At 70.8% G+C, this 54,875-nt stretch carries 57 protein-coding genes and 1 pseudogene (1 of these 58 running past the window's edge); 25 read left to right on the top strand and 33 right to left on the bottom strand.

Annotated features, from left to right (window positions below; genetic code table 11):
* Positions 1-197: the start of a helix-turn-helix domain-containing protein gene (locus tag RCO28_RS32925; protein ID WP_308944997.1), read on the bottom strand. The gene continues 1,783 nt to the left of window position 1, outside the view; 197 of the gene's 1,980 nt are visible here — the first part of the coding sequence; it begins with the start codon at positions 195-197; the stop codon falls past the left edge of the window.
* 263 nt (positions 198-460) lie between these two features.
* On the opposite strand from RCO28_RS32925, the gene RCO28_RS32920 reads away from it, so the two are divergent.
* Both RCO28_RS32920 and pabB read left to right on the top strand, forming a co-directional pair.
* The gene (locus RCO28_RS32920; RefSeq protein WP_308944996.1) at positions 461-1,267 is read left to right on the top strand and encodes a methyltransferase domain-containing protein; all 807 of its coding nucleotides are present in this window, start codon (positions 461-463) and stop codon (positions 1,265-1,267) included.
* A gap of 127 nt (positions 1,268-1,394) precedes the next feature.
* A complete protein-coding gene (gene pabB / locus RCO28_RS32915; RefSeq protein WP_308944995.1) occupies positions 1,395-3,551 on the top strand; it encodes an aminodeoxychorismate synthase component I in 2,157 nt (718 codons plus the stop codon).
* A 605-nt stretch (positions 3,552-4,156) separates the two neighbouring features.
* Here pabB and RCO28_RS32910 read toward each other — a convergent pair.
* From RCO28_RS32910 to RCO28_RS32890, 5 genes are all read right to left on the bottom strand, one after another.
* The gene (locus RCO28_RS32910) at positions 4,157-4,699 is read right to left on the bottom strand and encodes an NUDIX domain-containing protein (protein ID WP_308944994.1); all 543 of its coding nucleotides are present in this window, start codon (positions 4,697-4,699) and stop codon (positions 4,157-4,159) included.
* Positions 4,700-4,704: 5 nt separating this feature from the next.
* A complete protein-coding gene (locus RCO28_RS32905) occupies positions 4,705-5,826 on the bottom strand; it encodes an adenosylhomocysteinase (RefSeq protein WP_308944993.1) in 1,122 nt (373 codons plus the stop codon).
* A gap of 131 nt (positions 5,827-5,957) precedes the next feature.
* Positions 5,958-6,230, bottom strand: a complete 273-nt coding sequence (locus RCO28_RS32900; RefSeq protein ID WP_308944992.1) for a hypothetical protein — start codon at positions 6,228-6,230, stop codon at positions 5,958-5,960.
* Positions 6,227-6,628 (bottom strand): ATP-binding protein, encoded by a 402-nt coding sequence (locus tag RCO28_RS32895; protein WP_308944991.1) that lies wholly within the window; start codon positions 6,626-6,628, stop codon positions 6,227-6,229. Before RCO28_RS32895 ends, RCO28_RS32900 begins: the two co-directional genes overlap by 4 nt.
* 8 nt (positions 6,629-6,636) lie before the next feature.
* A complete protein-coding gene (locus RCO28_RS32890; protein WP_308944990.1) occupies positions 6,637-7,062 on the bottom strand; it encodes a hypothetical protein in 426 nt (141 codons plus the stop codon).
* A 155-nt stretch (positions 7,063-7,217) separates the two neighbouring features.
* Here RCO28_RS32890 and RCO28_RS32885 point away from each other — a divergent pair, with 155 nt between their 5' ends.
* From RCO28_RS32885 to RCO28_RS32870, 4 genes are read left to right on the top strand one after another with little or no spacing between them, the layout of a single operon-like run.
* Complete coding sequence (locus RCO28_RS32885) at positions 7,218-8,321, top strand: hypothetical protein (RefSeq protein WP_308944989.1); 1,104 nt, start codon at positions 7,218-7,220, stop codon at positions 8,319-8,321.
* A 14-nt stretch (positions 8,322-8,335) separates the two neighbouring features.
* A complete protein-coding gene (locus RCO28_RS32880) occupies positions 8,336-9,004 on the top strand; it encodes a YdcF family protein (protein ID WP_308944988.1) in 669 nt (222 codons plus the stop codon).
* Positions 8,946-9,740, top strand: a complete 795-nt coding sequence (locus tag RCO28_RS32875) for a WbqC family protein (RefSeq protein ID WP_308944987.1) — start codon at positions 8,946-8,948, stop codon at positions 9,738-9,740. Before RCO28_RS32880 ends, RCO28_RS32875 begins: the two co-directional genes overlap by 59 nt.
* A 19-nt stretch (positions 9,741-9,759) precedes the next feature.
* Positions 9,760-10,926 carry a methyltransferase domain-containing protein gene (locus RCO28_RS32870; protein ID WP_308944986.1) on the top strand — a complete coding sequence of 389 codons (1,167 nt, stop codon included), beginning with the start codon at positions 9,760-9,762 and terminating at the stop codon, positions 10,924-10,926.
* On the opposite strand, the gene aroA is transcribed toward RCO28_RS32870, so the two are convergent.
* From aroA to RCO28_RS32840, 6 genes are all read right to left on the bottom strand, one after another.
* Entirely contained in the window at positions 10,844-12,100 is a 1,257-nt protein-coding gene (aroA, locus tag RCO28_RS32865; RefSeq protein WP_308945063.1) for a 3-phosphoshikimate 1-carboxyvinyltransferase, read from the bottom strand. The two genes, RCO28_RS32870 and aroA, sit on opposite strands and share 83 nt — an antisense overlap.
* A 62-nt stretch (positions 12,101-12,162) precedes the next feature.
* Positions 12,163-13,383 (bottom strand): transaldolase family protein, encoded by a 1,221-nt coding sequence (locus tag RCO28_RS32860; protein ID WP_308944985.1) that lies wholly within the window; start codon positions 13,381-13,383, stop codon positions 12,163-12,165.
* Entirely contained in the window at positions 13,380-13,934 is a 555-nt protein-coding gene (locus RCO28_RS32855) for a transketolase C-terminal domain-containing protein (RefSeq protein WP_308944984.1), read from the bottom strand. The genes RCO28_RS32860 and RCO28_RS32855 overlap by 4 nt, the downstream gene beginning before the upstream one ends.
* A 153-nt stretch (positions 13,935-14,087) precedes the next feature.
* The gene (locus tag RCO28_RS32850) at positions 14,088-16,058 is read right to left on the bottom strand and encodes an anthranilate synthase family protein (RefSeq protein WP_308944983.1); all 1,971 of its coding nucleotides are present in this window, start codon (positions 16,056-16,058) and stop codon (positions 14,088-14,090) included.
* Entirely contained in the window at positions 16,055-16,678 is a 624-nt protein-coding gene (locus RCO28_RS32845; protein ID WP_308944982.1) for an isochorismatase family protein, read from the bottom strand. Before RCO28_RS32845 ends, RCO28_RS32850 begins: the two co-directional genes overlap by 4 nt.
* A 247-nt stretch (positions 16,679-16,925) precedes the next feature.
* Positions 16,926-17,732, bottom strand: coding sequence for a BTAD domain-containing putative transcriptional regulator (locus tag RCO28_RS32840; RefSeq protein ID WP_308944981.1), 807 nt, complete (start codon positions 17,730-17,732; stop codon positions 16,926-16,928).
* 611 nt (positions 17,733-18,343) lie between these two features.
* Here RCO28_RS32840 and RCO28_RS32835 point away from each other — a divergent pair.
* Positions 18,344-18,997 (top strand): TetR/AcrR family transcriptional regulator, encoded by a 654-nt coding sequence (locus RCO28_RS32835; protein ID WP_308944979.1) that lies wholly within the window; start codon positions 18,344-18,346, stop codon positions 18,995-18,997.
* Here RCO28_RS32835 and RCO28_RS32830 read toward each other — a convergent pair.
* Positions 18,951-19,685 carry an SDR family oxidoreductase gene (locus RCO28_RS32830; protein WP_308945062.1) on the bottom strand — a complete coding sequence of 245 codons (735 nt, stop codon included), beginning with the start codon at positions 19,683-19,685 and terminating at the stop codon, positions 18,951-18,953. The genes RCO28_RS32835 and RCO28_RS32830 overlap by 47 nt on opposite strands.
* Before the next feature lie 216 nt (positions 19,686-19,901).
* Entirely contained in the window at positions 19,902-20,558 is a 657-nt protein-coding gene (locus RCO28_RS32825) for a ScbR family autoregulator-binding transcription factor (RefSeq protein WP_308944978.1), read from the bottom strand.
* 474 nt (positions 20,559-21,032) lie between these two features.
* Here RCO28_RS32825 and RCO28_RS32820 point away from each other — a divergent pair, with 474 nt between their 5' ends.
* A complete protein-coding gene (locus tag RCO28_RS32820) occupies positions 21,033-21,959 on the top strand; it encodes a ScbA/BarX family gamma-butyrolactone biosynthesis protein (RefSeq protein WP_308944977.1) in 927 nt (308 codons plus the stop codon).
* Positions 21,960-22,052: 93 nt separating this feature from the next.
* Here the strand turns inward: RCO28_RS32820 and RCO28_RS32815 are convergent, their stop codons facing one another.
* Complete coding sequence (locus RCO28_RS32815) at positions 22,053-22,682, bottom strand: cytochrome P450 (protein WP_308944976.1); 630 nt, start codon at positions 22,680-22,682, stop codon at positions 22,053-22,055.
* 636 nt (positions 22,683-23,318) lie between these two features.
* Complete coding sequence (locus tag RCO28_RS32810) at positions 23,319-23,990, bottom strand: HAD family phosphatase (protein WP_308944975.1); 672 nt, start codon at positions 23,988-23,990, stop codon at positions 23,319-23,321.
* A 252-nt stretch (positions 23,991-24,242) separates the two neighbouring features.
* On the opposite strand from RCO28_RS32810, the gene RCO28_RS32805 reads away from it, so the two are divergent.
* On the top strand, positions 24,243-24,890 hold the full coding sequence (locus tag RCO28_RS32805) for a vitamin K epoxide reductase family protein (RefSeq protein WP_308944974.1): 648 nt from the start codon (positions 24,243-24,245) through the stop codon (positions 24,888-24,890).
* An 82-nt stretch (positions 24,891-24,972) separates the two neighbouring features.
* Here the strand turns inward: RCO28_RS32805 and RCO28_RS32800 are convergent, their stop codons facing one another.
* Together RCO28_RS32800 and RCO28_RS32795 are read right to left on the bottom strand one after the other, a co-directional pair.
* The gene (locus RCO28_RS32800; protein ID WP_308944973.1) at positions 24,973-25,218 is read right to left on the bottom strand and encodes a hypothetical protein; all 246 of its coding nucleotides are present in this window, start codon (positions 25,216-25,218) and stop codon (positions 24,973-24,975) included.
* A 138-nt stretch (positions 25,219-25,356) separates the two neighbouring features.
* Positions 25,357-25,746, bottom strand: a complete 390-nt coding sequence (locus RCO28_RS32795; RefSeq protein WP_308944972.1) for a rodlin — start codon at positions 25,744-25,746, stop codon at positions 25,357-25,359.
* Positions 25,747-26,024: 278 nt separating this feature from the next.
* On the opposite strand from RCO28_RS32795, the gene RCO28_RS32790 reads away from it, so the two are divergent.
* On the top strand, positions 26,025-26,264 hold the full coding sequence (locus tag RCO28_RS32790; RefSeq protein WP_308944971.1) for a chaplin: 240 nt from the start codon (positions 26,025-26,027) through the stop codon (positions 26,262-26,264).
* A gap of 168 nt (positions 26,265-26,432) precedes the next feature.
* Here the strand turns inward: RCO28_RS32790 and RCO28_RS32785 are convergent, their stop codons facing one another.
* The 4 genes from RCO28_RS32785 to RCO28_RS32770 form a co-directional block, all read right to left on the bottom strand.
* Complete coding sequence (locus tag RCO28_RS32785; protein WP_308944970.1) at positions 26,433-26,759, bottom strand: hypothetical protein; 327 nt, start codon at positions 26,757-26,759, stop codon at positions 26,433-26,435.
* A 485-nt stretch (positions 26,760-27,244) separates the two neighbouring features.
* Entirely contained in the window at positions 27,245-27,475 is a 231-nt protein-coding gene (locus RCO28_RS32780) for a chaplin (protein ID WP_308944969.1), read from the bottom strand.
* 235 nt (positions 27,476-27,710) lie between these two features.
* A complete protein-coding gene (locus RCO28_RS32775) occupies positions 27,711-28,094 on the bottom strand; it encodes a rodlin (protein ID WP_308944968.1) in 384 nt (127 codons plus the stop codon).
* Positions 28,095-28,289: 195 nt separating this feature from the next.
* Positions 28,290-28,541 (bottom strand): chaplin, encoded by a 252-nt coding sequence (locus tag RCO28_RS32770; protein ID WP_308944967.1) that lies wholly within the window; start codon positions 28,539-28,541, stop codon positions 28,290-28,292.
* Between the two features lie 336 nt (positions 28,542-28,877).
* On the opposite strand from RCO28_RS32770, the gene RCO28_RS32765 reads away from it, so the two are divergent.
* Positions 28,878-29,039 carry a hypothetical protein gene (locus RCO28_RS32765; RefSeq protein ID WP_308944966.1) on the top strand — a complete coding sequence of 54 codons (162 nt, stop codon included), beginning with the start codon at positions 28,878-28,880 and terminating at the stop codon, positions 29,037-29,039.
* A gap of 18 nt (positions 29,040-29,057) precedes the next feature.
* Here the strand turns inward: RCO28_RS32765 and RCO28_RS32760 are convergent, their stop codons facing one another.
* The gene (locus tag RCO28_RS32760; protein ID WP_308944965.1) at positions 29,058-29,486 is read right to left on the bottom strand and encodes a DUF6299 family protein; all 429 of its coding nucleotides are present in this window, start codon (positions 29,484-29,486) and stop codon (positions 29,058-29,060) included.
* 282 nt (positions 29,487-29,768) lie between these two features.
* On the opposite strand from RCO28_RS32760, the gene RCO28_RS32755 reads away from it, so the two are divergent.
* The 3 genes from RCO28_RS32755 (at position 29,769) to RCO28_RS32745 (ending at position 31,118) form a co-directional block, all read left to right on the top strand.
* Positions 29,769-30,260 carry a DUF5949 family protein gene (locus RCO28_RS32755; protein ID WP_308944964.1) on the top strand — a complete coding sequence of 164 codons (492 nt, stop codon included), beginning with the start codon at positions 29,769-29,771 and terminating at the stop codon, positions 30,258-30,260.
* A gap of 101 nt (positions 30,261-30,361) precedes the next feature.
* On the top strand, positions 30,362-30,865 hold the full coding sequence (locus RCO28_RS32750; protein WP_308944963.1) for a hypothetical protein: 504 nt from the start codon (positions 30,362-30,364) through the stop codon (positions 30,863-30,865).
* Between the two features lie 13 nt (positions 30,866-30,878).
* Positions 30,879-31,118, top strand: a complete 240-nt coding sequence (locus RCO28_RS32745; protein ID WP_308944962.1) for a hypothetical protein — start codon at positions 30,879-30,881, stop codon at positions 31,116-31,118.
* Positions 31,119-31,147: 29 nt separating this feature from the next.
* Here the strand turns inward: RCO28_RS32745 and RCO28_RS32740 are convergent, their stop codons facing one another.
* The 7 genes from RCO28_RS32740 to RCO28_RS32710 all read right to left on the bottom strand — a co-directional run bounded on the left by RCO28_RS32740 (position 31,148) and on the right by RCO28_RS32710 (position 38,408).
* Positions 31,148-31,750 (bottom strand): NAD(P)H-dependent oxidoreductase, encoded by a 603-nt coding sequence (locus tag RCO28_RS32740; RefSeq protein ID WP_308944961.1) that lies wholly within the window; start codon positions 31,748-31,750, stop codon positions 31,148-31,150.
* Positions 31,751-31,795: 45 nt separating this feature from the next.
* Positions 31,796-32,170, bottom strand: coding sequence for a DUF6009 family protein (locus RCO28_RS32735; protein ID WP_308944960.1), 375 nt, complete (start codon positions 32,168-32,170; stop codon positions 31,796-31,798).
* The gene (locus tag RCO28_RS32730; protein ID WP_308944959.1) at positions 32,167-33,762 is read right to left on the bottom strand and encodes a phage/plasmid primase, P4 family; all 1,596 of its coding nucleotides are present in this window, start codon (positions 33,760-33,762) and stop codon (positions 32,167-32,169) included. The genes RCO28_RS32735 and RCO28_RS32730 overlap by 4 nt, the downstream gene beginning before the upstream one ends.
* Positions 33,763-34,410: 648 nt before the next feature.
* Positions 34,411-35,994, bottom strand: a complete 1,584-nt coding sequence (locus RCO28_RS32725) for an amidase (RefSeq protein WP_308944958.1) — start codon at positions 35,992-35,994, stop codon at positions 34,411-34,413.
* Positions 35,991-37,271, bottom strand: a complete 1,281-nt coding sequence (locus tag RCO28_RS32720) for an MAB_1171c family putative transporter (RefSeq protein WP_308944957.1) — start codon at positions 37,269-37,271, stop codon at positions 35,991-35,993. The genes RCO28_RS32725 and RCO28_RS32720 overlap by 4 nt, the downstream gene beginning before the upstream one ends.
* Positions 37,268-37,834, bottom strand: a complete 567-nt coding sequence (locus tag RCO28_RS32715) for a hypothetical protein (protein WP_308944956.1) — start codon at positions 37,832-37,834, stop codon at positions 37,268-37,270. Before RCO28_RS32715 ends, RCO28_RS32720 begins: the two co-directional genes overlap by 4 nt.
* 118 nt (positions 37,835-37,952) lie before the next feature.
* A complete protein-coding gene (locus RCO28_RS32710) occupies positions 37,953-38,408 on the bottom strand; it encodes a helix-turn-helix domain-containing protein (RefSeq protein WP_308944955.1) in 456 nt (151 codons plus the stop codon).
* A gap of 383 nt (positions 38,409-38,791) precedes the next feature.
* Here RCO28_RS32710 and RCO28_RS32705 point away from each other — a divergent pair, with 383 nt between their 5' ends.
* Complete coding sequence (locus RCO28_RS32705; RefSeq protein ID WP_308944954.1) at positions 38,792-39,172, top strand: hypothetical protein; 381 nt, start codon at positions 38,792-38,794, stop codon at positions 39,170-39,172.
* 440 nt (positions 39,173-39,612) lie between these two features.
* A complete protein-coding gene (locus RCO28_RS32700) occupies positions 39,613-40,389 on the top strand; it encodes an alpha/beta hydrolase (RefSeq protein ID WP_308944953.1) in 777 nt (258 codons plus the stop codon).
* A 560-nt stretch (positions 40,390-40,949) separates the two neighbouring features.
* Here RCO28_RS32700 and RCO28_RS32695 read toward each other — a convergent pair.
* The gene (locus RCO28_RS32695; protein ID WP_308944952.1) at positions 40,950-41,354 is read right to left on the bottom strand and encodes a hypothetical protein; all 405 of its coding nucleotides are present in this window, start codon (positions 41,352-41,354) and stop codon (positions 40,950-40,952) included.
* A gap of 110 nt (positions 41,355-41,464) precedes the next feature.
* Complete coding sequence (locus RCO28_RS32690) at positions 41,465-43,015, bottom strand: condensation domain-containing protein (RefSeq protein WP_308944951.1); 1,551 nt, start codon at positions 43,013-43,015, stop codon at positions 41,465-41,467.
* A 1,254-nt stretch (positions 43,016-44,269) separates the two neighbouring features.
* Here RCO28_RS32690 and RCO28_RS32685 point away from each other — a divergent pair.
* The 9 genes from RCO28_RS32685 (at position 44,270) to RCO28_RS32645 (ending at position 53,498) form a co-directional block, all read left to right on the top strand.
* The gene (locus tag RCO28_RS32685; protein ID WP_308944950.1) at positions 44,270-44,932 is read left to right on the top strand and encodes a ParA family protein; all 663 of its coding nucleotides are present in this window, start codon (positions 44,270-44,272) and stop codon (positions 44,930-44,932) included.
* Entirely contained in the window at positions 44,932-46,029 is a 1,098-nt protein-coding gene (locus RCO28_RS32680; protein ID WP_308944949.1) for a ParB/RepB/Spo0J family partition protein, read from the top strand. Before RCO28_RS32685 ends, RCO28_RS32680 begins: the two co-directional genes overlap by 1 nt.
* Positions 46,030-46,916: 887 nt before the next feature.
* Complete coding sequence (locus tag RCO28_RS32675; RefSeq protein WP_308944948.1) at positions 46,917-48,020, top strand: bifunctional DNA primase/polymerase; 1,104 nt, start codon at positions 46,917-46,919, stop codon at positions 48,018-48,020.
* On the top strand, positions 48,017-49,555 hold the full coding sequence (locus RCO28_RS32670) for a phage/plasmid primase, P4 family (RefSeq protein ID WP_308944946.1): 1,539 nt from the start codon (positions 48,017-48,019) through the stop codon (positions 49,553-49,555). The genes RCO28_RS32675 and RCO28_RS32670 overlap by 4 nt, the downstream gene beginning before the upstream one ends.
* 136 nt (positions 49,556-49,691) lie before the next feature.
* Positions 49,692-50,093, top strand: coding sequence for a DUF6009 family protein (locus RCO28_RS32665; protein ID WP_282539544.1), 402 nt, complete (start codon positions 49,692-49,694; stop codon positions 50,091-50,093).
* 161 nt (positions 50,094-50,254) lie between these two features.
* The gene (locus tag RCO28_RS32660; RefSeq protein ID WP_308944945.1) at positions 50,255-50,536 is read left to right on the top strand and encodes a helix-turn-helix transcriptional regulator; all 282 of its coding nucleotides are present in this window, start codon (positions 50,255-50,257) and stop codon (positions 50,534-50,536) included.
* Positions 50,533-51,978 carry a helix-turn-helix transcriptional regulator gene (locus RCO28_RS32655; RefSeq protein WP_308944944.1) on the top strand — a complete coding sequence of 482 codons (1,446 nt, stop codon included), beginning with the start codon at positions 50,533-50,535 and terminating at the stop codon, positions 51,976-51,978. Before RCO28_RS32660 ends, RCO28_RS32655 begins: the two co-directional genes overlap by 4 nt.
* The gene (locus tag RCO28_RS32650) at positions 51,971-52,540 is read left to right on the top strand and encodes a transcriptional regulator (RefSeq protein WP_308944943.1); all 570 of its coding nucleotides are present in this window, start codon (positions 51,971-51,973) and stop codon (positions 52,538-52,540) included. Before RCO28_RS32655 ends, RCO28_RS32650 begins: the two co-directional genes overlap by 8 nt.
* A 259-nt stretch (positions 52,541-52,799) precedes the next feature.
* The gene (locus RCO28_RS32645) at positions 52,800-53,498 is read left to right on the top strand and encodes a ScbR family autoregulator-binding transcription factor (protein WP_308944942.1); all 699 of its coding nucleotides are present in this window, start codon (positions 52,800-52,802) and stop codon (positions 53,496-53,498) included.
* Here the strand turns inward: RCO28_RS32645 and RCO28_RS32640 are convergent.
* Positions 53,485-54,812: pseudogene (locus tag RCO28_RS32640) on the bottom strand (RNA-guided endonuclease InsQ/TnpB family protein). The gene RCO28_RS32645 and the pseudogene RCO28_RS32640 sit on opposite strands and share 14 nt — an antisense overlap.
* Between the last annotated feature and the right edge of the window lie 63 nt (positions 54,813-54,875).

The following is a 54,875-nucleotide window of genomic DNA, read 5'->3' as shown; positions in this document are numbered from 1 at the left end:
ACCTCGCGGGCGAGCTGCACCGCGCGTTCGGCGCGCGCGAGAGCCGCGGGGGCGGAGCCGGACCGCCGTGCGCGCTGGAGCAGCGCGTCGATGCGGCCCACCGCCGCTTCCTCCGCGAGCAGTTCGAGTACGGAGAGAGCTACGTCATCCCCACCGCCGCCGCCCCCGTCGTCATCGCCACCGATATAGCCCGACATGTCGTATCCCCCACCCTCTGGACCGGGCACCGCCCGGCGCGGCTGAAACTAGTTCTCGAACATTCGAGACGTCAACGTTGACCAGGACCGTTGCCGGGCAGCGGTGTTGTGAGCACCACCGCGACGGCTCCGCGGTGTCCTGAGACCACCTTCCTGGCGGGTGCCGCCCTGCCCGAGGCTCATGCCGCGGGGCGCGGAGCAGATCAGCTCCGCCCCGGAAGGGGGCAGTTGTGAGCTTGCAGATCCGAAGCTATGTACGGTCGTTGGAGCGTAGTCGCGAGGCGGCGGCCGACGGTGAACGGCCGGGGGTGTTCACCATGCGGGGTCGTGACTGGACGCTGCTGCCCGAGGTGTTCGCACCGCCGTACTCGGCGTCGACGGACGCGGCCATGGAGCTGCTCGGCTTCGTGGAGGGACCGCAGGTCCCGCGGCAGGGCTCGTTCCTCGAGGTCGGCTGCGGCACCGGCATCATCGCGGTGAGCGCCGCCCTGGCGGGCTGCGACCGGGTGCTCGCCACCGACATCAACGAGCACGCCGTGGAGAACGCGGCGCTGAACGCGCAGCGGCACGGCGTCGCCGGCCGGGTCTCCTCCCGGCACAGCGACCTGTTCGACGCGCTCGACCCGGACCAGCGCTTCGACACCGTCTACTGGCACTCCAACTTCGTGCTCGCTCCGGCCGACTACGCCTACGAGTCGGTCCACGAGTGCGCGTACGTCGACCCGGGCTACGCCGCCCACCGCCGCTATCTGATCGAGGCCCCGCTGCGGACCACGCCGGGCGGCTCGGCCCTGCTGCACTTCAGCGACCGCGGCGACCTGGCCGGGCTGCACGCCATCGCCGACGAGTCCGGGCGCGAGCTCGACGTGCTGAGCAGCATCCGCATCCGGGAGGGCCGGGAGCTGGTCGAGCACATGCTGATCGAGGTGTCCGCTGCGCCCGTCTCCGCGCCCCCTGTCTCCGCTGCGCCCGTCTCCGCGGCGCCCGTCTCCGCGGCGCCCGCGGGTCTCGGTGCCGGGCTGCCCGGGGCGCGCCCCCGCGCCGCGGCCGCGCCCCGTACGACCGGCTGAGCGCGCCGCCGCCCGCCGACCGTACGTACCGCACGTGCCGCACAGCACCGCACGTACCCACAGCACCGCACGTACCCACAGCACCGCACTGCCCATGCCGACTCACGAGGGAATACGGGAATCAACCGTGCGCATCCTGCTTGTCGACAACTACGACTCGTTCACCCACAACCTCGTCCACCAACTGGCCGAGATCACCGGCGAGGAGCCGGTCGTCGTGCACAACGACGACCCGGACTGGCACGTCGGGCGCCTCGCCGAGGTCGACGCCGTCGTCCTGTCGCCCGGCCCCGGTACGCCGGAGCGCCCCGCCGACTTCGGGATCTGCCGAGACCTTGTGGAGCGTTGCGAGCTCCCGCTGCTCGGCATCTGCCTGGGCCACCAGGGCGTGGCGCTCGCCCACGGCGCGACCGTCGCCCGGGCGCCCGAGCCCCGGCACGGCCGCCTGTCGCCGGTGCTGCACGACGGGGACGGCCTGTTCGCGGGCATCCCCTCCCCGTTCGAGGTGGTGCGCTACCACTCGCTCGCCGTGACGGACCTGCCGGACTGCCTCCAGGCCACCGCGTGGAGCCCGGACGGCGTCCTGATGGGCCTTCGGCACCGCGACCGGCCGATGTGGGGCGTGCAGTTCCACCCGGAGTCGATCCTCACCCGGCACGGCCGTACGCTGCTCGCCAACTTCGTGGAGTCGGCCCGCCGTTGGCACGCCGAGCGCCCGCCGCACGCCCCGGAGCTGGAACTCCCGCAGCCCGCCCGTACGGTGCCGGAGCCGCCCCACGAGACCCCGCCGCCCCCGCGCGAACTCCGCTTCCTGGTCGAGGAGTTGAGGACCCACTGGAGCGACGAGGCGGTGTACGAGGAGCTGTTCGGCGCGAGCGCCACGGCGTTCTGGCTGGACAGCAGCACGGGCGCGCCCTCACGCGGCGCGCTCGGCCGCTTCTCCTTCATGGGCGACGCGTCAGGCCCGCTGGCCCGCGTGGTGGAGGCCGACATCTGGACGAACACGGCGACGGTGCACTCGGCCGCGGGCACCGAGGTGGTCTCCGGTGACTTCCTGACCTGGCTGGAGCGCGACCTGGCGGCGCTCCGTACGACGGTGCCGCCGCTGCCCTTCGACTTCGCGCTCGGCTGGGTCGGCTACCTCGGCTACGAGCTGAAGGCGGAGTGCGGCGGCAACGCGGTGCACCGCGCCGAGGAGCCGGACGCGGCGATGGTCTTCGCGGACCGGGGTGTGGTGTTCGACCACGCGACCGGCCGGACGTACCTCCTCGCGCTCGCCGAGGACGGCCGTACGGACACCGCGCACCGCTGGCTGCACGACACCGCCCGCACCCTCGACGGCCTGGCCGGCCGCCCCCGCGCCGGCGCACCGGTGCCGACGACCGGAGCCGAGGTGACGCTGCGCCACGACCGGGACGCGTATCTCGGCCTGATCGACGCCGCGTTGGAGGAGATCGCCGCCGGTGAGAGCTACGAGGTGTGCCTGACCAACATGGCCGAGGCGCGCGGCGCCTTCGACCCCTGGGAGAGCTACCGCCTGCTGCGCCGCGTCAGCCCGGCCCCGTTCGGCGCGCTGCTGCGCTTCGGCGACCTCTCGGTCCTGTCCACCTCCCCCGAGCGGTTCGTACGCGTGGGCGCCGACGGCCTGATGGAGTCCAAGCCGATCAAGGGCACCCGCCCGCGCGGGGCCACGCCGGAGGAGGACGCGGCGCTGGTCGCGGAGCTGATGACGGACGAGAAGGACCGCGCGGAGAACCTGATGATCGTGGACCTGGTCCGCAACGACCTGGGCCGCTGCGCCGAACTCGGCTCGGTGGAGGCGAAGGACCTCTTCCACGTCGAGACGTACGAGACGGTCCACCAGCTGGTCAGCACGGTACGGGCCCGGCTGCGCGCGGACAGCTCGCCGGTGGAGTGCGTCCGCGCGGCGTTCCCGCCCGGCTCGATGACGGGCGCGCCGAAGGTCCGCACGATGGAGATCATCGACGGCCTGGAGGCGGGCCCGCGCGGCGTCTACTCGGGCGCGATCGGCTACTTCTCCCTCTCCGGCGCGGCCGACCTCTCGGTGGTCATCCGCACGGCGGTCCTCACCCCCGGCCGCCTGCGGTACGGGGTGGGCGGCGCCGTGATCGCCCTGTCCTCCCCGGAGGCGGAGTTCGAGGAGACGGCGATCAAGTCCCGCCCCCTGCTCGCCCTCACGGGCAGCACGTTCCCGCGCTCCGGAAAGCCCCCGGTACGCCTGGTCGGCCCCTGGGACCAGGACCAGACACCGGCCGCGGCCTAACAACGAAGAAGCGGCGGCCGTGCCCTCGACGGGGGGAGAGGGGGCACGGCCGCCGCTGTCTGGGGGGCTGCGCGAGCTTCGTACGGGGTTCGTACGGGTTCGTGTGGGCTTCGTACGGGTTCGTGTGGGGGAGGCAGCCGGGTACGGGGGCATCGACGTCGGCTGTCTCCCCCCACACCTTCATCGTCCTCCGCATGGGCGTGGGGGCCAAGGGCTGCGGCGGTGATGTGTCAGGTGCGGGCGGGGGCGGGCGTCCACCCCTGATGCGCGCATCCCTCTCACCGGGAAAGCGCGCCCGCCCACGATCAGCGCCACGCGAAACAGCCACGCACCCTCGGCCTGCGATATTTCTGGTCCACCTAGACGAGGTGGGCGAGTTCGAGCTGCCGCTCGACCTGCATGGACAGGAAGCCGCTGGAGCATGGCGGCCGTCCGGGGCAGCCGCTACCCCCGGAGATCAGGAACGGCTCCAGCCATCGAGAGAGACCTCGGGTCCGCCGTCGAGATAGCGGCGAAAAGCCACTCTTGGCGGCCTGTCGCTGGGCGGGCTGGGAGGCCGCCCCCGCGCGCGTCGGGGGTCGAAGGCGCAGCGGCCGACCTTGGGGTCAACGCAGTGCTTGGGCGACGCGCTGACCCAACCCCTGGTCGTGGAGGGCGCCGACCGTTCGCCAGGCAGCGTCGGAGACTTCTTCGGCCTGGAGTTCGCCGATGTCGGCGGTGGTGCGGAAGAGGAAGCGGAAGTCGAAGTGCTGGTGGGCGGGCTCGCCCTTGGCGGGGTTGATGTCGATGGGGTGGATGTCGATGTGGAGCGGAGTCTCGCCGTGCGGGGTGACGACGTGGGGCGGGACGCCGGTCTCCTCTGCGAGTTCGCGGCCTGCGGCCCGCAAGAGCGTCTCATCCGAGGGCTCCAGATGACCGCCGGGCAAAAGCCACTTCTGGGTCACGTTGTGGAGAATGTGCAGGATGCGCCCGTCGGGTCCGACGAGGATGGCCCCTGCGGTGACGTGGCCGGGCAGGGTCTTGCGGTTGGTGAGGTCGTCGCCGTCGTCCAGGAGGCCGAGGACGACGCCGAGCTCGCCCTTGTCCTCGGGGTGTTCGTCGAGGTAGGCGGCGATGGTGGTGCGGATGTGGTTGGCCGTGATGGTCATGGTGATCACCTGTTGAAGTAGGAGAGCCAGGTCGCCGCGATGGCTTCGCGGTCGGATGCGGGGACCTCATGAATGCCGGGGGCGAGGTCGCCGCGGGTGAGCATCCTGATCGCGGCGAGGATCTCGGCCTGGACCAGGAAGATGAACGGCCCAACGCTGGCGCCGTGGATGAAGTTGACGGCGTTGCCGCCGTTCGCCAGATAGAAGTAGTGGCCGGTGGTCTGGTAGCGGGTGACGTGGTCGCCGACCTGGGTGCGGGTGTAGACATCGGGGAGTCCGGCGAGGTCGAGTTCGTCCTCGCTGCTGGTGACGGTGGCGATGTAGGCGCCATTACGCAGGTGGGAGAAGTCCTCGCCGCGCAGGGAGACGGCGCCGGTCGCGCAGAGGACCAGGCCGGCGCCGGTCAGGGCGGCTTCGCGGTCGCGGGCGACGGTGAAGCCTTGGGAGAGGGCCTGGGTGCGGCGGACGGGGTCGATGTCGAAGACGGTGACCTGGACGCCTTTGGCGTGCAGGAGGCGGGCAATCGAGCTGCCGAGCTTGCCGAAGCCGATCACCAGGGCGGGGCGGCCGTGGAGGATGTCACCGCGATCGCGCATGACGGCCTCGGTGGAGAAGACTACGGACTGGCCGACGAGGAAGTCTTCGGGGTCCTTCAGCGGTGAGCGGGCGACGGAGATGACGGGGCAGGGCAGTTTGTCGAGGTCCTCGTAGCGGCGGTGCCCGTTCTCGGTGTCCTCGATCACCCCGGTGAGCTGGCCGGTGAAGCGGTTGTGGACGTCGGCGAGGCTGGGGGCGAAGTAGCCGCCGACGTCCAGCAGGGTGACTGTCCGGTCGGCGGCACGGGATTCGAGGTAGTCCAACGCGTCGTCGGCCTCGGCGAACAATTCGCGGGCGAGGGTGTCGACCATGTGCGTCTGCTCGACCTCGCGCTTCGCGGCCGGGTGGACGGACTTCGGCTTGGGCAGCACCGCGGTGAGCCGGGTCATCGCGGCGACCGCGCGGACGAACGCGGGACGCTCGGCCAGCAGATGTGTGATGAGGAACGACGCCGTCTGCTCACCCGGGGCGAACTGGGCGGCGATCCGGGCGAAGTAGGCGTCCAGCCGGGCGCGTTCGAAGGTTTCCATGGCAGTTCCCTCTCATCTGTTCCGTCCGGGGGCCGTGCGAGGAGATGCGGGTTCAGCGGGTACGGGCACGTCCGAACAGCAGCCGGTCGGCTGCGACCGCTGCATCCAGGTAGGCGTCGACCTTGGCGGCGTCAGCGGGCGGACTGTGGCAGGGGGTCCGGCCCGAGTAGGAGGATTGCCTCGCCGCTGCGGGCGACCTGTTCGGTCCAGGGCCGACGGGTGGACAGCCGTCGCATCCGGGCCTCGGCCGTCTCAGCGGTGCCCGAGCCGGTCAGGGCTGGGGTGTGGGTGATCAGGATGTGCGCGATCTCGCGGCCGTCCGGGCGGGTGCCGGGCCAGGTCCAGGCGGCGAGGGACGCCGGCAGCCGCAGTTCAGAGCCGTGCGGAGTAAGCAGGACGCTCATCGTGTCGTGCCTCCCACGGTCTTGAAGCAGGACCAGACGATCTTCCCGAACGGGGTGCGGTCCTCGACTCCCCAGCGGTCGGCGAGCGCGTCCACCAGGATCAGCCCGCGCCCGGAGGTGTCCGTGCTGGCGGCCTGCCGGGCTTCGGGGTGCTGGCGGCGGCTGTCGTGCACCTCCAGGCGTACGACTTCCTCGTCGGCGTCGAGCTTGACCAGAAAGCCGTGGCCGGGGGCGGTGCCGTGAACCAGGGCGTTGGTGGCGAGCTCGGAGACGCAGAGCCGGACGTCCTCGGCGCAGTCCGGCAGGCCCCAGTTGGCCAGGGCCTCGGAGGTGAAGGACCGTGCCTGGCCGACCGACTCGGGCCGCGCGTCGAAGAACCGCTGGGCTGTCTTGGTCATCACGGTCCTCATGACTCGGCGTCCAGGACGCGGGTGGTGCCGGAGTGGCGGCGGACAGGACCACTGCGGGAGACGGAGTCGTGGGCCGTGCGTGGCTTGCGGACCAACAGCAGCCGCGAGCCAGCCGCTTCGATCCGCCGCCCACGTTCAGCGGCTATGGCCTTCGGCCCCAGGTGCGACATGGCCGGGGCGACGACGCCATAGACGTCTGGCAACGCGAGCACGTCCAGCAGCCCGGTGAACGCCGCTGAGGCGGGCCCGGCGGACGCGTCGCGGTCGGTGAAGACGCCGGACAACTGCAGTTCGTGGCTGCGGCAGTACTCGGCGAGCGAGGCGACCAGGGCGTCCTGCCGCGCTGGGGAGACCCGCACCAGCCGCAGGAAGCCGTAAACGACCGGGCCGCTGACCGGGCGATGCTCCGTGAGGGGTTCCATGCTCAGGACCGTCCAAAAGACTCGACAAGTGGTGACGCTCTGATCGTGGCGTCCGGCCAACTCGCGGCCAATCACCGGCCGTTCTACTTCCGTTCCACTTCCGTCCCGCTGCCTGCACTCTCCGTGCTTCGATGACTGGTGGAAGGGAGTGAGGCGTGGCGATCGTGCACCACTGGACCGGCCTGGAGGCCAAGGCCCTGCGACTGGCTCTGCGGATGAGCGTGCGGGCCTTCGCCGAGCATCTCGGCCTGGCCGTCGCGACCGTCTCCAAGTGGGAGAGCAAGCTCGCCGACACCGAGCCCAGACCCGACACCCAGGCCATCCTCGACACCGCCCTCGGCCGCGCGGACGCCGCTGTCCACCTGCGGTTCGAAACGCTCCTGTCCGAGATGACCAGCCCGGTGCAGAACGCCGGCCGACGCCGCGTCACCGCCTCCGGTCCCAGAACCTGGGAATACGAGTCCTGGGCCGACGACCTCGACCGCGTCGTGGTCGCCCTGTCCCGGCAGAACTTCACCTTCGCCGACAGCCTCCTCACTAGGTGGCTGAGCCGATTCAAGGCTTGCGAGCTGGACGAGAAGGGCCTGTATCTCTTCGCCCGCTCCACCGCCCTGCTCGGCGACCTCAAGCGCGACCAGGGCGTTGTCCTGGGCCCGCTGTCCGCCCAGCACTCCTATGCCGGCGCCCGCGCGGTCTTCACCCAGCTCGACATCCCCCGCCGCGTCGCCCAGCTCGACCTGTCCCTCGCGGTCGTCACCGAGATGTCCGGGAAGCTGGAGATCGCCGCCCGCAACTACGAGACCCTCGCCGTCGATTACAGGCTCTCCCGCCGCGACCGGGCCCGTGCGAGGCTGTGGGTGGGGACCGCGCTGAGCAAGGACGGCCAGCACGACTATGCGACCCGCGTCATGCAGGCGGCGACCCGCGACTTCGAGGACCTCACCGAACCGGACGACTGGTCGGTGGCCCACCAGAAGCTCGCCCTCGCCCGCCGCGGCGCCGACGACCTCACCCAGGCCCTGCACTTCATCGACATCGCCCGTAGCAGCGGGACGACCGACTCACCGATGCAACGCGTACGACTGGACACCGCTCATGGCCACATCCTGCTCTCCGATGCGGCGACTCGGGATGATGGACTCCTCATCCTCGACCAGGCCGCCAAGGTGGCCGCGCAGTACGGACTTGTGCACCAACTGCGCAGTATCGAGGGCATCAAGGCCAGGAGCGAGGGGCCGACCGGCCCCCGGCAACGGTGACCAGGGAGAAACGCGTGAGCAACGACCAGCAAGGCATCACCGAGGACCAGTGGCGCAAGGCCAAACTGATCTGGGACTACCACCAGATGCAGCACGAGCTGCGCCCCGTCAACGTGGCGATCGGACTGGGCAGCCACGACCTCGGCGTCGCCGCCCATACCGCCGAGCTGTATCGCTCCGGGCACTTCACGACCCTGGTGTTCACCGGCGGCAACAGCCCCACCACCGCCAAGGTCTTCCCGCGCGGCGAGGCGGTCCACTTCCGCGAGCACGCCATCGAACTCGGCGTCCCCGCCGAGGCGATCCTGCTGGAGCCCAACGCGACGAACACCGGGCAGAACATCACCCTCTCCCGCGAGGTCCTCGCCGCCGCCGGCATCCACCCCAAGACGGTGTTGCTGGTCTCCAAGCCCTATATGGAAAGGCGATCGTTCGCGACCGCCCGCAAGCTGTGGCCCGACGTCGAGATCCTCTGCGCGTCGGAGCCGCTGGAGTTCGACGACTATCTGAAGTCCATCGGTGACGAGAAGCTCGTCCTGGACATGCTCGTCGGCGACCTCCAGCGGGTCATCGAGTATCCGAAGCTCGGGTTCGCCATCGAGCAGGAGGTCCCGGAGGACGTGCATGCCGCGTACGAATCCCTCATCCGCGACGGCTTCACCAGCCGCCTCATCAACCCGTGACCTGCCTGCCCTCGACGGGCTGTGCGCGATCCACCAGCCGAACTTCCTGCCCCGGCTGACCACGCTGGCCAAGCTGTTCGCGGCGGACTACTGGATCGTCCTCGACGACGTCCAGTTCACCCGCCGCGACCACCAGCACCGAGCCCGCCTCGCCGCCCTCGACGACCCGGCCCTCCACCAGTGGCTCACCATCCCCACCCACCTACCGAACGGGCGGCCCACCCTCATCCGGGACGCGCTCATCGACGACGCGAACCTGGCCCGCCGCAGGACCGCAGGGATGCTGCGGCAGCACTATGCGGCCAGCCCCCACTGGCCCGCCCTCGCCCAGGCCCTGGACCCCCTGCTGGACACCTTCACCACCGGACGGACCACGAAGGTCGCCGAGATGTCCACTCGCGTCTTGCTGGACCTCCTCGGTTGGCAGGGCCAGATCCTCACCAGCAGCAGCCTGCCCGCCCGACCGGGTCGCTCCGTCCGGCTCGCCGACCTGGCCGCCGCGACCGGCGCCCGCGCGTATCTGTGCGGGACCGGCGGCATGACCTATCTCGACCCCGCCCCGTTCGCGGCCCAGAACATCGCCGTGGCGCTGTTCCGGCCGCCGACTACCGGCATCTGGTCCTCCGGTTGGCGGATCAGTGCCCTGTGGGCATTGGCGACACTCGGCCCGCAGGACATAGCCGCCGGCTTCCAGGCCCTCACCGTCCACGACACCCGGCTACGGGCCGCCGCCTGACCCGCCGGCCCCACCTCACATGACACCCCACGACCCCGAAGAAGCCCGCCGCAGGCGCACCGCCCTGGCCGAACTCCTGGCAGCCAACGGTGACTTGACCGACCCGGCATGGCGTACGGCGTTCGAGAAGGTGCCCCGGCACGTCTTCGTCCCGGAGATCCACACCGGGCCGGACGAGCCGCCCCTCACCGCAGTGCACGCGGACTGGCTGTCGCTCGTCTACACCGACGAGGCCCTCGTGACGCAGCTGACCGACGGCGTGGCCACCTCGTCCTCGACCGCTCCCGGCCTGATGCTGGCCATGCTGCACGCCCTGGACGTGACAGACGGCCTGACCGTCCTCGAGGTCGCCACCGGCACCGGGTACAACGCCGCGCTGCTCGCCGCCCGTCTCGGCTCGGCGAATGTCACGACCATCGAGGTCGACCCGGGTCTCGCCCTGCTGGCCGACGTACGACTACGCGCCTGCGGCCAGACGCCCACCGTCCGCACCGGCGACGGCCGCGCCGGGCACGCGGCCCGGGCCCCGTACGACCGGCTCATCGCCACCTGCGGATTCACGGCCGTCCCGTACCCATGGGTGCGGCAGGTCCGGCCGGGCGGCCTGATCGTCTGCCCGCTCGGGTCGGGGACCGCACGCCTGGTCGTCGGCGACGACGGCACCGCAGCCGGTCAATTCCTGCGTACGCCCTCGTACTTCATGGGCGTACGGGCCGCGGACGAAACCGGAGCCGCTCCGTATCCGGGCGACCCCGGCACGGCGGACGAGCGGCTCACCGGACTCGACCCGGCCGTGCCCGCAGGCAGCGACTCGTTCCCGTTTCTGCTCTCCCTCGCGCTGCCCGGCGCGGCAACTTCAACCGACCTGGACGACACCGGCCAGGTCACCGGCTGCCGCATGTGGACTGCCGACGGATCCTGGGCCCGCGCGAGCACCCGCACCGTGCGGCAGGCCGGGCCGGGGCGGCTGTGGGACGTCGTGGAGGACGCGTACGACTGGTGGCTGTGCAACGGGCGGCCCGTGCGGGAACGGTTTGGGGCCACGGTCACCCGGGCGGGGACGGCGGTCTGGCTCGACAGGCCGGACCAGCCCGTCCCGCACGTCACTTACGCACGCACAACGGCAGCTCATACTCCGGAAACAACCGCCCGAACTCCGCATGGAAGCCCGGAAAGGTCTTGCTGACGCAGCCGGGGTCGTCCAGGGAGATCGTGTCGGGGGCGGCGAGGCCGAGGACCGAGAAGGCCATGGCGATGCGGTGGTCGCGGTGGCAGGCGATCGTCGTCCGGCGCGGCAGCCCGGGGTGCACGGTGAGCCGGTCCGGGCCCTCCTCGACGCGGATGCCGCAGGCCGCGAGGTTGCGGGCCATCGCCGCGACGCGGTCCGACTCCTTCAGGCGGGCGTGGGCGACGCCGCGGATCGTGACCGGGCCGTCGGCGAGCGGGGCGATCGCGGCGAGCGTCATGAACGTGTCGGAGATCTCGCCCATGTCGAGTGAGATGCCGCCGCGCAGCCGCCCGGTGCCCGTGACGGTCGTGGCGTCACAGGCGACCTCGACGTGCGCGCCGAGCCGCCGCAACGCGTCCGTGAACCTCAAGTCTCCCTGGAGGCTGGCCCTTCCGAGACCCGGTACGCGGACGGACCGTCCGGTCGCGGCGGCCGCGGCGAAGACATACGTGGCCGTGGACGCGTCCGGTTCGATCACCAGGTCCGTGGGCCGGTAGCCGCCGGGGCCGACGGTCAGCGAGCCGTCGGCCGACTCCTCGACGGTCGCGCCGAAGCGCCGCATCAGGGCGAGCGTCATGTCGACGTACGGGCGGCTCACCAGGTCACGGGCCGCGAGGGTCAGCGGGCTGCGCAGGAGCGGCGCGGCGATCAGCAGCCCGGTCACGTACTGGCTGCTCGTCGAGGCGTCCAGGGCGATGCTGCCGCCGTCGAGGCCCGTGGCGGACACCGTCAGGGGCAGCGATCCGGGGCCGTCGGCGCGGACCCGCGCGCCGAGGCGGGTGAGCGCGTCGGCCAGCGGGCGCAGCGGTCGGGCGCGCAGCTGCGCGGAGCCGTCGAAGACGAACTCCCCTTCCCCGGTGGCCGCGTACGGGGGCAGGAAGCGGGCGGCCGTGCCCGCGTCGGCGCACCAGATGCGGGCGTCGCCGAGGGGGCGGCCGGTGCCGGTGATCTCCCAGTACTCGTCGTCGGGGGTGGCGCGGACGCGGACGCCGAGGCGGGTGAGGGCGTCGCGGAAGGCGAGGGTGTCGTCGCTGACCAGCGGCGCCCATAGCCGAGACGTGCCGGGTGCGGCGGCGGCGAGCAGCAGGGCCCGGTTGGTGAGGCTCTTGGAGCCCGGGATCTGGGCGGTCAGGGTGCTGGGGGCGGTCGAGGAGGTCGAGGCGGTCGGGCCGGTGGCGGGCGGGAAAGTCGTCGTCATGTCCGGGTCTCCAAGGCTTGGGCCACGGTGTCGAGCAGCCGGTGCAGGCGCTCCTCGGACTGCTTCAGGCCGTCGTCCTCCAGGCGGTCGAGGACCCCGGCGAGGTCGACGCCGAAGGACTGGAGGTGCCGGAGCAGGTGGCGGGCGTCGTCGTAGGTCTCGTGGGTCCAGCGCTGGCGGACGACCGAGCCGTGGTCGGCCATCGCGAGCAGGGTGGACTCGGGCAGGGTGGTGACGGTGCCGGGCGCGATCAGGCGCTCGACGTAGCGGGTGTCGCGAACGGCCTTGTCCCGTACGGCAGTTGACGCCCACAGCAGACGCTGGCGGCGGGCACCGTGACGGGCGAGCCGTTCGAAGCGCGGCGCATCGAAGCGCGGCGCGTCAATGCCCGGCGCGTCAAAGCCCGGCCCCTCCAAGCCCTTGAAGCCCGCCAAACCCTCCAAGCCTGCCAAACCCTCCAAACCCTCCAAGCCCTCGAAGCGCGCCGCGTACTGCTCGTGCGCGAGGGCGGCGCCCGCGAGTGCGGCGGTGCCGCGCATGGCCCTGGCCTCGCGGCTGCCGCTGCGCGCCAGGAGTGCGTCGACGGCGGTGTCGACGCGGTTGATGGACAGCGCGGCCACGGAGGCGATCGCCGTCAGGTCGTGCCCGGCCTCCAGGGCCGCTTCGAGCCCGTCGAGGTAGGCGTCGGCGACCCGCTCGTAGCGCCGTACGGAGAACAGCGGGCCGGCGCCGACACTGATGCCCTCCGCGGTGGCCTCACGGAGCACGGCCGTGCCCTGTTCGGTCGCCGGGACGGTGAGCAGCGCATTGGGCCGGCCGATCGCGCGCCACAGCCGCCGCACCTCGGCCAGCAGGGCGGCCGTGTCGTGGGCGAGGCGCGGGTCGAGCTCCAGGCAGACGTGCCCGTCGAGGCCGTCGCTCGCCGCGTGCACGGGGAGCAGCACGTCGCAGGCCTGCCGCACGTCCTGGACGAGGAGTTCGCGTGCGGCCTGTTCCGGGCTCGCGCGGAGCCCGGCGAGCAGCACCAGGTCCTGGTCGTAAGCGGTGCCGTCGGCGAGGGCGCGGGTGAGGTGGGCGGGGTGGGTGGTGACTCCGGTGACCTGGCGGTAGCGGACGAATCCGGACAGCAGGCCGCCGGTGAGACGGTCCCGGTCGAGGCCGTCCAGCCAGACGGCGACACCGGCACGGGCCAGGCGCTGCAACACGGCACTGGTCATGGCGGGTTGCTCACCCCCGAACACGGGGCTGCCGCCGCCCGCTGCAGGCTGCCGCGCGCGGCGGCGGCCACGCGCTCGGGGGTAAGTCCGGCGTGCCGGCGCAGCGACTCGTACGCGGCGCCGGCGCCGACCGGGGCGAGACCGACGCTCTCCGGGGCCGCGCCGAGCATCGCGTACGAGCCGAGCGCGGTGCCCGACTCGACGGAGACGCGGGCGCGTACACCGGGCGGCAGGACCGTGTCCCGGTACTCCGCGGGCTGGGCCCGGAACCACGCGGCGTCCGGCATGGACACGACGCGGGTGGGGGTGCCCTCCCGCTGGAGGATCTCCCGGGCGGTGAGGGCGACGTGGACCTCGTCGCCGGTGGCGACGAGCACGACGTCTGGCCGCCCGCCGTCGGCCTCGGCAAGGATGTAGCCGCCGCGTTCCGACTCGTCGGGGGCGTGGCCGCCACGTTCCGACTCGTCGAGGACGTAGCCGCCACGTTCCGTCTCGTCGTCCGGGACGAGCTGTTCCTCCCGACGCCGCAGGAGGGTCACCTGGGTGTTCATGGGCGCTCAACTCCTCTGTACGGGGGCGAACTCAGAGCCGGGAATCTCAGCCCGTCCGGCGCTTGAGGACGAGGCCGCAGGCCGATGGTGGGAGGGGCCTGGGGGCGCAGCCCCCGGTACGCCACGCCACGACCAGGCCCACGAGAACGCCGCTCAGACGACGAGCATCCCCTTGGCGAGTTCGCCGAGCCGCGAGGCGACGATGCGCGGCCCGTCCTGCGTGAGCACGGACTCGGCGTGGAACTGCATCGACGTGAAGTGCGGGGCGCGCAGGGCGTGCACCTCACCCGTTCCCGGGTCGCGGCTGACCTCGACGACGGTGCCGTCGGGGGCGTCGAACTTGTCGCTGGGGCTGTGTGCGGCGAACGTGTTGTAGAAGCCGACGTGTTCACGGCTGCCGAACAGGTCGATGTCCCGCTGCACGCCCTGGTTGGGCACGTCCCGGCGGCGCAGTTCGAGCCCCAGGTTCATGCTGAGCACCTGGTGGCTGAGGCACACGGCGAGGAACGGCCTGCGCTCGTCGAGGAGCGTGCGGATCGCCTTGTTCAGGTGGGCGATCTTGGCGTGGCCGAGCTCGCGCGGATCACCGGGGCCGGGTCCCATCACGACGAGGTCGTGGCCGTCGAAGGAGTACGGCTCGTCGAACCGACGTACCGTCACATCCAGTGCCATGGCCCGCAGTTGCTGCTCGATCATGGACGTGAACGTGTCCTCGGCGTCCACGACGAGCACCCGGCGCCCGGCGAGCGAGGGTTCGGCCCGGCTGCGCCCGCCGTGGTCGGCGAGCCAGAAGTCGGCGATGGGGCCGTTGCGTTCGGCGAGCGCGGCCCGCACCCGCGGGTGGGTGCCGAACCGGGTGGGCCCGCCGTCCTCCAGGGCGGCGACGAGCCCGGCGGCCTTGGCGTGCGTCTCGGCCACCTCGGACTCCGGGTCGGAGTGGCGTACGAGGGTGGCGCCGACGCCGATGCGGATGCGGCCGTCGCCCTCGATCTCGGCGGTGCGGATGAGGATGGACGAGTCCATGGTGCGGCCGCCGTGCGCGTCCCGTCCGATGAGGGCGACGACGCCGCTGTAGTAGCCGCGGCCGTGCGGCTCGTACCCGCTGATGACACTGGCGGCGCTCTCCAGCGGGCTGCCGGTGACGGTCGGCGCGAACATGGTCTCGCGCAGGATCTCGCGCGGGTCCCGGTCGGTGCGGCCCTCGATGAAGTACTCGGTGTGTGCGAGCCGTGCCATCTCCTTGAGGTACGGGCCCACGACCCGGCCGCCGTTCTCGCAGATCCGCGCCATCATCTTGAGCTCTTCGTCGACCACCATGTAGAGCTCCTCGGCCTCCTTGCGGTCGGCGAGGAAGTCCATGACGCCGTCCAGGGTGGGCCCGGAGCCCGGGTAGCGGTAGGTTCCGCTGATGGGGTTCATGACGGCGGTGCCGTCGGCGAGGCTGACGTGCCGCTCGGGGGTGGCGCCGACGAAGGTGCGGTCGCCGGTGTGCACGATGAACGTCCAGTACGCGCCCTGCTCCCGCTGCAGCAGCCGGCGGAAGAACGCGAGGGCGCGGTGCACGCCGTAGTCGGTGATCTCGGCGGTGAAGGACCGCTTGATGACGAAGTTGGCGCCCTTGCCGGTGCCGATCTCGTCCTTGATGACCCGGCGCACGATGTCGGCGTACGCGGCGTCGTCCACGTCGAAGTGACCGTCCTTCAGCTCGATGCCGACGTCGGGCACGCGCCGCAGCACCTCGTCGAGCGGCACCCGCTGCTGCTCGGTGACGGCGAGGGCGATCAGCGGTGCCCCGTCGTCGGGGGCCTCGAAGCCGCGCTCGGCGATCTGCCGGTACGGCATCAGGGCGAGCACTTCCTGGTACGGCTCGCCGGTCGCGGCACCGCCCTCCGGGCCCGGCTCGGGCACGGGGATGGCCGCCAGGGTGCGGGGCAGCGACACCCTGCCGAACAGCACGTCGAGGGCGTCCTCGCCGGTGGTCTCGGGCCGGTGCAGCACGGCGAAGGCGGGCGGGTTGGGCGCGAGAACCCGCCCGAGCAGATCGCTTCGATCCCGGCTGTCCGGGTTGCCGTGGCTGTCCCGGCCGTCCTGACCGTCCCGGCCGTCCTGGCTGTACTGGCTCATCCGATGACCTCCTTGGTGGTGGTGACGACGGCGCAGCGGCGGGCCGCGTACGTGAGGGCCAGCCAGTGGTCGTCCTCGGTGAAGTCGGCGACGGCGTCGGCGACCAGGAAGGTCTCGATGTCGTTGGTGAACGCGTCGACCGCGCTCATGAGCACGCCGACGTGCGCGTACACACCGCAGACGATCAGCTGATCGCGCCCCGCGCGGCGCATCCGTTCCAGCAGGTCGGTCTTGAAGAAGGCGCTGTAACGCCACTTGGTGAGCTGCCAGTCGCCGGGCGCGGGCGCCACCGCGTCGACCACTTCACGGTCGGCGGGCGCGGTACGCATACCGGGCCCCCACAGGTCCTTGAGGAGCCCGCGCTGCTCGGGCGTCATCCCGCCGGGCTGTGCCGTGTAAGCGACGGGGACGCCCTGCGCGGCGCTGTGGTCCCGCAGCGCGGCCGCGTTGGCGATCAGCTCGGAGCGCAGCGGCTCGGGGAAGGGCTTCAGGAAGTAGCGCTGCATGTCGTGCACGAGCAGCACCGCCCGCTCGGGGTCGACGGACCACTGCGGCACGCTGGCGGGCACGGCAGGGGCGAGCGGCATCGGGTAACTGTCGATCGACGGCAGACCGGCCATGGAGATCCTCTCGTCATGCGTGGTCAGCCGATTCTGTGGACGCGCATCCGGCCGGGCCAACGCGATCGGGGGCACTCCGTCAGGTGGCACTAAGTCCATCAAGTCCGGTGCGGGGCAACGGGGTTGATCCCCGGCAGCCCGGCGCAGGGGTATGCACAGCCGTGAGCCCTGCCGTACCGGTTCGCGCACCGGTACGGCAGGGCTCAGCGAAACTCAACTCAACTCAACGACCCGACGCCTCAACGCCTCAACGACCCGACAAGCTCAGCGGAGGCCCGTACAGGGCGCGGTCGAACGGATGCCGGTCGTGTCCGGCGCCGGGGTGGGTCACGGTGACCCGCGGTGCGGCGTCCTGCCGGAGCAACTGCTGGTAGGCCGCGAGGGCCTGGCCGGGGTCGCCGCACTGGTTCAGGAGCGCGGGCAGCCGCTCGCGCAGCCGGCCGGGAATGTGCAGGGTCGGCAGGTCCGCGGCCAGTTCGCGGTACCGGCCCATGCGCAGCTCCGCCTCGATCCACTGGCCGGTCGCCCGCTCGCGGGACTGCCGCAGCCGCTCGATCTGCGCGCCGAGGTGCGGTCCCGGTACGACGTCGGCGAACGGCTCGCCCCGCCACAGCCCGAGCGCCTCCCGCAGCCGCCGCGCGGCCGTGTCCAGGTCACCGGTGGCCATGGCCCGGTAGCCGGCGCCCACGGACCGCTCGAACTCCCAGGCGTCGCAGGTGTCCTGGCCTCCGTCGAGCCGGTAGCCGCCGGGCAGGGCGGCGAGCAGGTCGGCGGCCTGCCGCTCCCCGCGGCCACGCCCGGCGGCCTTCCTGCCGCGGTCGCGCAGCGCCACGGCGAGGTGCTCGCGCAGCTGGCCCACGTACGACTTGAGCATGTGCTTGGCCTGGTGCGGCCGCTTGCCGGGCCAGACCTCCTCGATCAGGAGACCGCTGGGCACGACCCGGCCGGCGAGCATCGCGAGCAGCGCGAGCACCTGCCGCGGCTCGGCAGCCACGGGAGCGACGGGCGTTCCGCTCTCCGTGACGGTCAGCACGCCCAAGACCTTGATGTCCATGATGCCCCTCCGTGCGGTGACAGCCGACCGGGCGGCCCTGCGGGCCGGTCGCCACAACGACATGTGCGCTTTGCTTCTGTTGTCTCACCGCGAGCGAGCCCACCCGTACGACGTCAGCGTTCGAGGCCGCGCACCGTGAGCGTCTCCTGGTGCGGCAGCTGCTTCCCCTCGCCTTGACTCGACTGCCCAGTGGTCCAGTGAAGCAACACCCAAAAGAATAACGAACGATCGCTTTCTTTTTAACCCCTCGAGGAAGTTGGCTCGTTCAGGGCGCTGTTGGCTCGCAAACAACCGCAAATCGGCATCTCTACGCGACTCATCTCAGCCAAGATCACAGAGTAGGCATCCCCACTCCCCCTCCTCGGCGTTGCGCGGACCGAGGTCTCGCGCACATACTCCCGCCCAGTGAAGACCGCCTCGCGAGCGACGGCGGAGGGACGAGGTGCGGCCGCCGCACCCCCCGCACCCGGACTCCCCAAAGGCCTGGCGCGGATTCACTCCAGCAATGTAGATGGCTGATGCAGCAGTTATCGGAACTCACAATTCCGGTCGGCAGCCGTAGGCGACCCGGCCTCGCCTCGCGGACGGGCAGATCCTCCGGAGAACAGCACATGGTGAAACAGCAACGAGCAGCCCGTACGAGGGAAGCTCTGGTCCACGCGGCAGCCGTGGCCTTCGACCGCGTCGGCTACGAGGCGGCGTCCCTCGCGCACGTCAGCGGCTCGGCGGGCATCTCGATGGGGGCACTGACCTTCCACTTCCCTACGAAGGAGAAGCTGGCGGCCGAGGTTCAGCTGCACGGCGCCCGCGCCACCCGTGCCGCCCTCGATGGCATGGTTGACACGTGCGAGCATCCGTTGCGCACCCTGGTCGACCTGACGCTCAAGGTGGCACGGCTGCTCGACGAGGACGTCACGGTACGGGCGGCGGCCCGGCTGGCCCGCGAGTGCCTGCCCTCCGAGATGCCCTGGACGTCCGTGTGGCTGCCCATCGCCGAGAGCCTGCTCGACCGGGCCTCGGAGGACGAACTGCAGCCCCACGCCGACCCGCAGGCACTCCTCGCCCTGACCACCCACCTCGTCAGCGGTACCGAGAGCTACATCCGCCGCTGCGCCCTCGTACCCGAGCAACGGGAAAGCGCAGAGCACCAGCTGGCCCGGATATGGCAGCTGGTGCTCCCCGGCATCGCCCGCGGCCGCGTGAGCCCGGTAGCTCCCGTCAGGCGGCGGTCCAGCCCCCGTCAACCGGGACCGCCGCGCCCGTGACGAACGAGGACCGGTGGCTGCACAACCACGCCGCCGCCTGCGCCACCTCCACGGGTTCCGCTATCCGTCGCTGCAACGAGCGGTTGGTGAAGGCCTCTTCGAGCTGGGGTGCCTCTTCCAGGACCTTCGCGATCAGCTCGGTGCGCGTGCTGCCCACGACCAAGGCGTTGACGCGGATGCCTTGTTGGCCGTACTCCTCGGCCGCCGCCCTGGTCAGGCCGATCACCGCGTGCTTGGCCGCGATGTAGGGCGCGGTGGCCCCGGTGGCGAGGACGCCCGCGATGCTGGCCGTGTTGACGATGGCACCGCCGGTGCCGGATTCGAGCATGACGGTGATCTGGGACTTGAGGCAGTTCCACACCCCGCGCAGATTCACGTCGAGCGCCTGGAGGAACACCGCGTCGTCGGTCTGGTGCAGTGGGGTGCCGGCCGTGGCCCAACCGGCGTTGTTGAAGGCCCCGTTGAGGGATCCGTACGCACGGACCGCGTCCTTGACCACACGGTCCACGTCACCCGGGTCCGTGACGTCGCCCGGGGACGCCAGTGCCTTCCCCCCGGAGGCGGTGATCTCCGCCGCCAGCTCCCGCAGCTGGTCCTCCCTGCGCGCCATCAGAACCACCGCGGCACCCTCCGCGGCGAACAGCCGGGCAGCCGCCGCCCCGATCCCGCTGGACGCCCCCGTGATCATGATGGTCTTCCCGCTCAGCAGGCCCCCGGTGCGGGCGAGTACGGCCTTTTCCTCCGGATTGCGCATGCGCTGCACATCCCCCTCCACTGTCAGTCGATCGCAACTCCCCCACCCTGACTGATCACTGCCGGGCACTCGGTTTTCGGAATCAATCTGTAATGCGCCAACTTCGGGCATCGGACGGCGCCTTCCGGAACGGGTGGCGCTCTTCCCGGATCAGGCAGCGCTGTCCCCGCCGGGCGGGGGTACATCGACGCGACCCCGGGCCGGATCAATGACGAGGCGGTCGAGGCACTCGCGGGTGACAATCCCGGGAAGCAGGAGGTGCCACATGCTCACCACACGGTCGGGAAGGGTGTCCAGTGCGTCCGACAGCTGCGCGTAGTGCTGGACACCCGTGAACGCTCCCACCAGGAACTCCGCCACGACGGCCGGGTCGACGCCGGGTGCCAGCTCGCCCTCCTCTCGCGCCGCTTCCAGCCAGGTCTGGAATATGGCCTCGAAGTCCCCGAAGGAGGCATCGTCACGGATGCCGATGGCCCGCTGTTCCACCGCGAGCCTGACCGCGGCCCGGATCAGCGGACTGACGTTCAGCTGGTGTGCCCACACCATGGAGAAGTCGACCATGCGCTGCGCGCCCTCGGAGTGCAGGTTCGTGGTCAACTCGCCTGTCTGGGACAGGATGACGGCGCTAGCCAGCTCCTCCTTGTTGTCGAAGTGGAAGTACACCGCCCCCAGCGTCACACCCGCTCGTCTCATGATCTCCCGCATGCTCGCACCCTTGTAGCCGAGCTCGTCAAAGGTGACGGCTGCGGCGTAAAGGATGTCGTCACGGGTCTTCACAGCGCGCTGCTGCTTGGGTTGGCCTGCCATCGAGCGGTCCCGCCTTCCAAGGACATGAAAACGAACGGCCGTTATTTTACGGGGGCCGCTGGACACCTTGCCACCCACGTGGTTCAAGACTCGACAAAATGCCACGCGCCGCCGCCCGTCCGGCTGGGCCGCACAGTCGAGAGTCAGCCACTGAAACCCCGCCCCGGAACTTGGGCCAGCAGTCAGCCACTGCATAAAACCAGCCAAGTGCACCACTGAGCGGTTTATCCCTCGGCGCCTTCCAGGGGCCCTCCAGAAGTCCTCCAGGAGTTCCCCAGCGGGTCAAAACCGCTACTCGACCGCCCCTGGGCACGTTCTAGGGCTCTTTGGACGCGCAGTTGATCAATCGTCGAGTTTGCGACACCTCTCGACAACAAAAAGAACACTCGTTATGTTGCATCAGCGGCGTGACAGCGCCAACTGAGTACGGCGAAGCGGTCATCCACGTCCACTCACCCTGGGGGGTCACTCACCATGCCTGTCATCCAGCAACTTCCGCCCATAGCAACCGGTTTCACCGTCTCGTCCGAGGTCGTCCACAAGCGCGATGAATCCGAGGTTCTGCTGACGTCCTGGGACAGCTACCGTCCCGACACCTTCGTCGTCTGCGCCCAGTGGCCCGTCCAGCACCGCTTCTACCAGTCGAGGAACGGTCTCCACGACCCGATGCTCTTCGCCGAGAGCGTGCGCCAGTGCTTCCCGCTCCTGTCACATGCGGGGTACGACGTGCCGTTCGGGCACCACCTGATCTGGCAGTACCTGAACTTCGAGATCGTCCCCTCCGCCATGGACATCGGCAGCGACCCGACCGAGGTGGAGCTGTACATCACCTGCTCGGACATCCGGCGCCGCGGCGGCCAGTTGGCGGCACTGACCCTGCACGTCATCGCGTTGCGGGACGGCAAGCACCTGGGCGTGGCACAGGCGCGCTTCACCTGCCACACGCCGTCCGTCTACCGGCGGCTGCGCGGCCGGTACGCAGGGGCGACCGCCCTGCCGGGGGCGCTGCCGGCGGCGGAGGCACCCCACCTGGTGGCGCGCGAGCAGGATGAGGACGTGGTGCTCTCGCCGACCGAGCAGCACGACACCTGGCTGCTCCGCAACGACACGTCCCACCCCGTCCTCTTCGACCACCCGCTGGACCACTCGCCGGGAATGCTCATGCTCGAGGCGGCACGCCAGGCCACCCACGCCCACGCGTACGCGGAGCACGCCTACCCCGTCAAATTCGAGTCGACGTTCCTGCAGTTCGCCGAGTTCGACGCGCCCTGCCAGGTCACGGTCGAGGAACTCCCCACGCGCGACCGCACCCAGCGGCGTACGGAGATCGTCGCGACGCAGAACGGCGAGATGGCGTTCTCCAGCCTGGTGACCGCCCTCGTGGGACCGCCCCTGCCCTGACGCACGAACGGCACCACGACGCCGGTGTGCCCCGCCCCCTGGTTCGCAGCCCGGGGTGGGGCACACCGGCGTCCGTGGACGGCCCGGCGTCGGCTACCAGCGCACGGGCAGAGCCGTCGGCCGCCGCAGCAGCACCCCGTCGTCCCACGGCAGGGTCCGCGGGTCGGCGTCCAGGGTGAGTCCGGGGAACTCACGGGCGAGCCGGGTCAGGAGCGTGGTGATCTCAAGGCGGAACAGGGCCGCTCCCATGCAGTGATGCATCCCGTAACCGAACTGCAGGTGCCTCGCGCCCGCGCGGTCGGGGTCGATGGTCTCGGGGTCGGGGAACACCTCGGGATCCCGGTTGGCGGCGAACACGTCGGCGTACACGACGTCTCCCGCGTCGATCACGGCCTCGGCCGTCTTCACGTCCCGGGTCGCGATACGGGGAAAGGCGGACGAGGTCCCGAGCGGTATCAGCCGGACCAGCTCCTCGCCGAGGCGCGGCGCGACGGCCGGGTCGTCCACGAGCCGCCGCCACAACTGCGGTGCGCACAGCAGGGCGTACAGCGACTTGGCAAGGACGGACAGCGCGTTGTGGTCGCCCGCCACGACCGCCGGGAGCAGCAGACCGGCCAACTCCGCGTCGCTCAGCGGTGGTTCGGCCCGGTCGCGGCCGTTGACACAGCGTCCGACGAGGCCGTCCGGGTCGCTGGGGGCGGCCCCGGTCACCAGGTCGGTCACGTACCCGTACACCACGGTGAAGTGCTCGACCAGCGTGTCGAGTTCGCGCGTTGGCCTCGGCGGCCACCGTGTCCAGGACGGTGCGGAACAGGTCCGGGTGCTCCTCGGTCCGCAGGGCGGCGAGGCGCGCGTCGACGATCTCCTCAAGGGCCGGCCGCAGCCGCTCGATTCCCGCTGCGCTGTAGTCGGCCGTGACGAAGCGCCGCATCCGTGCGTGGTGCGGGGCGTCGAGGCTGATGAGCAGTTCGGGCGGCAGCGGCGTCGGCAGGAAGCCGGGCCCGTCGTCGGTGTTGGCCCGCGTCCGGCTGAACGTGGGGTCGGTGAGGACCTGGTGGACATCGGTGTAGCGAGTGAGGTGCACGGCCGTGTGGCCGCTGGGCAGGCCGATCCTCGGCAGCCCGCCGTCGGAGAGCCCGGGCAGCGGGGTGTACGCGCGGGGCGGGTCCAGGCGGGGGATGTCGTTGACGCTGATGGTGGAGGCGGGCAGGGTGCTGGAGTCCATGACGTCCTTTGCTCGTCGGCTGCCGTCGTCGGTCATCGTCACTCGTCGCTGCGGTCACGGCACGCCTCTGGCCTCTTCAACCGAAGCGGCCGCGCGGCGCCCGTGTGCCACACGGGCCGAAGGTACCCGCGGCCTCACGCGGCGGTGGGCAGAGCCAGCTTTTCGAAGGCGGCGGTGAGGCCGGTGCACCGGCCGAGGTCGCGCAGCGCCTGCCGGTCGTCGCGGAAGTGCACGGTGCGCCAGCCCTCGGCCTCGGCCGCCGTGCAGTTGGCGGCGAGGTCGTCGACGAGCACGCACTGCTCCGGCGCGAGGCCCGCGGTCCGCGCCGCGAGCCGGAAGATCTCCGGATCGGGTTTGCGGACGCCGACCTTGCAGGAGTCGACGAGGAAGTCGACCTCCCCGGCGGGCTCCACGATGGGCAGCCAGTACGGCTCCCACTCCACGACGTTGTTCGAGAGGATCCCCACCCCGAGGCCGTGTTCCCGCGCGCACCGGAGGGCCGCCACCATCACCGGGTTCGCCGTGACGCCCGCGAACCACTGCTCGCCGAAGGTCTCAAGCCTCGCCCGGGACAGGTCGATGCCCGGATGGGCGGCCCGGAGCGCCCGGTCGAGGCCCCGCCCCCACTCCGCCTCACTGACGACGGCCAGCTCGACGGGTGCCAGCGTCGGCAGGCCCATCCCCTCGGCAACCGTCCGCATGGCCCCGACGAGCTGCTCGGGCGTGACCCCGGTCTTCCGCTCGTACGAGGCGTACAACTCCGCCAGAGGTGGTGAGAGCACCCCACCGAAGTCGAACCAGATCATGAGGGCGATCTTATGGAGGTCAACACGTCCTGGAACAGGGGCAGATGACCTGTCTTTGGGTGAACGAGGCGTGCAGCGCCGGTTGCCGCCCCGCGTGATGCGCGCCCGGGACGGGAAACGGAAGGGCGCACCGCCACACACCCTTACGATTCCCCAGCCACTCCCCCGGACCCCCGCGAACCGTGCAAAATGGCCGTCCAGGAAGCCACGACAAAGCCACGAAGCCACGTAGGACGTAGAACGGTGCGGCCCATGACCCTGACGACGAAGGCGGCCGAGGCCGCGATCCCCCACCCCCACCGGCGGCCCGCTGCCGCCCCTCAAGTCGTGGGCGGCAGCCGGGCGTTGGCCCTGCTGCTTGTGGTGACCGGGGCCGCGGGAGTGCTGGCGGCATGGATCATCACCCTCGACAAGTTCAAGCTCCTCGAAGACCCGAACTTCCAGCCCGGCTGCAGCCTCAACCCGGTGGTGTCCTGCGGCTCGATCATGAAGAGCGAGCAGGCGGCTGTCTTCGGCTTCCCCAACCCGATGCTGGGCCTGGTCACGTACGGGATCGTGCTGTGCGTCGGTGCGAGCCTCCTCGCGGGCGCCCGCTTCCCGCGCTGGTACTGGCTGACGCTCAACGCCGGCATGCTCCTCGGCGTCGCCTTCTGCACCTGGCTGATGTACCAGTCGCTGTACGACATCAACGCCCTGTGCCTGTGGTGCTGCCTCGCGTGGACGGCGACGATCGTCATGTTCTGGTACGTCACCGGCCACAACGTCCGCCACGAACTCCTCCCGGCACCACCCGCCCTGCGGACCTTCTTCGACGAGTTCACCTGGGTCCCGCCGGTGCTGCACCTCGGCATCATCGGCATGCTGATCCTGACCCGCTGGTGGGACTTCTGGACCAGCTGAGCAAGTCCACACACATGACGCGGCGCGGCCCCTCGACGGATCGAGGGGCCGCGCCGCGTCGTGCTGTGGACGGGAGTACGGGTCAGGAGATCCCGCCGAGCAGGCCGGTGACCGGCGCCGCCTGGTCGGTGAGCTGACGCAGTTCGTTGAGCTTGCCGAGCTGGCCGGAGACCGACGGGACGGCGTCGCGGTACTCCGGGCTGATCCCGGTCTTGGCGAGGCTGTCGAGCTCACCGGAGACCGACACGGCGGAGGCCGCGGGAGCCGCGATTCCGGTGGCTCCGGCGGCGAGGGCGACGGCGACGAGGATGCGCTTTGCTTGGATCATGTGCTGCACAACGAGATGAGGCACAAACAGGACACGAGCGGCACCGCGCGTCACCCGAAGAGGACGGTTGCGCACAGCAGAAAGTCCCGGCGCCGAAGCACCGGGACTTTCCTGGCGGCAATGCCGGGCGACCTGAGGTCAGCGGCCCGCGTTCGCCGAGAGGACGTTGTGCAGGACGTTCGCGAGACCGTCGTCGCCCTTGGTCTGCGTCGAGTTCTCGACGCACTGCTGGTTCTGCGCGCTGGACAGGACCGGGATGTCCTGGACCGCGACGTTGATCAGGCCGATGAGGGAGCCGACGTTGGCCTTCGCGGGCAGGCCGATGCAGGGCTTGTTGAGCGAGCCCTGGACCAGGCCGAGCTGCGGGCTCATGTCGCCGTGCGTGGCGGAGTTGCCGTAGGTCTGCGAGGCACCGTTGCCGCTCAGCGACGTCGGGTCGTTGTCGGCGAACGCCTGCGGAGCCATCGCCGCACCCAGGCCCGCCACTGACATGGTGACGGCCGCCGTAGCCATAACCTTCTTGAGCATGTTCTGTCCTTGTGTCGCATGAATGCCCGCGATCGGAGCGCCCTGACCAACTCGGGTACCCGCGTTTGGTTCTTCGTCTTCACTCCGATGGCCCTGCCGATCACTCCCCCGAAGGGTTTCCGGTACCGGAGTGTTCGCCCAAGTGCCCGAAGAACACCGCCCGTTGCTCCGAAGGTGGTCAACACGGCGCCGAGCCGTGTCGTAGCAGCCACCGACACGTTTCGATCTACGTGGGTCCGAACTCGGGGCCCGTTAAGTCGAACAGAAGGTGCACCCTCATGAAGACTGCCAAGAAGGCCGCCCTGGTCCTGGCCACCGCCGGGCTCGCCGCCGGTGCCTCCGCCGGAAGCGCGTTCGCCGACGCCGACGCCGCGGGCGCTGCCGCCCACTCGCCCGGCGTCCTGTCCGGCAACATGGCCCAGGTCCCGGTCCACGTGCCGATCAACGCCTGCGGCAACACCGTGAACGTCATCGGTCTGCTGAACCCGGCCTTCGGCAACACCTGCGTCAACGCCTGACGTTCCGCGGCACGAACAGCAGGGCGGCGATCACCGGTTTCGGTGCATCGCCGCCCTGCTCTTTGTTGTGTCCTCGGCGCTCTTCTCTTTTGTGCCCCCGGCTTCACGCGCCGAGGGAGTTGGCGCCCCGCGAGAGACCGCCAACTCCCTGGCCTCATACGGTACTTACTAGCCCAGCGGGCTCGCGGGCAGGCCGCCCAGGAGCGGGGCCGCCTGGCCCACCGTGCCGAGAACCTGCTGCGGCACACCCTCGCTCTGCGTCAGCCCACCGGCCACGTCCGTGACGGGCTTGAGCGGGCCGCCCTCGCTGTTGCTGATGCCCTGCTGCGCCTGCAGGTGCTGCAGGTCCAGGCCGGAGGAGACCGTGTCGTTGACGGCACCGTTCAGGCTCATCGGAGGAATGTGCCCGACATGGTCGGCGGCGAGGGCCGGCGCGGCCGTCCCGAGCGCCATCACGGAACCGCCGACAGCTGCCGCGACCTTCGAGTACTTCACTGCGTGTCCTTTCTCCGGGTGCGCTCTCTCAGTGACGCGAGCCTTCGCGTCAGGCAGGTGTCCCGTTCGACACCAGGCGCCACCATCGCGCTGTTCAACGAGTCCCGCCGCAGCGGGAAACCCCGGTTCCGCCGCCTATCTCGATCCCTGGCCGGTGCGTTCCCCAACGGGGCGCATACGGAATGGACTTTCGACTCGGCAATCGGGTGAAGGCCCCTCCACCCCCACCTGCCCATGGTGTGTACTGAGAGCAGCGGTCTCTCTTGAGTGGTGCGGGCTCCCAGCCGCCGGCGTTCCTCACGTCGTCGAGCCCGCCGTGCCCCTTCTTGCGCGGCACAGCACACAGAAACCGCAGACCGTTGGGGGCCCTCCGGGGCCCCCAACTCGGTTTCCGCGCCGACCGGTTGGCGGAACAGCGCATACGAAACGGCCCCGGGGCTCGAGCACCCGGGGCCGTTGACCGTTCTCCGCGAACCGCGCGAACGTCAGGCGTTGACGCAGGTGTTGCCGAAGGCCGGGTTCAGGGCGGCGATGACGTTCACGGTGTTGCCGCACACGTTGACCGGCACGTGGACGGGGACCTGGACCAGGTTGCCCGAGAGCACACCCGGAGAGTGGGTGGCGGCGCCGTGGGCACCGGAGTCGGCCATGGCCGGGGCGGCACCCCCGACGGCGAGCATGGCACCGGCGACGACGGTCAGAACCTTCTTGTTCATTGTTCCCTTCCCACAGTGCTGCGCTACGCATCGCGACGTTCGCGTACGGCCGCAGACGATCTTCACTGCAGCTGGAACAACGATTTCGGCGGGCAGAGGAAACCGCGAATTCATAGATCGCACCGCGCATCTCACCCGAATGCTGCACAGCGGTGGCGAAGAGGCCCGGACACACAACTGTCCGGGCGCCGACGAACGACGCCCGGACAGCCGGTGCACTGCGTGATCAGTCAGCTCACCTGGTGAAGGAGAGGACGTTGTGCGCGACGTTCGCGAGGCCGTCATCGCCCTTCGTCTGCGTCGAGTTCTCGGTGCACTGCTGGTTCTGCGAGCTGGACAGGATCGGGACGTCCTGGACCGCGACGTTGAGCGCGCCGAGGAGGGAGCCGACGTTGCCCTTGACGGGCAGGCCGACGCAGGGCTTGTTGAGGGAACCCTGGATGAGCCCCATCTGCGGGCTCAGGTCGCCGTGCGTGGCGGAGTTGCCGTAGGTCTGCGAGGCACCGTTGCCGCTCAGCGACGTCGGGTCGTTGTCCGCCATCGCCTGCGGAGCCATCGCCGCACCCGTGCCGAGAACGGACGCCGTGACAGCGGCGGTCGCCAGAATCTTCTTGATCACTTGATTCCCTTTTCTGGGTGTATGCCGGGGTAAATGCCCGTTGGTTCAGCTGTCTGACCAACTCTCCGGTGCCCCCTTTGGTTCTCTTCGTTCACCCGAACGCCGGACACTCCCCCACCACGGCAAAGCGCCGCGCCAAGCCCTTCGTACGGGGTACGAGGGCCGGCGCGGCGCCGGGAACCTTGAGCGGTGCCGCTAGCTGTTGACGCAGACGTTGCCGAACGCCGGGTTCAGCAGCGCGATCACGTTGACGGAGTTGCCGCACACGTTCACCGGGACGTGGACCGGAACCTGGACCACGTTGCCCGAGAGGACACCGGGCGAGTTCGCGGCCGCACCCGAGGCTGAAGCGCCCGGATCCGGGGCCGAGGCGGCGGCGACGCCGGCGCCTCCCAGGAGCAGCGCCGTGCTGGCCACGGCCATTGCACCAAGCTTCACAATCTTCATTACAAGCCTTTCTGTCGGGGCATTGCACAGCCGGACACACGGGGGGAACGGCCGCGCCCACTGCCACGCATAATCACGCAGTCGGTGGTGAATTTCGTGCGACATTCCGACGAGCCTCCGAATGGAGGCATCCAGCCCTCGCTCGGTTTCACCGCAGAACGGAATGGCGATTCCGTCACGCGCCGTGCCCGTACACCGCAGAATCCACGGGAATTCCTCCGGGGCATCACTCTACGTGTCCGGGAATGTGCACCGGGTTGAAGGTTGCGGAAACCGGGCGGATCCTCGAAGGGATGCCCCGGACGTTCCGGCCGCGTTTCTTCACGAGGAGTCTCGATGCGCTTGATGCACAGCGTGCTGGCCGTCGTGTTCTTCGCCTCGGTGTTTGCGGGTGTCTGCGCCTCCGCGCAGGCGAGGACGCAGACACCCGTCGGCGACACACCCGGCTGCAGCACGGTCTTCCTGTCCATGACCGCGGCCGGCGGCAGTTGCGAGTGACCCGCCGCGCGCGGCGGGTCAGCGCTGCGGAAGCAGTTCGACCTGCTGCTCGGTGGTGGCGAGGAAGTTCGTCTCGATGGGGATCAGGCCCGAGCGGGGCTTGATCTGCACGAGGTGGCTCTGCACCGTGGCCGACCCGGCCTCGAGGTGGATACCGCGGAAGCCCTTGGTCTCGAGCTGCCAGGTGTGCAGTTCACCGTCGCACACCGCTTCCTGCGATTCGCCGGACATGGATGTGTTGTTCTGCCGCACGGACGCGGTGACGAAAACCGGCGAAGCCCCGGTCGACCCGGTGCAGCGGTACGTTCCGGAAGTCGTGACCGTATGGTCGGACGCGATGACGGCGCGGCTGTTCACGGCGATCTCGTAACCGGGTGCGGAAGTGGCGGTGCCGGCTCCGAGGAGTACGGCCAGGGCGGCAAGGCCCGTGGCGGTCTTTGCGTACATGGCGGCCAACTCTCTTTCTGGGGGTGGGATTTCCGGTGCCGTTGTGCGTATCACGCGGAAACCCGCCGGAAACGCCCTTGGTCACCCGTCGGTACGGCCATGTGCGGAGGATTCACTCTTCCCGTCGAGCGCGCTGCGCCCATTCCGCCGTGAATTCGCCCGGCGCGGTGGGCAGTTGGTTCCGCGCCGTGCGCGCGCCGGTGGGCGGGCCTCCGCGTGCTCTCCCCTGATCGGGTGAAACGCGGGGCTCGTACCGGTATCACGCCGTTAGGGTGCCGAACCATGGTCGATACCCAAACCGCCCCCAGCGGCAACCAGTTCAGCCTCGGCACCCTGTCCATCCTGGCCTGGATCGGCGCGCCCGAGGAGGGCCACCAGACGCCCTACCTGCTCGCCTACACCCTCGGTGACGGGGAGAACGGAGCAGCTGAGAACGAGGCGGCCGTGGTCGCGCTCGCGCAGAGCCTGTCGCTGCCGCTCGACGGGACCATGGCGGACGGCTCACGCCCCGGGTTTCCCGTGCAGCTGCTCGTCGAGGCCGGCCAGGCCGTGCTCACCCTGAAGGCCTTGAAGGCGCAGTGCGTGGCCCCGCCGGAGTGGCTGGCCGCGGTGGAGCAGGGCGCCGCCGTGCACTTCGTGCTCAGCACGCGGGCCTGGCCCGAGGCGGCTCCGGGGCAGCCGGTGCCGCTGGAGGCGTTCCGCGCGTACGTCGGTGACGAGGAGGTGCTGCGGTCCGCCGCGCACTGCCTGCTGCCCGTCAACAAGCTGCGCTGATTCCGCCGGGGGGATTGCTGCGCCCAGGGGACAAGCCGTGGGGTTCGCCGGGGCGGCTCGTTGTTCCGGACGTAATCGATGCTCTGACGAAGGTGGACACCGTGAAGTTGACCAGCCGTGCGGGACTGGCCGTACTGATGACGTGCATGGCTTCGGCAGCCGCCGTGGCTCCGGCCGCGGCCGCGGACTCGGTACCCGTGCCGGTGCCGCTCGAGGGCCTGGAGACCGCGCTGCCGGTCGAGGTGCCCGAGTTGCGCGGCGGGGTGCCGCTGCTGAAGCCCGGGGCGCCCGTGACCGGGGAGCGGACCGAGGGACGGCTGCTCGGTGAGCACGTGCTGCCGCAGCTGCCGTTGCACAGCGCGCTGCCCGAGACCACGCTCGACGCGCCCGTCACCGACCCGCTGAGCCAGGAGCGGGTGGCCGGGCTCGGCGTGGAGTCGGTGGAGTCGCCGGTGGAGGCGCTCTCGCCCGGCCTCGGCGTGGCCGCGCCGCTGACCGAGCCGGGCGCGGGCCCGCTGGGGCTGCCCGGGGTGGACGTGCCGCAGCTGTCGGTGCTCACCCCGGCGCTGCAGGCGACCCCCAACGCGGGCACGCACCTCTCCTGAGGCGCACCGAGCCATGAACTCCAGCCCCGCGGACGGCACTTCGGCGGCCGCGCCCCGTGCGTCCACGGGGCGCTGGCACCGCGTGGGTTCCGTCGTACGGGCCCACCCCGATCCCGCGCCGCCCCCTCCCCCGCTGCCGGTACCCCCGCCGCGCGGACCGAGCGCGACTCCGGTGTACGACCAGCTGGTCGCCGAGTACCGGGCGCGGAACCTGACGGTGCCTCGGCCGCCGGATCCGGGGTACGCGAGGTAGCGCCCCGGCTCCGGCGGTCGTTCAGGCCGTCAGGCCGTCAGCTCGGCGGCCGCCTGCCGGGCCTCGCGCAGCCAGGACTCCCGCTGCTCGGCCGAGGAGTCCGTCACCGTACGGAACACCCGCCGTCGGACCTCGTCCACGCCCACGTACGGCAGGACGCACGCCGCCCAGATCCACTGCAGCGGGTCGCCGAACTCGCGCTCCTCGCGCTCGGCGGGGGTGTCGGAGGTGTTGAGGACCAGGGCGCGCCGGGCCTTGAGGAGTCCGGCCGGTTCGGCGTCGGCGGTGCCGAGCTTGTAGGCGACGCCCGGGGCGAGGATCCGCTGCACCCAGCCGGTGAGGATCGCGGGCGGCATGCCCCACCAGTTGGGGTGCACGAGGACCAGGGCGTCGTGCCGCGCGACCTCGCGCCGGTGCCGCCGCAGCAGCGGGTCGTCCGCCTCCGGGGCCGCCTCGACCGTGCCGGTGCCGTCCGCGGGCAGCAGCGGGTCGAAGCCCTCCGCGTACAGGTCGTACACCGTCACCCGGCAGCCCCGGTCGCGCAGTTCGTCCGCGACGGCCTCCGCGAGCGCGTGGTTGAAGCTTCCCGGGCGCGGGTGCGCCAGATAGATCCCGATCTCCGTGCCGGTCATGCGCGGCCCCTCCCCCGTCGACGTCCCCGGCAGCCTACGGCCCGCTCACGAGGGCGCCAGGCCGGCCGTCCCGTACTGGGAGCGCGGGGTCTTCTCGCCGACCTTGCCGGGGCTGATGGTGCGCGGGTCGACGGCCTCGCCGGGGGCGCCCTCGCGGTACACGCCGTCGGGGGCGTAGTCGCGGTCGTGGGGCAGCAGGTAGAAGACGCGGCGCTGGTAGTAGCCGGAGTCGGCCTGCTCGGCGTCGGCGGTGAGTTCCGCGTAGCCGACGATGCGGCCCTCGCGGGCGTAGGCGGGCTTGCCGCGGCGGCGGGTGGTCTTGTCGCGGGACTGGCGCACGTAGTCGAGCCGGTCGGGGTCCTCCAGCCAGACCACGTTGTTCTCGTGACAGAGCTCTTCCTCCGTCAGCAGCGAGCTCATCGAAGCGGCCCTTCTGTCTCGTACGCGGGTGGCGTGGCGGAGCCCGGCTCGGGGAGCAGTCCGATGCGCGGGTAGTACTTGCGGCCGTTGGATTTCAGCATCTCGGCGGGTGAGGCGAGGCCGGTCTCCTGGCGGACGCGGCCGGCGAAGGCGCGGGCGGTGGCGGGCCTGATGCCCTCACCGGCCGCGCACCAGGAGACGTACGACGCGTACAACGCGCCCTGCTCGGCCCGGAGTTCGGATTCGGCGTCGGGATCGCGGCAGCAGCACTCGGTGAGGAAGCGGCCGATGTGGTCCTCGGTGGCCGCGTACGCGCGGGTGGCGAGGCGGACGCGCTGGGGGCCGTCGAGGGCGTCGCGGGAGCGCAGGTAGCGGCCTGCGCCCGTGATGAGCCACTGCAGGATGCCGGGGCCCTCGTCCCGTACGAGTTCGAAGGCCAGGTTGTCGATCTTGCGGGCGTCCGGGACGACGCGCTCGAAGGGGATCAGGCGGATGCGGCGCCAGAAGGCGTAGCCGCCGGTGGAGACCTCGGGGCGGTGGTTGCCCAGGAGCCAGAGGTGGTGGGTGGGCGTGAAGGAGAAGTAGTCCTGCCGCATCCGGCGCGCCTTGATCTTGTCGCCGCCGGTGAGGAGTTTGACGCGGGCCTCGTCGAAGCGGTCGTTGGGCTTGAGTTCGCTGCAGATCAGGATGCGGCGGCCGTGCAGCTCGGTGAGTTCGGTGGAGTGCTCGGAGAACGAGCCGCGGTCCATGAGGAAGCCGGGCGGCGCCGCGTCCGCGTAGTCCCCCAGGAGCTGGATCATCGTGTCGAGCAGCACCGACTTGCCGTTCTTGCCCTCACCGTGGAGGAAGGGCAGGACCTGCGCGCCGACGTCGCCGGTGATCGAGTAACCCAGCATCAGATGCAGGAAGTCGATCATCTCGCGGCCCTCGTCGTCGTCGCCGAAGGTGTCCGCGAGAAAGCGGTGCCAGCGGGGCGTCGGGGTGTTCTCCGGGGCGACGGTGGTGGCCTTGGAGTGGAAGTCGCGGGTCGGGTCGGGCTTGCGCAGGGCGCCGGTGCGCAGGTCGACGACGCCGGTGGGGGTGCACAGCGCGTACGGGTCGCCGTCGAGCGCGTCCGGGTCGAGGGCCAGGGACGGGGCGGCCTTGGCCTGGGCGAGCAAGGCCTTCATGCCGGTGGTGGAGAGCGTGCGGCGGCGGTGGACGCGCAGTTCGCGCTCGCTGTGGCGGCCGTCGGGGTCCTGCTCGGGCATGTCCTCGGCCATCTCCCCCGCCGCCCACAGCGCGGCCTTGTCCCCGCCGCTGCGCTTCCAGCGGTGCCCGTTCCACTCGTGCCAGCCGAGTCCCTCCACATGCCGGAAGCGGTCGTTGTAGATATGCGCGAAGAGCTTGGCGTTGCCGCGGTCGCTGAGGGTCGGGGGCAGGACGGCCGTGTTCGGTGCGGTGGTCGGGGCGGCGCGGGGCCCGGCCGGTTCGGGCTGCACCTGCTGTACGGGGACGGCCTGGGCGGGACCGCCGCGCAGGGCGGCCTGTTGCGCGAGGGCGAGCATCTGCTGCGCGACGGCGGCGGCGTCGAATCCGGGCGCGCTGGTCATGGGCGTCCTTGCGGGTGGTGGGGGTGGCGGGAGCGCGTGTGCCGGTCGTGGGGGTCGGCGTGGGATGAGCCTGCGGACAGGGCGGGCGGGGGCTGCGCGCTCAGTCGGCCGCCGCCTGCTCGTCGGTCACCCGCAAGAAACACCCGTACGCCCTGTTCTGTCCTGGTTCGTGAGGGCTCAAGGGACCGGACTCCCGCGCACGCCGCTGCCCGCCGGCCGGGCTCGGACCCTCGCACGCAGGTAACTGGAGTTGAGTCCCTTGGGTCACTGCCGGGCCGGGGGCGCTGCGGAGGCGGTCCGCGAGGGACCAAGGGCCAGGGGCTGAACCGTTCGGACCCTGCCTTGGGACCCTCGGTATCGTCGCAGGTCAGAGCGGCGCGGAGGGCAAATCAGGGACTGGAGGGACTCTGGATCCCCAGTTATGAGCTGTACTAGATATATGTCTTTACATATGTGCGTGCGCGTACGCGCGTACATGTACATCACGTAGTTACGCTCATAATTGGGAAGTTGAGTCACTTCGGTCCCTTGAAACCCTGCCCAGGACCGGGTGAAAACGCTCTGACCTGCGGCTTCTTCCAGGGACTGAAAGCGAAGGGACCGAAGGGTCTCCCGGCCCCTCGGTCCCCTCTCGCGGAAAGCCGCTTCTCAGACGTCCAGTGCGGGCGCCGTCGGCCCCGGCAGGAGGTGGGACAGCTGTTCTGCGACGGCGAGGACGGTGCGGTCGGCCAGGTAGGGACCGACGACCTGGACGGAGAGCGGGAGCCCCGACGCGGTCCGCCCGACCGGGACCGTGGCCGCGGGCAGCCGTACGTGGCTGGTGAGGTTGGCCCAGGCCGTCTGGTCGAAGTACGGGCGCTCGGTGCCGTCGACGGTGATGCGGCGCCGCGGGACCGGCACCGAGGTCAGGTCGGGCACGGCGGCCGTCGGCGCGGACGGGGTGATGAGCACGTCGTGGTCCTCGAAGTACCGGGCCCAGCGGCGGGTGAGCTGCTCGCGCTCCTCGTTCGCGCGCAGCCAGTCGCGGTGCCGCTGGGTGCGTGAGCGCAGGAAGAACGCGCCGGGGCCGTGGTCGTCGTCGGTGAGCTTCGCGGCCGCGTCGATCTCGCCCTGGAACGCCTCGTCGGACGCGCTCGCCGTGCCCGTCGCGTACATCAGGGTCTGGAACAGCCGGTCCGAGTCGGCCAGGTCCACCGGGCGGGTCGTGGGGTCCGTGCGGGCGCCCTCGGCGTCGAGCAACTCGGCGACGCGGGCGAGGAGTTCGCGGGTCTCGGTGTCCACCCTGCAGTACGGGTCGTCCGCCCACACGCCGGTGCGCAGGCCGCTGAGCGTCCGGCTGCGGGGCGCGGGCAGCTCCAGGCGCCAGGCGGGCGCGTCGGTCGGCGCGGGGCCCGCGAGGACGTCGAGGAGCAGCGCCAGGTCGTCGGCGGTGCGGGCGAGCGGGCCGGGGGTGAGCATGTCGCCGCTCGTCAACCAGCCGGGCGGGCGCGGGATGTGGCCGCGGGTGGCGACGATGCCGTGGCTGGGGCGCAGGGCGTGCACGCCGCAGTAGTGCGCGGGCAGCCGCAGCGAGCCCGCCAGGTCGCTGCCGAGCTCCAGGGCGGTGAGCCCCGTCGCGACGGCCGCCGCGGGACCGCCGGAGGAGCCGCCCGCGGTGCGGCCTGGGTCGTACGGGTTGCGGGTGGTGCCGAAGAGCGCGTTGGAGGTCTGGATGTCCTGGCAGCCCGCGGGGGTGTTGGTCTTGCCGAGGACGATCGCCCCGGCCGCCCTGAGCCGGGCCACGGCGTCCGCGTCGCGCTCCGGGACGTGCTCGGCGAACGCGTCGCTGCCGCAGGTCGTACGGAGCCCTTCGGTCTCGAAGGCGTCCTTGACGGTCATCGTCAGGCCGTGCAGCGGGCCCAGGGGTTCGCCGGTGCGGGCGAGGTGGGCGTCGGCGGCGCCGGCAGCCGCGCGGGCGCGCTCGGCGTCGAGGGTGACGACGGCGTTGACGCTCTCGTTCGTGCGCTCGTGGTGGGCGAGGACGAGGTCGAGGAGTTCACGGCTGGAGATCTTCTGCCGCCGCAGCGCGTCGAGTTGTTCGCGGGCGGGGGCGAGGTGCAGGGGGGTGCGCACGGGATGGGTGACCTTCTGGCGGTGGGGGGCGGCGGTCGCGGTGGCCGGCGCGGTCAGGGACGCGGCGGCCAGGGTCGTGGTGAGACCGGTGGTCAGGGCGAGGAAGGAGCGGCGGATCAACTGCTGGCTCCGGTCGGGTCCTTGGCGGGGTTCTCGTCGGGGTTCCCGGGGACTTCTTTGGTGGCGTCCTTGGTGGTCGCCTCCTTGGTGGTCGCCTCCTTGGTGGCGGGCGGTGGGCTGAAGTGGGCCGCGACGCGCAGCAGCAGCCGGGTCTCCTCGTCGGCGGTACGGCTGGGCAGGCGGGCGTCGGCCCACCCGGCGGGCTCCTCGACGCGGGCGCCGCGGGCCTGCCGTACGAGCGCGTCGTGCAGCTGGTCGGCGGTGACGGCGGCGGCGAGGTCCGGGTCGGCCAGCCCCTGGGCGGTGCGCCTCAGTTCGGCCTGCTCGCGGGCACCGGGGTCGAGGTAGGGGCGCAGCTCGATCTGGGCGTCGCGGATCTCGACGGTGCGCCGGTAGACGTGGAAGCCGACGCCGCGCAGGCGCAGCACCTCGCCGAGCTGGCGGGGCGGTTCGAGCAGCGCGATCGACGGGACGGCGCGGTGCAGTGCGGCCCACAGCGGGCCGAGGCGCCGGTACGCGAGGTGTTCGCGCACCCATACGCGGGCCTCACCGGCCCGTGCGGCGACCGTCGGCAGGAAGTAGCCGACCTGGGTCACCGCCGCCCCGATGTCCCCGCAGATCCACGCGTACGGCTCCAGCTCCCGTACGTCGAAACCGAAGACGGCGCCGAGGACCGAGGAGATGCGGATCGCCGAGTAGCCGAGGGTGATCACCGCGCCGACGCTGATGGTGCGCAGGCCGCGGGCGATCCACGGGGACGTGGCACGTCGGGCCTGGCGGGCGCAGCCGACGGCGAGGTAGATCTCGGCGACGGTGTACGTGGTGATGTAGAGCGTCAAGTACGCCTGGTAGTACGGGTCGTGGACGTAGTACAGCGTGAAGTCGGCGGGCCGCTGCTCGGCCGGGGTGAGCAGCGTGAACAGCACGCCGAGGGTGGCGACGACGGCGACGCCCGCGAGGACGAGCAGCCGGGTGCGGCTACGGGTCTTCTGTCCGTCGGGCACGGCCCAGTGGACGAGGACGACGGCCTGGGCGACGAGCACGCCGATCACACAGGACTGCGCGAGCGGCACGGCGATGTTGGTGACCCCGAAGAACGCGTCGACGCGCACCCACACCGGGGTCAGCGAGATCGCGTAACTGAGCGCGGAGGCCAGGTAGGCGACGCTCAGGGCGACCAGGGCCCGGTCGCGGCGGTCCCGGCGCAGATCGCGCAGGAGGAGCAGGAAGCCGGTGCTCGCGAGGACCAGGCCGAGCGGATGGAGCAGGTCCTTCACCGGGTGCGCCCCTCTCGGCCGGTGCCCGCGCCTCGGGGCCGCAGCAGGGTGCGGGCGACGCGGGCGGCGTCCTCCTCGGCGGGCGCGGCCGCCGCGTACGGGCTGGTGTGGGCCTGGAGGTACGAGCCGATCAGCTCGGCCTCGCGTTCGTCGTGCTCGGCGTAGTCGGTGCGGCCGAGCACGGCGCGCACGACGGCCGGGTCGATGTGGGTGATCAGCGCGGCGGCGTCCTTGTCGCGCAGGGCGGGGCCGCCGCGGTGCTCTTTGAGTATGTGTCCGAACTCGTGGGCGATGATGTGGTCCTGGTGGGAGCGGCTGGTACGGGGGTCGTAGAACACGTAGTGGGTGTCGCGGGTGGCGAGCCACATGCCGCAGGGCACCGACTCGGAGGCGGCGACCTCGGCGGGCTCCAGGCGCAGGGCGCGTCCGGTGCGCCGCTCGACGTACGGCACGAGGTCGCGGACCCCGGCGACGGCGGGCAGGGAGAGGCCGAGCACGAAGTCCCGGCAGCTGCGCCGGATCTCGTCCGGGGAGGGCTCGCCCCTGCGGGCACGCGGCCTCATGGGCCACCTCCGCGGCGGGGCCGAACCGGGCCTGTGCGTACGGGAATCGGCGCGGTCATCGGGCAGGTCCGTACGGGAATCGGCGCGGTCAGGCGGGTCCGTACGGGAATCGGCGCGGTCATCGGGCCGGTCCCGGTCCGGGGGGCAGGCCCTCCAGCTCGCGGACGCGGTCGATCATCGCGAGCACCGCGTCCATCGACTTCGGCGACAGCCCGACCGCCCGCAGCGCCACGTTCTGCACGCCCGCCTCGCGCAGCCGCTGCAGCGTCTCCAGGTCGGAGCCGACGCGGCGGGCCACGTCGTCGTCGAAGAAGTACGCCACCGGTACGCCGAAGAAGTCGGCGAGCGCCTCCAGATGACGTTTCGTCGGGTTGTCGCGGCGGCCGGTGCGCAGCTGCCACAGATAGGTCCCTGAGACCGTGGGGCCGCCCTGCTCCTGCAGGAGCGTGGCGACTTCGTCGTTGCTGTAGGGCCGGCTGCGGCCGGCGGGGTGGATCACCTCGAAGAGATGGTTGAGCCGTGCGGCGAGGGTCGATTCGCCTGACTCCCCCGGGTTCTGGTCGCTCACTGACATGGTGCTGGGTCTCCCCGTTCTGGTCCGCTCCCCCACCGGCGCGATCAACGCCAGTTGACTATTTCACCGCCGAAACCATAGTTTTCCAGCACCACCACAGCTGAGATGGATGCACGGTGGGCGGCCACTCCGTCGTACCCCGTGGAGCGGCACACATGCTCTCACTGTCCGTCGCAGCTGTTCGAAGCAGCATTCGCACACCGGCTGTTCACGCACCCGCTGTCCGCACACCGGCTTTCCGACGGGACGGAGTACCACGTGTCGCTCGTAGACGCCACAGCCCAGTACCGGAATCCGCCGTCCCGGGCCGGGGCCGCGTCGCCGTGTGCCGCTGCCGCTCCGCTGCCCGCGGGAGCAGCGGTCGCGACCTGCGCCGGAGCGGCGTGAGTCCGGCCGCCGACGCGGCCCGGCTGCGGGTGCTGCGCCACGTCGAGGAACTCCGCGAGACCCTGCCCCAGCCTCAATTCGCCCTGCTCCTGCGGGTGTTGCGAAGCGTGGCCCGGCAGGGCGGGTACGGGGCGCGGCTGCCGGTCGGCGACATGGATCGGGCGCATTTCACACCGTTGGTGCGCAACGAGATGCTGCGGACCTGGACCATGGTCGGGCCGACGGCGCTCCAGGACCCGTTGTGGTCACGGCAGTTGGCCGCCTCCCTGGACGCCTTGCTCGCGGACATCGACGAGGATGCCGCGGCCCTCGAGGGCATCGCGCACGCGAGCGGTCTGTACGGCGGCGCCGCGACCGGTGGGGTCGGCGGCGCCTGAAGAACCCGTAGGGGCGGGGCGGCTGGGACGGGGGTCCGGCCGCCCCGCGTCGACGGCTGTCCCGGCCCCGCGCCCGGCTCGCTCGCCTGCTGGCTTACTTACTTGCTCGCCCGCTTGCTCGCTTGCTGGGGCGCGGTGCCGGGGTACGACGGGGGAACGCACCCCGGCACCGCGCTGCGCACGAGCGTAGGGAATCCAGAGCTCCTCGGGCCACGCCTGCGGGCACAACTGGCTTGATTTGCTTGGGAGTTGAGGGCAGAGGGCCGGGCGCGCGGCCGGGTCAGAGGGACGGGGTGGGACGGGGTGGGACGGGGTGGATCGGCCCCGGTGCCCGGCCCGGGACCAGGGCTGCGATGAGTTTCTCCCGTACGACAAGTCTCTATCCGTGACTGCAGTTCAGCCGAGCACGGCTGAGTTCGGATACGGATGGAGACAGACCGATGGCCGCATACGCCCAGCTCGGAGACGTGAACACCTGGTACGACGAGCACGGCGCGGGCACCCCCCTGGTGCTGCTGCACGGCGGCCTGGTCGACGCCCGGTTCTTCGCGCCGAACCTCGACGCACTGGCCGAGAAGTTCCACGTCTACACCCCTGAGCGCCGGGGGCACGGGCACACACCCGATGTTCCGGGCCCGATCACGTACCAGCTGATGGCCGACGACACGATCGCGTTCCTGGAGCAGGTCGTGGCCGAACCGGCCGACCTGGTGGGACACAGCGACGGGGCGTTCGTCGCGATGCTGGTCGCCATGCAGCGGCCCGAGCTGGTCCAACGGCTCGTGCTGATCAGCGGCGGCTTCAACAAGAGCGGCGAGGCCGCCCCGGACACCGAGTGGGACGTGGACGCGATCTTCGATTTCCTCGGCCCGACGTACGGCGAGGTGTCGCCGGACGGCATCGACCACTTCCGGGTCGTCGCCACGAAGATCGGCGAGATGGCCGCCAAGGAGCCGGACCTCAAGGCCTCCGACCTGGCCGCGGTCTCGGCTCGCACGCTGGTGATGTTCTCGGACGACGACCTGGTGACGATGCGGCACGTGGTCGAGATGTACGACGCGATCCCGGGCGCCGAACTCGCCGTCGTACCCGGGACTTCGCACTTCCTGACGCAGGAGAAGCCGCACCTGGTGAACGCGCTCGTCCTGGACTTCCTCACCCACGACCCGGTGCCGACGGTGGCGGGGATCAGGCGGGCACCGCAGGGCGAGGAGTAGTACGCCGACGGTCCATCAACTGCCTTCAGTCCCTTCAACTCCCTTGACACCACTGCAAGTGCACCGCTACTTTCAAAGCACTTCACCCGCAGTGGATGACTCGCTGCGGAGCGACCGCTACCGCTACCGCTCAGAAGGAGCACTCTTGCGCGTACGTCTCGACCAGCTCGCCGGCACCGGCCTCTCCCCCGCCCACCGTGGCGGCCGCCCGCGGCACCTCCCGCAGCCGAAGCCCCGATCCGTCCCCCGCCCCCGCCCGCTCCCGAAGCCCGGCACGCGCCGGTGACCCGGGAACGCTCCAGAACAGACAACGCCCTCCGGCAACGCACCAGCCGGAGGGCGTTTCTCGTACGTGCCAAACGGGCGCGGGCTCAACGGGCCGTGGGAAGCGGGCAGTTGGCCGGGAGGTGGAAGCAGGCCACTCCCCCGCGCCCTTGCAGCCAGGGTGAATTGGAATCTTCTCTTCCGCTTTACCGCGGTAAAGTCCCGCGGCCGCACACGGGTGTGCCCCGCCCGGGCGGTCAGGCCGGGCGGGGCACACCTGCAGGTGTCGGGCGGGCTCAGCTGAGGGTGACGCGGGCGTCGGCCGCGCGCTTCCAGCCGGTGCTGAACTTGGTCGTGGCACCGCCGCAGTCCTTGTACGTCTTCGTCCCGCCGGTCGGCACGAAGCGGATCTTGGCCCAGACGCAACGGCCGTTGGTCTTGGTGTCGTTGAGGACACCGGTCACCTTGCGGTAGTTGCCGCTGTCGCACTCGCGGTACTTGAGGTTCCCTCCGTTGACCCTGATGACCCGGGTCCAGCAGGTGGCGGCGGCAGCGCGCGTACCGGCGTCCTGTGCCTGGACCGAGACCGTCTTCGTCTGCGGCGCGGCGGACAGCGCCTGCGCGCCACCCGCCGGAATCACGAACGCGGCGGTACCGAGAGCCGCGGCGCCGACCACACCCATCCGGATCTTGCTGATCATTTCGTTCCCCCTTGTTGCGGCGGACGTGCTGTCTGCGCCAAGGAAACGGTCTGCCGAGCCTCGCTGAACAGCTACTTCGGGGACGACCGAAACAGCAGCCCTGTCCGGCCCTATCCGGCCTTGTCTCCGCGGGCGGCGGCCTCCAGGCTCCGCGCGAAGTCGGCGTTGCCCGTCGCGTCCGTGGCCAGCACCACGAGGCACGGCCCATGGCCGTCGCGCGCGACGAGCCTGGCAAGGGCGTACGCCTCCGTGCCGCTGCCGGAGAAGCCGCCGAGCACGAGCCGCTCCCCCCTGCCGAGCAGCGGTGCGAGGGCGGCGAGCCGTTTCTCCGCGGTGTGCTGCCTGCCGTTCAGCAGCACCACCGGCTCCGGTCCCGGGTACGCCAGGGCGAGTTGCTCGTAGCGGCCCGCCTGCCCTCGGCCTGGAGCGGGCACGAGGCACAGCACGGCGGAGGCCGTTCCCGACCCGGGGCGCAGCATGCGCAGGACCGGGGTGTCGGCCCCGGGAACAGCCCGGTCCTTCAGGGAGAGCTCCCGTACGGGCCGGGCATCATGCCGGGGAAGCCGACGCAGCAGCAGCGCCACATCCGCGAGCAGCCCATCCGCGTCCCGGAGCAGAGCCGGATCGTGCGTCAGCGTCAGCACGAGCCCTCCGGCCGTGTCGTGGTGCGCGGTCAGCGTGAGCAGGAACGCGGCGTCGGCGTCGTGGGACGTGGGTTCCGGCACCCGGATCCCCTGCGCGGCCAGTTCGGCGACGGGCACGACGGACGGGCGAGGGCCGCCCTTGAACATCAGCAGGGTCCGCGTAGGACCGGCTCCACTCCCCCACCCGGCGATCTGCCCCGCCGAGACCCACTCGTAGGCCGCCATGTCCAGGGCCCGGTCCCGCAAGGCGGCGAGGAGGTGGGGGCCAGGGGTGTCCGGGTCGACGACGACGGACACGGGCAGCGCGTTCCGCAGCGGGCCGGGCAGCCGGTCCACGCTGTCGAGGGCTACGCCACGGCCGGACACGGACACGCTGAACGCGACGGGTGCGGCGGCTTCCGCCCCCGAGGCCCGGTGCAGCAACAACGCCCAGGCGGCCTGCAGCGCGCCGAACTCGGTGGAACCCCAACGGGCCGACCAGGAGCGGAGCGCCTCGGCCTCCTGAGGGGGCAGCCGGTGCCGGGCGCGCCTCGCCGCACCCTGCCGGGGCACGCCCGGGGCACGCGGCGGGGGCGGTACGGGAAGGTCGGACGCACCGTCCGGGGGAGTCGCGCGGGACCAGAACTCCCGGGCGGGCGTGAGGTATTGGGCCGTGAGCCAGTCGCTGTAGTCGCCGATGTCGGGCCGCCGCTCGCCGCCGGGGAGCCGCCCGCCGGCGAGGTAGGCGCGGAAGAACTCCCGCAGGACGAGCCGGGCACTCAGGTCGTCGAGCAGGGCGTGGTGGTAGGTGAGCAGCATCCGGTGCGGCCGCTCCCCCGGCGATTCCTGGTGCCCTCCCTCCCCCACGGTGATCCGCACCGGCCCGGGGCGGCGTACGTCGAGGCCGCGTTGGCGGTCGAGGGCGACGAGCGCGGGCCAGTCCCCCGCCCGCAGCAGCACCACGGGCGTGACCCACTCGTGCACGACGATCCGCAGTTCCCCGGCGTCGCACGCCCCGTCGAAGGCCGCCCTCAGCACGCTCTCCCGGTCGTGTACGGAGCGCCAGGCGGCCGCGGAGCGCTCCAGGTCCAGCGGCCGGTGCCACTCCCAGCTCAGCTGGCCGATGCCGAGGCCCGCTCTGGGACGGGCCTCGGCATCGGCGAGCAGCTCGCACTGGAGCGGGGTGGCCCGCAGTGTGTGCCGGACGGGTCCGTGGGGCGCCTGGTCACGACTGTCCCGGCCTGCGGTTCCTCCCTCCCCATGCGTGGAACCGGCGGTGAGCAGGTCGGTGAGCAGACCGACGGGAAGGTCCTCGGGTACGCGGTGTTCGGCACCGGGGGCTCCAGGGTGAGCGTGTGGTGCGCGGGCCCGTTCCTCCGCAGCCCGTACCGCCAGGCAGTGCCGTCCGGGCTCCTTCCGAGTACCTGCCGTACGGCGGTGTCGACCCGGGGTCCGTCGATGGCGCCGTACAACTCCAGGACCAGCGGGGCGGCTTCGGTGCCCGGTGCTCCGACGACGACGGTGAGCGGCTGGCACCGGGGCTCGGACGAGGGGCGGTCGGCGTTCATCCGGAGTCCTTCTCCCTCTTGGCTCACCGCGTACGGGCCGGACAGGAACGTGCGGATGCGGGGACAGCACGGACGGGACGGGTCTCGGTGCCACGTGCCCGGGCGGCGACGCGGCACCGGGACGTTCCTGCGGGGAGACGAGGAGTCCCGGCCGTGGCTGTGCTCCCGCAGCAGGACGGTAGAGCGCGGCCGGGGTGCGGTCACTTCGCCTCCAGCGGTCCTGGGCCGGGGCGCGAACGGCTCTTGAAGGGCGGATCGTCGGGAGGCCAGTCATCGCCGTCGGTTTACCGCGGTAAATCGACGCTCCCCGGCGGTAGCACCTCGCCCGACGCAGCCCGTGTTTTACCGCGGTAAAGCGGAGCCGCTAGCTCCGGTCGGTGCCTCGGGGCTCGGATGCTCGGGGGCTCAGAACGTGACGGGCCGTCGGACGCTCCGTCGGACGTTTTACCGCGGTAAAGACCTCGCAAGCCCGCGGGCGTTTTACCGCGGTAAAGCGGAGGAGTTGGTTCCACGTCAGCTCGCGGGGTACGGGCAGCGCCCCGTCAGAAGCCCGTACCCCGCCGTGTTTTACCGCGGTAAATCGCCCGACCCCCGTACAAGCACCCCGCACTCCCGCCCTCACTGGGACAAAACGCCCCGGGATCCGTGTGGTGAACCGGACCGCGTCTGCGATGATGCTCCCGCCCGAAGTACCGGAACCCACGGGAAGCAAACGGAGCATCACATGCCAGCTTCTGTCTACGTCGTGTCCATCGACCCCCAGGCCTCCACGGTCTGGTGGGCGAACCGGATCAACGATCTGCCCTTCGACTTCTCCCAGGAGCACGAGACTCCGGAGAACCTCGCCGTCCTCAAGGACGCCGGCGCCCAGGTCCACGTCGTCGCCAACCAGAAGGGCGGCGTCGGCAAGACCACCACGACCCTCAACCTCGGCGCGATCGTCTCGGACACGCTCAAGGGCCAGGACAAGGGGCTGCAGCACGTCTTCATCGACACCCCGGGCAGCCTCCAGGACGAGAACCTGCTCCTCGAGGCGCTCAAGTACGCGCATGACGTGATCATCCCCATGCCGCCGGAAGGCCTCGCCTTCGACCCGACCGCCCGCACCATCCAGAAGGTCATCGAGCCCACGGGCCTGCCCTTCAAGGTCACCGTGAACAACTGGGACCCGCGCGACGGTACGGCCGACCTCGAGGACACCAAGGCGTACATCGACGCGCAGGGCTGGCCGCGTGCCGAGGCCGTCATCCGCCGCTACAAGGTCCACACGCGGGCCTCGGTGGAGGGCAAGGTCGTCACGCAGTACCCGAAGAACCGCGTCGCGATGGAAGCGCGCGAGGACTTCTTCCGCCTGGCGCTTGAACTCGGTTACGGAGGTCGCTCCTGATGGGTCGAAGGACCAGTCTCGCTTCCCTCGCCGGGGCCAAGGTCGACGACGTTCCCGGCCGCAGCGATCTGCTGCTGCTCTCCCTCCCGCTGGAGAAGCTGATCCCGACGCGCTTCAACCCGCGCCGCAACTTCGGTACGGAGGAGCAGCTGCGGGAGTTCGGCCTGAAGCTCCAGCAGAAGCAGCTGCAGCCCGCCGTGGTGGTCTCGCGCGCCGGCTATCTGAAGCTGTGGCCTGAGGAGGCCGAGCGGATCGGGGACATCCCGTACGTCATCGCCAACGGCGAGCGGCGCTTCCGGGCCTCGGCCCTGGTCGGCCGGCCGACCCTCGACGTGGTGCACCACGAGGAGGTCGCCAACTCCCGCGCCGAGTTCCTGGACGCGGTGCTCTCGGAGAACAACGACCGTGAGGACCTGGACCCGATCGAGCGGGCCCTCGGTATCGAGACGATGGTGGTCGAGCTCGGCGGCGCCGACAAGGTCGCCAAGCACTACGGCAAGTCCGGCCCGTGGGTGAGCAACCAGCGCAAGCTGCTGCGGCTCACCCAGGAGCTCCAGCAGCTGGTGAGTTCGGGGGAGTTGTCCATCCGGATCGGTCGGGACATCGCCTCGCTCCCGCAGGAGGAGCAGGCCGGGGCCTGGCAGGACGAACTCGACCGCCGCGCCGCCGTGCTCGCCGCCCCGCGCCCCCGGCGTACGAAGGACGAGCCAGCGGCGGAGCCGGTGCAGCAGCCCGCGCCTGCGCCCGCCCCCGAGGTCGTACGGGAGCCGGTGTCGGAGCCCGTGCAACAGCCTGTCCGGGAAGCGGTTCGGCAGCCGGACCAGGTACCCGCCCCGGTTACCGGTCCGGTGACCGGCGCGCCGGCTCCGTCCGTCCCCGAGGTGGGGGAGGAGGTCGCGTCGGGGGAGTACGACCTGTCCGTACCGGCCCGGCGTGCTGCGGCCCAGCGGCCTGAACCGCTGCCCGACATCGCGACGGTGGGGGCCATCCCGTGGCGGAACCCGGAGACGGTGTTCCGGACCATCAAGCACTGGATGACGCCCGAGGACCTTCAGTCGCTGCACAAGCTGATGCGGGAACACCTCCAGGACTCCTGAGTCCCGCTGAGCATCGCCACCAGTGGCCCGGTCTCCGTCCCGGAGGCCGGGCCACACGCTTTCCCGTCGGCGGATGTCCAGGCATGTCCGGGCACGTCCGCCCCATCTTCCGCACCCCGTAAGCCTGTTGAACGGACTGAGCCCGCCCTCAGCGTCCTGGCAGTGGCCCGCTGGAGGAAAAGGCCACGGATGCCCCGTCAGCCCCTCAGAACGCCGCACAGCGCTTCTGTGTCGTACGGCCTCACCAGTCAGGCGGGGGAGTGGGGGAGTGGGGCAGCGACTGAAGCGACCGAAGCGACCCACTTTCGCGGTTGACGCACGACGCACGACAAGGCCAAAAGGTTGCCCGCGAGTTGGTCGCTTCGGTCGCTCGGGTCGCTTCAGTCGCTTCGGTAGCTGTTCTCGGCCGTTCTTCAGTCGCTCTTCGGTCGCTGCCCCAGGTGCCCCAGCAGCGACTGAAACCCGCAGCGACTGAAGACCAGCGACCGAGCGACTCTTCGGTTGCTCTCAGTCGCTCGGGCAAAACCGCAGGTCAGAGGCGTTGAGCTCCAGGAAACAGCGACTGAAGCGACTCAAGGTCCCTATATATGAAGAGCAACGTGGGTGTGCGCGCCTGCGCGTAGAGCTCATATATACAGTCGCTGAGTCGCTTCAGTCGCTGTTTTTCTGGTTGCAAGGCTGTGACCTGCGGTTTTTCTAGCGACCGAAGACAGCGACTGAAAGGCCTTCAGTCGCTGCGCCCCACCTTCAGTCGCTGTTGGGTAGCTGAGAGGCTGGGTTGATCGACACGCTGTTCGGGCTTTGTCCACAGCAGCCCCACCAGACGCCCGAACTTCGCTAATCTATGTCCGTCGTTGAGTCGCTTCGGTCGCTGATAGGGGAACTAAATGCCTGCTGAGCTGCGGTTTTCACGCAGCGACTCACGGCAGTCCAGCTCTGCGCGTTCGGTCGCTGCACCCCTGGCCACGGCCCGGTGGTGCGCGACCCGGGGCTGGCCCGTCTTCCCACTGGCCGCCGGACGCAAGGTGCCTGCCGCCAACTGCGAGTCCTGCCGCAGGCCCGGGCACACCCACCGGGACTGCGGGTGCCGTGCCGAAGGGCGTTGGTGTCACGGCTTCCACTCGGCGACGCTCGACAGCTCCCGCATCGAGGCCTGGTGGGGGAGTGCCCCCGCGATGGGCGTTGGTGTCTCCTGTGGTCCCGCGGGCCTCGTCGTCATCGATGTCGACGCGCATCAACAGCCCGTGCCGAGCCGGGACCGTCTCCTGCCGGGCATTCACATCCCGGACGAGGTAGACCTGATGGGCCTGGCGAACGGCTACCACACCCTGGCCGTGCTCGCCGCGCTGCGCGGCGTCGTCAGCCCCTCCGAGGACGAGAGCACGCTGCGGGTGCGCACCCCGTCGGGCGGGATGCACGTCTGGTACCGGGCTGTCGACGGCCGCGCCTGGCAGTGCTCCACCGGCACCAGCACCCGCCGGGCCCTCGCCTGGCAGGTCGACATCCGCGCCCACGGGGGGTACATCGTCACACCCGGCACCACGACACCCGACGGCAGCTACACGCCCGTAGGGCCCGTACGAGAACCCGCCCCGCTGCCCGCCTGGCTCGCCCAGGAGCTCGAACGCACCGGGCATCTCCCGGCCGTTCCCGCTCCCCGGCCCGTGCCGCCGCGGGCCAGGCAGGCCGTCCTCGCGGCGGGCGGGCGCACCGGCAAGACCACCAGGACGCTGCTCACGGTCCTCACCGAAGTCACCGAGTGCGCCAAGACGCCCGAGGGCGCCGCGTTCTCCGAGAAGCTCAACCGCGCCGCGTACACCCTGGGAGGACTCGTCGCCGCAGGCCACCTCGAGCAGGACGAGGCCGAACAGGTCCTGCTGCAGGCCGCCGAGCAGGCCAGGCCCGGACAGACCCGCCGGGCCGAACAGATCATCCGCAGTGGCATGAGCGCCGGGCTGCGTCGTCCCCTGGAACCCGGGAGCAGCTCGTGACGCCGTCCCCGCACCAGGATCAGAACAACGCCCTTTTCGACTTCGACGCGGAGGCCGTCGCCGCCCAGATCCTCGCCCGCTCCACCGGGAGCCCCGTCCCGTCCCAGGCAGGTGAGAGCCCGACACCGGACAGCCCCGCCGGTTCCCTGACCACGGCCGGCGGGCTGGTCCCCGACACCCTCACCGACCGCGGCAACGCCAAGCTGTTCGTGAAGCTGTACGCGACCGACTACCGGCACGTGCCGGGACTCGGCTGGTACCGCTGGGACAGCACCCGCTGGCAGATCGACGACGACGACACCGTCATGTGGGCGGCGGGGGACCTCGCCGAGTCGATCGCCGCCAGCGACCCACGGGGCCTGCACACCTCCTCGGATCTGCAGAAGCACCGCAGGCGCGCCCTGAGCACCTCCGGCATGAACGCCATGCTGCTGCAGGCCAAGTCCGCGCCCGGCATGGTCCTCAACGCCTCCCGCCTGGACGCCGATCCGTACGTCCTGTGCACCCCCGCCGGCATCGTCGACCTGCGCACCGGACTGCTGCGCAGCCCCGACCCCAACAAGGACTTCCACTCGCGGTCCACGACCATCGGGCCCCGCCAGATGGCCACCCCGCGCTGGAACCGCTTCCTCCAGGACACCTTCGGCGGCAACGCCGAAGGCACCGAGATGATCGGCTTCCTGCACCTGCTGCTCGGCTACTCCGTCACCGGGGACGTCGGCGGCCAGGTCATGCCGTTCCTCTTCGGCGTCGGCAAGAACGGCAAGTCCGTGCTCCTCGACGTCCTGATGAAACTCCTCGGGGACTACGCGGACGCCGCGCCGCCCGGCTTCCTGATGGCCCGCCCGTACGAGGGCCACCCCACGGACCTCGCCGAACTCCACGGCCGACGCGTCATCGTGTGCAGCGAGGTCAAGCCGGGGGACCGGTTCGACGAGGCGCGCGTGAAGCTGCTCACCGGCGGCGACCGGATCAAGGCCCGCCGGATGCGGCAGGACTTCTTCAGCTTCGAACCCACCCACAAGCTCTGGCTGCTCGGCAACCACCGCCCCGAAGTGGGCACCGGCGGCTTCGCGTTCTGGCGCCGTATGCGGCTCATCCCGTTCGAGCGAACCGTCCCCGACGACCGCAAGATCGACAACCTCGCCGACATCCTGGTCACCGAGGAAGGCCCCGGCATCCTCAACTGGCTGATCGAGGGCGCTCGTCGCTACCTCGGCGGCGACAAGGACCTCACCGGCCCCGAGCGCGTACGCATCGCGACCACCGCGTACGCGGAGACGGAAGACCATACCGGCCGTTTTCTCAGCGAGGCCTGCTCGCTCGACCCCGACCAGCGGGCTGAACAGGCACGGCTGTATGCCGCGTACAAGAGCTGGTGCCAGAATGAGGGGGCGCCGGCCATGACGTCCCGCTCCTTCGCAGCTCGCGTACGCGAGACGATCGGGCTCGAGTCGCCCAAGCAGATGATCCTGTCCAATCAGCGCAAGTACTACCCAGGTATCGGAATCCTTGCCGATGGGGAGGATGCCTGATGATGGGATCAAGCCAGATGCGCCAGACGCCGTGTCCGGCGGCGTGCCCGCGAGTCATGTCCGGGCGGCCCGATGGGTATCCGGCCCGTGGCATCCCGCACGAGGCTCCGGACCTGGCACGAGAAGGTAGGACAGCATGAGCGCCCTCATCACCGAGGACGAGATCCGTGAGGAGACGGAGATCGTCTGGCTCGAAGACGCCACGGCGCTGGACTACGTACGGCAAAGCCTCGACCGCCTGCCCACCCGCAAGGGCAAACCGGCCTACCACCGCGACGGCCGCATGGTCGGGTACGCGCTGCTCGGCCCCGGCGCCAAGGCTTCCCGCTCGTCCGGCACGTTCCGGCGCCGCGTGTTCTGGCTGCTTCCGCACGACCGGGACACCGAGCCCAGCGGCCTGTACGCGACGGGCGCGCCCGCCGAGGCCGTCGACCCGCGCACGCTCGCGCCCGGCGTCAAGGGCTACAAGACGGAGCGCTCCGAGGGCGGCCCGCCCTCCTCGGCGATGCAGGAGCTGGGGATAACGCTTCCGCTGTAACCCCTCCACGACGGGCAGTTACGGACTAAATGTCCCAATTGCCGTGCAGGGGCAGCGATTTACCGCGGTAAAACACCTCCGGATTTACCGCGGTAAACACCGAGCCCCACCCCGGGCCGCTATGCGGAATGCGCATCCGCGAGCGGTACGATGCAAAGGTCATGGACAGCACGCACACCTCCGCCCGCCTCCGCGCCAGCGTCACCGCGCTGATGCGGGCCACCGGCCAGACCCAGTCCGACCTCGCGCTCGCCCTCGGCGTCGACCAGACCCAGGTGTCCCGCCGCCAGACCGGCCGCGCCGCCTGGACCCTCGACGACTGCGACCGGCTCGCCGCCCACTTCGGCATCGGCGTACTCGACCTCCTCGCCGGACCCGAGCGCGCCTGCGCCCGCCTCCCGCGCACCGACCCGCGCGGCCGCGGACAGGGGGTCCCGGCATGAGCGGCAACACGCAGGGATACGAGGCCGTCGACGCGCTGCTCGCCTCCGCCGTCGAGAAGGAACCACTGCCGCCCGCCGAGCAGCGCCGCGCCCTGCGCGAGAGCCTCGGCCTGTCCCGCGCCCAGGTCGCCACGGCCCTCGGCGTCGGCCCGTCCACGGTCGGCGGCTGGGAGAGCGGGCGCGACCCGTCGGGGGAGGTGCGCGGCAAGTACGCGTACTTCCTGGACGCCGCCCGTACGAAACTCCAGGAGGCACAGGCCGCGCAGACCCGGCCGTGCGTGCTGTGCGGGGGACCGGCGACGGACGAGGTCGAGGGGTTCCCGCAGCACCTCGACCCGCAGGAGTGTGCGCGGGCGGCTGAGGCTGTGCGGCAACCCGCCCCCGTACGACCTGAGCCTGAACCTCGGCCTCAGGCTCAGGCACCCGCCCGCAGACCCACCCCCGTACGGAATCCCGCCTCCGCACAGGCCGCCCCCGAGGCCGAGTTGATCGGGCGGGCCGTGGAGCAGGCGCTCGCCGAGCACGAGGGGGACGTCGAGGAGGCGACCGCGCAGCTCGTCCGGCGCGCCATCCCCGACGCCATGGCGCTGCTCGACGCCTGCCGGACCGGCGGGCGGTACGACGTGATCGCGCACCCCTGGGTGCCGGACATCCTGCGCAAGCAGAGCTCCCGGGGCAGCGACAGCATCTGGGAGGCCCGCCCCAAGTGGACCAGGACCGAACTCCCTCCCGGTGCGCACGAGGTGACCGCGCTCGACATCAACGGCGCCTACCTGTCGGCCCTCAAGACACACCTGCCGATCGGCCAGCTCGAGCACTCCAGCGGCTTCGGCCACGACCGGCGCCGCGCGGGCGTCCACCTCATCACGCCGCCCGACTGGCACCACGACCCGTACCTGCCGAACCCGCTGGGCAACCGCGACGAGCCCGGCCCGCTCTGGGTCACCGAGCCGACGCTGCGGCTGCTCCTTCGCCTGTCCGGGCCCAAGTACGGACTGTGTGAACCCCCCGAGATCCACGAGTCGTTCACGTCCGGCGCGACCGAGAACCTCCTGGAGAAGTTCCGCGCCGCCCTGCGCGACGCCCGCGAGAAGGCGATCGATGAGGACGACGAGACGACCGTCGAGTACGTGAAGGCCATGTACTCCAAGTTCGTCTCCACGATGGGGGAGTCCAACTACAACCGGGAGCTGTACCGCCCCGACTGGATGCACCTCATCCGCTCCCAGGCCTTCGCCAACCTCTGGATGAAGGCCCTGCGCGCGCACGAACAGGGCCTGTCCGTCGTACGGGTCATGGGCACCGACGAGCTCCACGTCACCGGCGACTGGCGGCGGGTCTTCGAGGAGGGGCGCGGGGTCCTGGAAGTGAAGGTCAAGGACGTGTACACGGTGGGGTCCGAGGACGGGCCAGGGCTGAACGAGGAGCTTCCGGATGCCTGAGTACACCCTTGAGTTCGGCAAGTACGGCGCGCGCGGCATCCGCGGCAGCGAGGCCGTCTTCCGTCGCCTCGACGACCTCGCGGGGTTCATCGTCTCGCCGGTGGAGTCCCGCCGTGGCCTGCTCGCCCGGCTGCACTACCTGACCCGCACCGACCACGCCCGCGCCGCCGCCCGTACCGCCGGTCTGACAGTCACCGACCGCACCCTGAAGGCCTGGCTCGACAGCAGACAGCGCCCCACCGTCCGCAACCTGCAACGCATCGAGGACGCGTACCGCACGGTCCGCCGCCACAACGTCGCCCAGCACCTGCTGCGCCGCCTCAACTCCCGCGGCGGCACCCGCGTCGAGCTCCACCCGCTCAACCAGTCCCAGGTGCCGGGGCCGCGCCAGCGCGTCCTGGAGTACCGCAGCCTCAACATCCGCCGCTGGGACCGGATCGTGGAGGCCTGGAGCACGGGCGATGCGGGCGCCCTCGACGACGCCTGGGTCGACCAGATCGTCGACCTGGGCTCGCAGTGGGGGCAGTACGAGTACGTGACGAACGTGGGGTTCGCGGCCTGATCCGACGGGCCGTTGGGGGAAGCGGCTTCAGTGGATCGGTCCCTGTAGCCCTGGCGGGGCCTCGAACGTCGCCCATAGCAAGTGAGTAGGGCCTCACCTGCACGAAGAGTGCGGCACCAGCGAGGGCGGCATCACTTGAGGAAACCGTCCGCTTGGTTTTATTTTGTTTTCCCCACCGGTAGGGCTGAGTGCCCGCGGGCCGGACGCGCGGCACTCCGTTGCGGTTCCTGAGGCAGGCGGGGTACGGAGGTTGGGCGATATGAGGCAAGAACGAGCCACGCGCACCAGGCGGTCGGTGCTCGTCGCGGCGGCCAGCGTGTTCGACGAGGTCGGTTACGAGGCGGCGACCATTTCCGAGATCCTGAAGAGATCCGGTGTGACCAAGGGGGCCCTCTACTTCCACTTCCCCTCCAAACAGGCGCTCGCCCAAGCCGTCCTGGCCAGCCAGTTCGAGGCCGTGCCCGCCGTGCCGGCGCAGCCCCTCAAACTGCAGGAGTGGGTGGACGAGGGCCTGCTGCTCGGGCACATGCTCAAGAGCGATCCGCTGGTGCGAGGCAGCATCCGGCTCACCGTGGACCAAGGGTCGCCGATGGACTCCTTGGACCGACGGGTGCCTATGCAGTCCTGGATGGACTACACCCAGGGCACCCTGGAGAAGGCGAAGAACGCCGGGGAAGTCCTGCCGACCTTGGACGCGGCGGCCATGGCGAAGCTGATCGTCGGAGGGTTCACCGGAGTCCAGGTCCTCTCCAAGATCATGACGGACCATCGGGACATGACCGAGCGCGCGTCCGACTACTACCGGTATCTGCTGCCCTCCATCGCCGTCCCGGGGGTGCTGATGCAGATCGACTACGCCTCCGCACGCGGGGAGCATGTGTACGAGGAAGCCATGAAGTTGCGCCGAGCAGCGGAGGAGAACGAGACAGAGGCGAACGGGTCAACTACCCCTCGCTAAGGCGAGGGCTTGCACAGCGGGCGCCACTGGCTGTGGCGGTGCGCTTGCGTCCAGTCCCGCGCCCGGTTCTCGGGTGTGGGGCAGGGGCCGTTGACGGGGCCCCGCGTCGCCGCCACATCTCACACGCACGGGCGCGGATGTTGCGGGAGCCTCCCCCACTCTCGGCTTCGCTCGAGCGGGAGGTGCCCCCATCGGTCTGCGTGATCAACGAATCCGCAGGACCGGCACACGAAGCGGGCCTGTGTGACCCGGTTCGCCTTGTCGGTGTGCCCGCACTCGTTGCAGGTGCGGGAGGTGTACGCCGGATCGACGTGCACCACCGGCACGTCTGCGCGGCGGGCCTTATAGGAGATGAAGCTGTCCAACTGGGCAAACGCCCAGGAGTGCAGGGTGGCCCTCCCCCAAGCTCTCAACTTCGTTCGAGCAGGGAGGTACCCCCACGGGCTTGCGAAGCCGTACCCGTTCGCGGATCCCGCCCAGGTCCTCCAGGGCGATGCCGCGTCCGGTGCGTTCTGCCTCGGCCACCACATGCTTGGCGATCTTGTGATTGATGTCCCGCGCCCGCCGCTGTTCCTTCTTCCTGCGCTTCTTCAGCCGGCGTTTGGCGGAGGGGGTGTTCTTCTTCTGGAGCTTGGTGCGCAGGGTGCGTTCGCGTTCCCGGACTCGGTTGATCTCGCGTCCGGCCATGATCTGTCCGTCGGAGGTGGTGGCGATGTTGACGATGCCCAGGTCGATGCCGAGGAAGTCGTCCACGTCGGTGTTCACCGGTTGTTCTGGGATCTCGCAGGTGGCCTGGAGCAGCCACATGCCGTCGCGGTGCAGCAGGTCGGACTCGCCCTTGCGGTACTCCGCCAGGGTGGCCAACTGCCCCACCCCGCCCGTGAATCCCACATTCTTGACCCGTCCGTGGACGGTCCATATCGACACGCACTGCTGGTCCATCTGCCAGGACAGCATCCGGTCGTCGAAGGGCTGCCCGGAGTCGGGGCGGAAGGTGATCGGCTTCCCGGTCGCTTTCGCATGACGCTTCGAACCCGGTCGGCCCAGGTTCCCGGCCTTCAGGTTGGCCTTGAGGGTCGCGTACGCGTCGCAGGTCTTCTTGATGACGTGCTGGGCGGCCTGCGCGCCCAGGTTCCAGCGGGCGCGAATCCGGGTGTACGTGAGCTTGCGCAGGTCGTAGGTGCGCTTGGTGTCCTGCTCGAAGGCCACCTGGCTGGCCCAGCAGGCTGCTTCGTTGCAGGCGGCCAGCGTCGCCTCAAGTGCCGCCGCTTGCCTGGGTGTTGGCTCAAGTTTGACCTGCACCACCAGTTTCACCTCGTCAGGCTAGCGCCTAGCATTGACCTGTGTCACCGAGATGGGATCCAAACCCCGACATAC

This window comes from Streptomyces sp. LHD-70, from assembly GCF_031157275.1.
Classification (GTDB): Bacteria; Actinomycetota; Actinomycetes; order Streptomycetales; family Streptomycetaceae; genus Streptomyces.
This window is presented reverse-complemented; position numbering and strand designations above follow the sequence as displayed.

What these genes read in the sequence shown, in the direction of transcription:
- RCO28_RS32910 (WP_308944994.1), bottom strand. Translation starts at nt 4,699, where the DNA reads ATGACCATCACGGCCAACCACATCCGCACCACCATCGCCGCCTACCTC.
- RCO28_RS32905 (WP_308944993.1), bottom strand. Translation starts at nt 5,826, where the DNA reads ATGGAAACCTTCGAACGCGCCCGGCTGGACGCCTACTTCGCCCGGATC.
- RCO28_RS32900 (WP_308944992.1), bottom strand. Translation starts at nt 6,230, where the DNA reads ATGAGCGTCCTGCTTACTCCGCACGGCTCTGAACTGCGGCTGCCGGCG.
- RCO28_RS32895 (WP_308944991.1), bottom strand. Translation starts at nt 6,628, where the DNA reads ATGACCAAGACAGCCCAGCGGTTCTTCGACGCGCGGCCCGAGTCGGTC.
- RCO28_RS32890 (WP_308944990.1), bottom strand. Translation starts at nt 7,062, where the DNA reads ATGGAACCCCTCACGGAGCATCGCCCGGTCAGCGGCCCGGTCGTTTAC.
- RCO28_RS32875 (WP_308944987.1), top strand. Translation starts at nt 8,946, where the DNA reads ATGCCGCGTACGAATCCCTCATCCGCGACGGCTTCACCAGCCGCCTCA.
- RCO28_RS32870 (WP_308944986.1), top strand. Translation starts at nt 9,760, where the DNA reads ATGACACCCCACGACCCCGAAGAAGCCCGCCGCAGGCGCACCGCCCTG.
- RCO28_RS32860 (WP_308944985.1), bottom strand. Translation starts at nt 13,383, where the DNA reads ATGACCAGTGCCGTGTTGCAGCGCCTGGCCCGTGCCGGTGTCGCCGTC.
- RCO28_RS32855 (WP_308944984.1), bottom strand. Translation starts at nt 13,934, where the DNA reads ATGAACACCCAGGTGACCCTCCTGCGGCGTCGGGAGGAACAGCTCGTC.
- RCO28_RS32850 (WP_308944983.1), bottom strand. Translation starts at nt 16,058, where the DNA reads ATGAGCCAGTACAGCCAGGACGGCCGGGACGGTCAGGACGGCCGGGAC.
- RCO28_RS32845 (WP_308944982.1), bottom strand. Translation starts at nt 16,678, where the DNA reads ATGGCCGGTCTGCCGTCGATCGACAGTTACCCGATGCCGCTCGCCCCT.
- RCO28_RS32840 (WP_308944981.1), bottom strand. Translation starts at nt 17,732, where the DNA reads ATGGACATCAAGGTCTTGGGCGTGCTGACCGTCACGGAGAGCGGAACG.
- RCO28_RS32835 (WP_308944979.1), top strand. Translation starts at nt 18,344, where the DNA reads ATGGTGAAACAGCAACGAGCAGCCCGTACGAGGGAAGCTCTGGTCCAC.
- RCO28_RS32830 (WP_308945062.1), bottom strand. Translation starts at nt 19,685, where the DNA reads ATGATCACGGGGGCGTCCAGCGGGATCGGGGCGGCGGCTGCCCGGCTG.
- RCO28_RS32825 (WP_308944978.1), bottom strand. Translation starts at nt 20,558, where the DNA reads ATGGCAGGCCAACCCAAGCAGCAGCGCGCTGTGAAGACCCGTGACGAC.
- RCO28_RS32820 (WP_308944977.1), top strand. Translation starts at nt 21,033, where the DNA reads ATGCCTGTCATCCAGCAACTTCCGCCCATAGCAACCGGTTTCACCGTC.
- RCO28_RS32810 (WP_308944975.1), bottom strand. Translation starts at nt 23,990, where the DNA reads ATGATCTGGTTCGACTTCGGTGGGGTGCTCTCACCACCTCTGGCGGAG.
- RCO28_RS32805 (WP_308944974.1), top strand. Translation starts at nt 24,243, where the DNA reads ATGACCCTGACGACGAAGGCGGCCGAGGCCGCGATCCCCCACCCCCAC.
- RCO28_RS32800 (WP_308944973.1), bottom strand. Translation starts at nt 25,218, where the DNA reads ATGATCCAAGCAAAGCGCATCCTCGTCGCCGTCGCCCTCGCCGCCGGA.
- RCO28_RS32795 (WP_308944972.1), bottom strand. Translation starts at nt 25,746, where the DNA reads ATGCTCAAGAAGGTTATGGCTACGGCGGCCGTCACCATGTCAGTGGCG.
- RCO28_RS32790 (WP_308944971.1), top strand. Translation starts at nt 26,025, where the DNA reads ATGAAGACTGCCAAGAAGGCCGCCCTGGTCCTGGCCACCGCCGGGCTC.
- RCO28_RS32780 (WP_308944969.1), bottom strand. Translation starts at nt 27,475, where the DNA reads ATGAACAAGAAGGTTCTGACCGTCGTCGCCGGTGCCATGCTCGCCGTC.
- RCO28_RS32770 (WP_308944967.1), bottom strand. Translation starts at nt 28,541, where the DNA reads ATGAAGATTGTGAAGCTTGGTGCAATGGCCGTGGCCAGCACGGCGCTG.
- RCO28_RS32765 (WP_308944966.1), top strand. Translation starts at nt 28,878, where the DNA reads ATGCGCTTGATGCACAGCGTGCTGGCCGTCGTGTTCTTCGCCTCGGTG.
- RCO28_RS32760 (WP_308944965.1), bottom strand. Translation starts at nt 29,486, where the DNA reads ATGTACGCAAAGACCGCCACGGGCCTTGCCGCCCTGGCCGTACTCCTC.
- RCO28_RS32755 (WP_308944964.1), top strand. Translation starts at nt 29,769, where the DNA reads ATGGTCGATACCCAAACCGCCCCCAGCGGCAACCAGTTCAGCCTCGGC.
- RCO28_RS32745 (WP_308944962.1), top strand. Translation starts at nt 30,879, where the DNA reads ATGAACTCCAGCCCCGCGGACGGCACTTCGGCGGCCGCGCCCCGTGCG.
- RCO28_RS32740 (WP_308944961.1), bottom strand. Translation starts at nt 31,750, where the DNA reads ATGACCGGCACGGAGATCGGGATCTATCTGGCGCACCCGCGCCCGGGA.
- RCO28_RS32735 (WP_308944960.1), bottom strand. Translation starts at nt 32,170, where the DNA reads ATGAGCTCGCTGCTGACGGAGGAAGAGCTCTGTCACGAGAACAACGTG.
- RCO28_RS32730 (WP_308944959.1), bottom strand. Translation starts at nt 33,762, where the DNA reads ATGACCAGCGCGCCCGGATTCGACGCCGCCGCCGTCGCGCAGCAGATG.
- RCO28_RS32715 (WP_308944956.1), bottom strand. Translation starts at nt 37,834, where the DNA reads ATGAGGCCGCGTGCCCGCAGGGGCGAGCCCTCCCCGGACGAGATCCGG.
- RCO28_RS32710 (WP_308944955.1), bottom strand. Translation starts at nt 38,408, where the DNA reads ATGTCAGTGAGCGACCAGAACCCGGGGGAGTCAGGCGAATCGACCCTC.
- RCO28_RS32700 (WP_308944953.1), top strand. Translation starts at nt 39,613, where the DNA reads ATGGCCGCATACGCCCAGCTCGGAGACGTGAACACCTGGTACGACGAG.
- RCO28_RS32695 (WP_308944952.1), bottom strand. Translation starts at nt 41,354, where the DNA reads ATGATCAGCAAGATCCGGATGGGTGTGGTCGGCGCCGCGGCTCTCGGT.
- RCO28_RS32685 (WP_308944950.1), top strand. Translation starts at nt 44,270, where the DNA reads ATGCCAGCTTCTGTCTACGTCGTGTCCATCGACCCCCAGGCCTCCACG.
- RCO28_RS32680 (WP_308944949.1), top strand. Translation starts at nt 44,932, where the DNA reads ATGGGTCGAAGGACCAGTCTCGCTTCCCTCGCCGGGGCCAAGGTCGAC.
- RCO28_RS32675 (WP_308944948.1), top strand. Translation starts at nt 46,917, where the DNA reads ATGCCTGCTGAGCTGCGGTTTTCACGCAGCGACTCACGGCAGTCCAGC.
- RCO28_RS32665 (WP_282539544.1), top strand. Translation starts at nt 49,692, where the DNA reads ATGAGCGCCCTCATCACCGAGGACGAGATCCGTGAGGAGACGGAGATC.
- RCO28_RS32660 (WP_308944945.1), top strand. Translation starts at nt 50,255, where the DNA reads ATGGACAGCACGCACACCTCCGCCCGCCTCCGCGCCAGCGTCACCGCG.
- RCO28_RS32655 (WP_308944944.1), top strand. Translation starts at nt 50,533, where the DNA reads ATGAGCGGCAACACGCAGGGATACGAGGCCGTCGACGCGCTGCTCGCC.
- RCO28_RS32650 (WP_308944943.1), top strand. Translation starts at nt 51,971, where the DNA reads ATGCCTGAGTACACCCTTGAGTTCGGCAAGTACGGCGCGCGCGGCATC.
- RCO28_RS32645 (WP_308944942.1), top strand. Translation starts at nt 52,800, where the DNA reads ATGAGGCAAGAACGAGCCACGCGCACCAGGCGGTCGGTGCTCGTCGCG.